This window comes from Rhodococcus sp. YH1 (assembly GCF_009939605.1).
Classification (GTDB): domain Bacteria; phylum Actinomycetota; class Actinomycetes; order Mycobacteriales; family Mycobacteriaceae; genus Rhodococcus; species Rhodococcus aetherivorans.
The window spans coordinates 1-44,111 of sequence record NZ_WVTE01000231.1; the positions used below are offsets into that span (position 1 = coordinate 1).

40 protein-coding genes and 1 pseudogene are annotated in these 44,111 nt (G+C 72.0%); 14 read left to right on the top strand and 27 right to left on the bottom strand.

From position 1 onward, the window contains the following. Nucleotides 1-211, top strand: a 211-nt coding sequence (locus tag AIIKEEIJ_RS33165) for an aldehyde dehydrogenase family protein (RefSeq protein WP_238406495.1), incomplete at its 5' end; no start/stop codon positions are given. Nucleotides 212-221: 10 nt separating this feature from the next. Here the strand turns inward: AIIKEEIJ_RS33165 and AIIKEEIJ_RS20285 are convergent. Continuing rightward, complete coding sequence (locus tag AIIKEEIJ_RS20285; protein WP_050035506.1) at nucleotides 222-818, bottom strand: dihydrofolate reductase family protein; 597 nt, start codon at nucleotides 816-818, stop codon at nucleotides 222-224. A gap of 270 nt (nucleotides 819-1,088) precedes the next feature. On the opposite strand from AIIKEEIJ_RS20285, the gene AIIKEEIJ_RS20290 reads away from it, so the two are divergent. The 5 genes and pseudogenes from AIIKEEIJ_RS20290 (at nucleotide 1,089) to AIIKEEIJ_RS20310 (ending at nucleotide 9,344) form a co-directional block, all read left to right on the top strand. Next, nucleotides 1,089-2,630 carry a multicopper oxidase domain-containing protein gene (locus AIIKEEIJ_RS20290; protein ID WP_161996449.1) on the top strand — a complete coding sequence of 514 codons (1,542 nt, stop codon included), beginning with the start codon at nucleotides 1,089-1,091 and terminating at the stop codon, nucleotides 2,628-2,630. A 10-nt stretch (nucleotides 2,631-2,640) separates the two neighbouring features. Next, complete coding sequence (locus AIIKEEIJ_RS20295; RefSeq protein ID WP_050035508.1) at nucleotides 2,641-3,558, top strand: ABC transporter ATP-binding protein; 918 nt, start codon at nucleotides 2,641-2,643, stop codon at nucleotides 3,556-3,558. Next, complete coding sequence (locus AIIKEEIJ_RS20300; protein ID WP_230304492.1) at nucleotides 3,555-5,138, top strand: ABC transporter permease; 1,584 nt, start codon at nucleotides 3,555-3,557, stop codon at nucleotides 5,136-5,138. The genes AIIKEEIJ_RS20295 and AIIKEEIJ_RS20300 overlap by 4 nt, the downstream gene beginning before the upstream one ends. Nucleotides 5,139-5,198: 60 nt before the next feature. Then, on the top strand, nucleotides 5,199-7,322 hold the full coding sequence (locus tag AIIKEEIJ_RS20305) for an MMPL family transporter (protein WP_161996450.1): 2,124 nt from the start codon (nucleotides 5,199-5,201) through the stop codon (nucleotides 7,320-7,322). Between the two features lie 32 nt (nucleotides 7,323-7,354). Next, nucleotides 7,355-9,344 (top strand): annotated as a pseudogene (locus tag AIIKEEIJ_RS20310) (SDR family oxidoreductase). 60 nt (nucleotides 9,345-9,404) lie between these two features. Here the strand turns inward: AIIKEEIJ_RS20310 and AIIKEEIJ_RS20315 are convergent. The 5 genes from AIIKEEIJ_RS20315 to AIIKEEIJ_RS20335 all read right to left on the bottom strand — a co-directional run bounded on the left by AIIKEEIJ_RS20315 (nucleotide 9,405) and on the right by AIIKEEIJ_RS20335 (nucleotide 13,286). After that, complete coding sequence (locus AIIKEEIJ_RS20315; RefSeq protein ID WP_006945819.1) at nucleotides 9,405-10,289, bottom strand: sucrase ferredoxin; 885 nt, start codon at nucleotides 10,287-10,289, stop codon at nucleotides 9,405-9,407. A 22-nt stretch (nucleotides 10,290-10,311) separates the two neighbouring features. Then, a complete protein-coding gene (locus AIIKEEIJ_RS20320; protein ID WP_006945818.1) occupies nucleotides 10,312-10,887 on the bottom strand; it encodes a YdeI/OmpD-associated family protein in 576 nt (191 codons plus the stop codon). A gap of 2 nt (nucleotides 10,888-10,889) precedes the next feature. Continuing rightward, a complete protein-coding gene (locus tag AIIKEEIJ_RS20325; RefSeq protein WP_161996451.1) occupies nucleotides 10,890-11,411 on the bottom strand; it encodes a hypothetical protein in 522 nt (173 codons plus the stop codon). 271 nt (nucleotides 11,412-11,682) lie between these two features. Next, a complete protein-coding gene (locus AIIKEEIJ_RS20330) occupies nucleotides 11,683-12,150 on the bottom strand; it encodes a DIP1984 family protein (protein ID WP_029544765.1) in 468 nt (155 codons plus the stop codon). Nucleotides 12,151-12,179: 29 nt separating this feature from the next. Beyond that, nucleotides 12,180-13,286, bottom strand: coding sequence for an HNH endonuclease (locus tag AIIKEEIJ_RS20335; RefSeq protein WP_006945810.1), 1,107 nt, complete (start codon nucleotides 13,284-13,286; stop codon nucleotides 12,180-12,182). A gap of 32 nt (nucleotides 13,287-13,318) precedes the next feature. Between AIIKEEIJ_RS20335 and AIIKEEIJ_RS20340 the strand changes: the two genes are divergently transcribed. Next, entirely contained in the window at nucleotides 13,319-13,621 is a 303-nt protein-coding gene (locus AIIKEEIJ_RS20340) for a nucleoside triphosphate pyrophosphohydrolase (protein WP_029544767.1), read from the top strand. An 89-nt stretch (nucleotides 13,622-13,710) separates the two neighbouring features. Here the strand turns inward: AIIKEEIJ_RS20340 and AIIKEEIJ_RS20345 are convergent, their stop codons facing one another. Genes AIIKEEIJ_RS20345 through AIIKEEIJ_RS20355 form a run of 3 tightly spaced genes read right to left on the bottom strand, consistent with a single transcriptional unit; the run spans nucleotide 13,711 to nucleotide 16,838 of the window. After that, entirely contained in the window at nucleotides 13,711-14,466 is a 756-nt protein-coding gene (locus tag AIIKEEIJ_RS20345; protein WP_043802560.1) for an alpha/beta fold hydrolase, read from the bottom strand. 15 nt (nucleotides 14,467-14,481) lie between these two features. Beyond that, entirely contained in the window at nucleotides 14,482-16,053 is a 1,572-nt protein-coding gene (locus AIIKEEIJ_RS20350) for a Y-family DNA polymerase (RefSeq protein WP_161996452.1), read from the bottom strand. Continuing rightward, nucleotides 16,050-16,838, bottom strand: coding sequence for a hypothetical protein (locus AIIKEEIJ_RS20355; protein ID WP_006945803.1), 789 nt, complete (start codon nucleotides 16,836-16,838; stop codon nucleotides 16,050-16,052). Before AIIKEEIJ_RS20355 ends, AIIKEEIJ_RS20350 begins: the two co-directional genes overlap by 4 nt. A gap of 163 nt (nucleotides 16,839-17,001) precedes the next feature. Here AIIKEEIJ_RS20355 and AIIKEEIJ_RS20360 point away from each other — a divergent pair, with 163 nt between their 5' ends. Both AIIKEEIJ_RS20360 and AIIKEEIJ_RS20365 read left to right on the top strand, forming a co-directional pair. Next, nucleotides 17,002-18,258: a serine/threonine-protein kinase gene (locus AIIKEEIJ_RS20360; protein ID WP_338020993.1), complete on the top strand. Its 1,257-nt coding sequence runs from the start codon at nucleotides 17,002-17,004 to the stop codon at nucleotides 18,256-18,258. A gap of 39 nt (nucleotides 18,259-18,297) precedes the next feature. Further along, nucleotides 18,298-19,359 carry a DNA polymerase III subunit beta family protein gene (locus AIIKEEIJ_RS20365; RefSeq protein ID WP_161996453.1) on the top strand — a complete coding sequence of 354 codons (1,062 nt, stop codon included), beginning with the start codon at nucleotides 18,298-18,300 and terminating at the stop codon, nucleotides 19,357-19,359. A 95-nt stretch (nucleotides 19,360-19,454) separates the two neighbouring features. On the opposite strand, the gene AIIKEEIJ_RS20370 is transcribed toward AIIKEEIJ_RS20365, so the two are convergent. Both AIIKEEIJ_RS20370 and AIIKEEIJ_RS20375 read right to left on the bottom strand, forming a co-directional pair. Beyond that, nucleotides 19,455-20,117 (bottom strand): response regulator, encoded by a 663-nt coding sequence (locus AIIKEEIJ_RS20370; RefSeq protein ID WP_006934956.1) that lies wholly within the window; start codon nucleotides 20,115-20,117, stop codon nucleotides 19,455-19,457. Beyond that, nucleotides 20,114-21,388 carry an ATP-binding protein gene (locus AIIKEEIJ_RS20375; RefSeq protein ID WP_006934957.1) on the bottom strand — a complete coding sequence of 425 codons (1,275 nt, stop codon included), beginning with the start codon at nucleotides 21,386-21,388 and terminating at the stop codon, nucleotides 20,114-20,116. The genes AIIKEEIJ_RS20370 and AIIKEEIJ_RS20375 overlap by 4 nt, the downstream gene beginning before the upstream one ends. 133 nt (nucleotides 21,389-21,521) lie before the next feature. Between AIIKEEIJ_RS20375 and AIIKEEIJ_RS20380 the strand changes: the two genes are divergently transcribed. Then, nucleotides 21,522-22,841 (top strand): PspC domain-containing protein, encoded by a 1,320-nt coding sequence (locus AIIKEEIJ_RS20380; RefSeq protein WP_161996454.1) that lies wholly within the window; start codon nucleotides 21,522-21,524, stop codon nucleotides 22,839-22,841. Next, a complete protein-coding gene (locus AIIKEEIJ_RS20385; RefSeq protein ID WP_006934962.1) occupies nucleotides 22,834-23,067 on the top strand; it encodes a hypothetical protein in 234 nt (77 codons plus the stop codon). Before AIIKEEIJ_RS20380 ends, AIIKEEIJ_RS20385 begins: the two co-directional genes overlap by 8 nt. 54 nt (nucleotides 23,068-23,121) lie before the next feature. Here AIIKEEIJ_RS20385 and guaA read toward each other — a convergent pair whose 3' ends face one another. The 4 genes from guaA to guaB all read right to left on the bottom strand — a co-directional run bounded on the left by guaA (nucleotide 23,122) and on the right by guaB (nucleotide 29,411). Further along, nucleotides 23,122-24,693 carry a glutamine-hydrolyzing GMP synthase gene (gene guaA, locus AIIKEEIJ_RS20390; RefSeq protein ID WP_161996455.1) on the bottom strand — a complete coding sequence of 524 codons (1,572 nt, stop codon included), beginning with the start codon at nucleotides 24,691-24,693 and terminating at the stop codon, nucleotides 23,122-23,124. A 48-nt stretch (nucleotides 24,694-24,741) separates the two neighbouring features. Beyond that, complete coding sequence (locus AIIKEEIJ_RS20395; RefSeq protein ID WP_161996456.1) at nucleotides 24,742-26,475, bottom strand: FAD-dependent oxidoreductase; 1,734 nt, start codon at nucleotides 26,473-26,475, stop codon at nucleotides 24,742-24,744. Nucleotides 26,476-26,674: 199 nt separating this feature from the next. Continuing rightward, nucleotides 26,675-27,814, bottom strand: a complete 1,140-nt coding sequence (locus AIIKEEIJ_RS20400) for a GuaB3 family IMP dehydrogenase-related protein (protein ID WP_050035516.1) — start codon at nucleotides 27,812-27,814, stop codon at nucleotides 26,675-26,677. Nucleotides 27,815-27,887: 73 nt separating this feature from the next. Beyond that, nucleotides 27,888-29,411: an IMP dehydrogenase gene (gene guaB / locus AIIKEEIJ_RS20405; RefSeq protein ID WP_029544783.1), complete on the bottom strand. Its 1,524-nt coding sequence runs from the start codon at nucleotides 29,409-29,411 to the stop codon at nucleotides 27,888-27,890. Nucleotides 29,412-29,700: 289 nt separating this feature from the next. On the opposite strand from guaB, the gene AIIKEEIJ_RS20410 reads away from it, so the two are divergent. Further along, nucleotides 29,701-30,111: a DUF5319 domain-containing protein gene (locus AIIKEEIJ_RS20410; RefSeq protein ID WP_006934975.1), complete on the top strand. Its 411-nt coding sequence runs from the start codon at nucleotides 29,701-29,703 to the stop codon at nucleotides 30,109-30,111. A gap of 67 nt (nucleotides 30,112-30,178) precedes the next feature. Here the strand turns inward: AIIKEEIJ_RS20410 and AIIKEEIJ_RS20415 are convergent, their stop codons facing one another. The 3 genes from AIIKEEIJ_RS20415 to AIIKEEIJ_RS20425 all read right to left on the bottom strand — a co-directional run bounded on the left by AIIKEEIJ_RS20415 (nucleotide 30,179) and on the right by AIIKEEIJ_RS20425 (nucleotide 32,802). Continuing rightward, complete coding sequence (locus AIIKEEIJ_RS20415; protein ID WP_161996457.1) at nucleotides 30,179-31,267, bottom strand: anti-sigma-D factor RsdA; 1,089 nt, start codon at nucleotides 31,265-31,267, stop codon at nucleotides 30,179-30,181. Continuing rightward, nucleotides 31,260-31,838, bottom strand: a complete 579-nt coding sequence (locus AIIKEEIJ_RS20420; RefSeq protein ID WP_029544787.1) for a sigma-70 family RNA polymerase sigma factor — start codon at nucleotides 31,836-31,838, stop codon at nucleotides 31,260-31,262. Before AIIKEEIJ_RS20420 ends, AIIKEEIJ_RS20415 begins: the two co-directional genes overlap by 8 nt. A gap of 121 nt (nucleotides 31,839-31,959) precedes the next feature. Beyond that, the gene (locus tag AIIKEEIJ_RS20425; RefSeq protein WP_161996458.1) at nucleotides 31,960-32,802 is read right to left on the bottom strand and encodes a hypothetical protein; all 843 of its coding nucleotides are present in this window, start codon (nucleotides 32,800-32,802) and stop codon (nucleotides 31,960-31,962) included. Between the two features lie 523 nt (nucleotides 32,803-33,325). Here AIIKEEIJ_RS20425 and AIIKEEIJ_RS20430 point away from each other — a divergent pair. After that, a complete protein-coding gene (locus AIIKEEIJ_RS20430; protein ID WP_029544792.1) occupies nucleotides 33,326-33,619 on the top strand; it encodes a WhiB family transcriptional regulator in 294 nt (97 codons plus the stop codon). 105 nt (nucleotides 33,620-33,724) lie between these two features. Here the strand turns inward: AIIKEEIJ_RS20430 and groL are convergent, their stop codons facing one another. Then, on the bottom strand, nucleotides 33,725-35,341 hold the full coding sequence (gene groL, locus AIIKEEIJ_RS20435; protein WP_006940029.1) for a chaperonin GroEL: 1,617 nt from the start codon (nucleotides 35,339-35,341) through the stop codon (nucleotides 33,725-33,727). Between the two features lie 86 nt (nucleotides 35,342-35,427). Next, nucleotides 35,428-35,730 carry a co-chaperone GroES gene (groES, locus tag AIIKEEIJ_RS20440; RefSeq protein WP_003938034.1) on the bottom strand — a complete coding sequence of 101 codons (303 nt, stop codon included), beginning with the start codon at nucleotides 35,728-35,730 and terminating at the stop codon, nucleotides 35,428-35,430. A 697-nt stretch (nucleotides 35,731-36,427) separates the two neighbouring features. Here groES and AIIKEEIJ_RS20445 point away from each other — a divergent pair. Then, nucleotides 36,428-37,945: an Hsp70 family protein gene (locus tag AIIKEEIJ_RS20445; RefSeq protein ID WP_029544794.1), complete on the top strand. Its 1,518-nt coding sequence runs from the start codon at nucleotides 36,428-36,430 to the stop codon at nucleotides 37,943-37,945. A 31-nt stretch (nucleotides 37,946-37,976) separates the two neighbouring features. Here the strand turns inward: AIIKEEIJ_RS20445 and tsaD are convergent, their stop codons facing one another. From tsaD to AIIKEEIJ_RS20480, 7 genes are all read right to left on the bottom strand, one after another. Next, a complete protein-coding gene (gene tsaD, locus AIIKEEIJ_RS20450) occupies nucleotides 37,977-39,017 on the bottom strand; it encodes a tRNA (adenosine(37)-N6)-threonylcarbamoyltransferase complex transferase subunit TsaD (protein ID WP_006940025.1) in 1,041 nt (346 codons plus the stop codon). Beyond that, complete coding sequence (gene rimI / locus AIIKEEIJ_RS20455) at nucleotides 39,014-39,508, bottom strand: ribosomal protein S18-alanine N-acetyltransferase (RefSeq protein WP_006940023.1); 495 nt, start codon at nucleotides 39,506-39,508, stop codon at nucleotides 39,014-39,016. Before rimI ends, tsaD begins: the two co-directional genes overlap by 4 nt. Further along, nucleotides 39,505-40,179: a tRNA (adenosine(37)-N6)-threonylcarbamoyltransferase complex dimerization subunit type 1 TsaB gene (tsaB, locus tag AIIKEEIJ_RS20460; RefSeq protein ID WP_029544796.1), complete on the bottom strand. Its 675-nt coding sequence runs from the start codon at nucleotides 40,177-40,179 to the stop codon at nucleotides 39,505-39,507. Before tsaB ends, rimI begins: the two co-directional genes overlap by 4 nt. A 30-nt stretch (nucleotides 40,180-40,209) precedes the next feature. Further along, nucleotides 40,210-40,695, bottom strand: a complete 486-nt coding sequence (gene tsaE / locus AIIKEEIJ_RS20465) for a tRNA (adenosine(37)-N6)-threonylcarbamoyltransferase complex ATPase subunit type 1 TsaE (protein ID WP_006940019.1) — start codon at nucleotides 40,693-40,695, stop codon at nucleotides 40,210-40,212. Then, nucleotides 40,688-41,746 (bottom strand): alpha/beta fold hydrolase, encoded by a 1,059-nt coding sequence (locus AIIKEEIJ_RS20470; RefSeq protein WP_029544798.1) that lies wholly within the window; start codon nucleotides 41,744-41,746, stop codon nucleotides 40,688-40,690. Before AIIKEEIJ_RS20470 ends, tsaE begins: the two co-directional genes overlap by 8 nt. Then, nucleotides 41,743-42,927: an alanine racemase gene (alr, locus tag AIIKEEIJ_RS20475; protein WP_029544801.1), complete on the bottom strand. Its 1,185-nt coding sequence runs from the start codon at nucleotides 42,925-42,927 to the stop codon at nucleotides 41,743-41,745. Before alr ends, AIIKEEIJ_RS20470 begins: the two co-directional genes overlap by 4 nt. Nucleotides 42,928-42,986: 59 nt before the next feature. Beyond that, nucleotides 42,987-44,111: NAD(P)H-hydrate dehydratase (locus AIIKEEIJ_RS20480; RefSeq protein WP_161996459.1), on the bottom strand; the 1,125-nt coding region annotated here is incomplete at its 5' end.

Consider the following 44,111-nt stretch of genomic DNA (forward strand, 5'->3'; position numbering starts at 1 on the left):
CGCCGGGTTCTTCCTGTCCCCCACCATCGCTTCGGGAGTCGACGCGTCGGTGGCCACCGCCGAGTTGTTCGGGCCGCTGATCAGCCTGCATGCCGTGGAGTCCGACGAGGACGCACTACGCGTTGCCTACCAGATGTGGGAGCTGTTGCTGCCCGGCATCGTCCGTGCCGACCGGCACGACCGGATCCCGGTGATCCGCACAGCACGCTGACGCTTTTCTCCTACCCGTCGGCGACGGGGCGGTAGGTGCAGACGTGCACGCCCGTCCCGCTGGTGACCGTGGAGACCAGCGCGAGCGTGCGCTGCACACCGTCGCCCGGGAAGATGGACTTTCCGCCGCCGAGGATCACCGGCTCGATCATGAGCCGCAGCTCGTCGACCAGCCCTTCGTGGAGCAGGGTCCGGACGAGAGTGGGGCTTCCCATGACCATCAGGTCGCCGCCGTCGGTCTCGTGCAGCTTCCGCACGGCTGCGACGACCTCATCGCCGGGGATCAGCGTGGTGTTGTTCCACGTCAGATCCGCGTCCCGCAACGTCCGGGACACGACGTACTTCGGGACGGCGTTCATCCGATCCGCGAACGGGTCGCCGGCCCGATCGGGCCACGCCGCGGCCATCGTCTGCCACGTGCGCCGCCCGAACAGCAGTGCCCCGGTACGGCCCATCGCCTCGTCGATGGCCGCCCCCATCACCTCCTCGTCGAAGAACGGGAACGACCAGCCGCCGTGGGCGAAGCCCCCGTCGGTGTCCTCCTCCGGTCCACCCGGCGCCTGCACGACGCCGTCCAGGCTCATGAACTCACTGACCACGATGCGCACGGGACTCGCTCCTGTTCCTCGACGGGGTGTACAGCGATACAGACCATCGCGTCACCCCGAAATCATCGCCTCTCCCGTCCCTCGTGCGCACCTTCGGCCTCGAACCGGGAGGAACTCGCGACGAGAAGGCGGTTCCCGCGGCATCGGCCGAGTAGCACGCCCGGCAACCGCCCGCTCGTCGCAGGAACCTCCCGTTCGGTCCGCCGAGTACCCAGGCGCGCCGGTCCCCTTCGGGGTTGTCCCCCATTCCGATTTCCGGTGTGCGCCCGGATGTGCCGCCGCGCCCGCCCCAGCAGTATCGATCTCGTGAAGCGGGTACTGCTGCAACTGTCCGGCGCCGTCGTCGCCGTGATCGTCCTCGTCACCGCGATCGCTGCCGGCGTCGTCGTGCACGCCTGGAACTCGACGGTGGTCGACACCACCGGGCAGGTCACCTTCGACCGTCCGCTGAACATCCCACCGCTCGCGGACAGCACGGTCACGCCCGACGGGGTCCGCGTGTTCGATCTGACCATGCAGCGCGGCACCACGGACATCGGTCGCGGTCCCGGTACCCGGACCTGGGGTGTCAACGGGTCGTACCTCGGGCCGACGCTGCGTGCCGGGCGCGGCGAGCAGGTGCGGGTGAACGTCACCAACGATCTCGGCGAGACCGGCACCCTGCACTGGCACGGCATGCACCTGCCGGCCGCGATGGACGGCGGCCCGCACCAGCCGATCGCCCCGGGGGCGACGTGGAGTCCGCAGTGGACGATCGACCAGCCCGCCGCAACGCTGTGGTATCACCCGCACCCGCACGGCGCCACCGCCGACCACGTCTACCGCGGGGTCGCCGGGATGTTCCTGCTCGACGACCCGGCCGGCGGCCCGTCCCTCCCCGATCGATACGGGATCGACGACATCCCACTCGTGGTGCAGGACAAGCGGTTCGACGGCGACCAGCTCGACACCGGCGGGCCGATGTTCGCCGCCGTCGGTCTCCTCGGCGACGAGATCGTCGTCAACGGCACCCCGCGGCCCTACCTCGACGTCGCCACCGAGCGGATCCGACTGCGGCTGCTGAACGCCTCCAACGCCCGCGTCTACAACTTCTCCTTCGACGCCGGCCTGCCGTTCCTGCTCATCGGCACCGACGGCGGCCTGCTCGAACGTCCGGCGCCGATGCGCCGCATCCAGCTCTCCCCCGGCGAGCGCGCCGAGATCGTCGTCGCGTTGCCCGCGGGCACGACGACCGTGCTCCGCAGCACGGCGCCGGACCTGGGCGCGGACTTCTGGCAGACCCGGTTCTCCGGCGGTGACGACGAGTTCGACGTCCTCGAACTGCGTGCCGCGCGGACCCTCGCGCCCAGCGCGCCGGTGCCCGGGGAACCGACCTCCCCCGAGGATCTCGGCACACCCACCGTCACGCGACGCATCGATCTCACCGGCTCCGGCACCATCGACGGCCGCGAAATGGACATGGCGCGCCTCGACCAGACCGTCGCCGCCGGCGCCACGGAGGTGTGGGAGGTCCGCAACAGCAGCGGCGCGATCCACAACTTCCACATCCACGGCACGAGCTTCCGCGTCCTCGGCGACGGCCATCCCGCGCTGTCCGGCCCGAAGGACACCGTGTACATCACGCCGGGGCACACCGTCCGGCTGCTGATGCGGTTCGCCGGCCGCCCCGGCCCGGCGACGCCGTACATGTACCACTGTCACCTGCTCCGGCACGAGGACAACGGCATGATGGGACAGTTCGTCGTCGTTGCCCCGGGCGAGGAGCCGAACGTGCCGCACGAACCGGCCGCCCACACCGCAGTCCACGAGTAGCGTGCGTCCCATGACGTCCGCGATCCGGATCGAGGGACTGGTCAAGCGATTCGGACGATTCACCGCGCTCGACGACCTCGATCTCGAGGTCGCCACCGGCGAGGTGCACGGCTTCCTCGGCCCCAACGGCGCCGGCAAGTCCACCACGCTGCGGGTCCTGCTGGGACTGCTCCGCCCGGACGCCGGGCACGTCGAACTGCTCGGCGGCGACCCCTGGCGCGACGTGGTGAGCCTGCACCGGCGGCTCGCCTACGTGCCCGGCGACGTGAGCCTGTGGCCCGGCATGACCGGCGGCGAGGCCGTCGACCTGCTCGGCCGGTTACGCGGCGGGCTCGACCGGCGCCGCCGCGCGGACCTGCTCGACCGGTTCGAACTCGATCCGACCAAGCGCGGCCGCACCTATTCGAAGGGCAACCGGCAGAAGGTCGCGCTCGTCGCGGCGCTGGCCTCGGACGTGGAGTTGTTGCTGCTCGACGAGCCGACCGCGGGGCTCGATCCGCTCATGTCCGCGGTGTTCCACGACGAGATCGCCCGGGAGAAGCAGCGCGGGCGGACGGTCCTGCTGTCGAGCCACATTCTCAGCGAGGTCGAGGCGCTCGCCGACCGGATGAGCATCATCCGCGACGGCCGGGTCGTCGAGACCGGCACCCTCGAGGACATGCGCGCGGACCTGCGGTCCACCATCGACGCGGTCCTCGCCGCGCCCGTGGCCGACCCGACGGCGCTGACGGCGCTGCCCGGGATCCACGACGTGCGGATCGACGGCCCGCGCGTGCACTGCGCGGTCGAGCACGGCCGCGCCGGCCCGGTGCTCGCCGCGCTGGGCCGCTACGACATCCGCAGCGTCACCGTCTCGCCGCCGTCGCTCGAGGAGCTGTTCCTGCGGCACTATCACCGGCACGGCCGGGACGGGCAGGCCCCGACGTGACGGCATCGTTGACGGGGATGCGGCCGCTGCTGCGGGCCACCGCCGAGCAGGACCGCGGCAACGTCGCGCCGTGGATCGTGCTCATCACGGCGCTGTCGGTGTCGTCGGTCCTCGCCTACGGCTGGGTGTTCCCGGACGCGGCGAGCCGGCGCACCCTCGATGCCACGCTCGGCGCGAACCCGGCTCTGCGGGTCGTGTTCGGTCCGGCTCGCGACCTGACGTACGCGGACGGGTTCAACGCGTGGCGGGCCGGGGCGCTCGGCGCGTTCTTCGCGGCCCTGATGGCGATCCTGGCCGTCACCCGCAACAGCCGCGCGCACGAGGATTCGGGCCAGGCCGAGCTCATCGCCTCCGGCGTCGTCGGCCGCCAGGCCCGGCTGGCGACGGCCGTCGCCTGGGCGGCGCTGGCCTCCGTCGCGCTCGGTGTCGTCTGCGCGGGCGCGACGATCCTCGTCGGCGGCGGTGTCGCCAACTCGATCACACTGGCCGCGACGTTCACCGCGTCCGGGCTGGTGTTCGGCGCCCTCGCGGCGGTCACCGCCCAGCTCGGCTCCTACGCCCCCACTGCCAATACCCTCGCGATCGGGATCCTCGGAGCCTGCCTGCTGATCCGCGCCTACGTCGACGTGACCACTCCGGACGGATGGGCGATCTGGACGACCCCGCTCGGCTGGGTGCAGCAGGTCCGTCCCGCGTCGGGAAACGACTGGTGGCCGCTGGCGGCCTGCCTGACGCTGACGGCGGTGCTGCTGCTGGTCGCGTTCGTCGTACAGGCGCGACGGGACTTCGGAGTCGGCGTGATCGCGCCGTCACCCGGGCCTGCGGAGGGCGGCGCGGGGACGAGCGTGTGGGGCCTGGCGCTGCGGCTGCACCGCGGTGCGCTCGCTGCGTGGGCGACGGTGTTCGTGGCGCTCGGGGTGGTGTTCGGATTCATGTCCACCACGTTCGCCGATGTCTTCGCCGACAATCCGGCGCTCGGATCGTTGCTCGGGAGCGGCCGCGGCTCGCTCGTGTTCGGTTTCGTGGTGACGATGCTGCAGCTGATGGGCATCGTCGCCGCGGTGTTCGGGGTCCAGGTGATGATGCGGCTGCGCGCCGAGGAACTGGCGCTGCGGGTCGAACCGGTGCTGGCCGGGGCGCTGACCCGGACCCGGTACTTCGCGTCGCACGCCGGGATCGCGCTGCTCGCCCCCGCGGCGGCGCTGCTCGTGGGCGCGACGCTGTTCGCGTACGTCTCGTCGGCGCGGGGTGGACAGATTCCGGCCGGGGATCTGATCCGGCAGGCACTCGTGACGATTCCGGCGGTGTGGGTGCTGGTCGGGCTGGCGGTCGCGGTGATCGGCGCCCGGCCCCAGGCGCGGATGCTCGGCTGGCTCGGTGTGGTCGCCGCATTCGCGCTGACGATCCTGGGGCCGCTGTTCCGGTTGTGGAACTGGATCCTGGGGATCAGTCCGTTCCGGCACGTGCCGGTGGTGACGGCGGCGCCGCCGCAGTGGCTCGGGTTCGCCGTGCTCACCGCCGTGGCCGCGCTGTTCGTCGCGGCGGGGTTCGCGGGGTTCCGGCGCCGGGACGTCGGCTGAGGACCGGACGCCACTACAGTCGCGGAGCATCGGGTCGTCACCGCGAACGGAGCACACCACATGAACCGTTGGTCCACATTCGTCGTCGACCGGCGCTGGTGGGTGCTCGGCTTGGCCGTCCTCGTCGTCGTGCTCGCCGGGGTCTGGGGCACCGGGGTGTTCGGCCGGCTCTCGCAGGGCGGGTTCTACGATCCCGGCAGCGAATCGGCCGAGGTGCAGCGCATCGTGGACGACAACTTCGGTCCGCAGACCGCCGACATCATCGCGATCTACACCCCGCCGCCCGGGCGCACCGTCGCCGACATCGGACCCGAGGTGACCGCGGTGCTCGACCGGTTCGCCGCCGAGGTTCCCACCCATGCGGTCGACTCCTACTGGTCGGCCGCGCCGCCGGCGAAGCAGCTGCTGCTGGCGAAGGACGGCGGCAGCGCGGCGGCGGCCGTCACCCTCGAGCCCGGCTCGGAGATCACCGTCACCACGTTCCAGGGCCTGCTGCCGAAGCTCGAGGTCCCCGGCGTCGACGCGCAGTTCGCGGGGAACTCGGTCGTCGGCGTCGCATTCACCACCCGGCTCGAGCGCGACCTGTTGTTCGCGGAGGCGATTGCGCTGCCGGTGACGTTGGTGCTGCTGGTGTTCATCTTCGGCGGTCTCGTCGCGGCGGCGGTCCCGGTGTTCGTCGGGGTCCTCGCCGTCCTCAGTGCCCTCGCCACGCTGCGCCTGCTCACGATGTACACCGACGTGAGCTCCTTCGCGCTGAACGTCACGTCCCTCATCGGGCTGGGCCTGGCGATCGACTACGGGCTGTTCATCGTCAGCCGCTTCCGGGAGGAACTCGACTCGGGTGCCGACCCGGCGACCGCGACCCGTCGCACCGTGCTCACCGCGGGCCGCACGGTGCTGTTCTCGGGGCTGCTGCTGATGTGCGCGTTCGCCGGAATGCTCGTCTTCCCGCAGGCGCTGCTGCGCTCGCTGGGCCTCGGCGCGATCGCCGCGGTGCTCAGTGCGGCGGTGCTCTCGCTCACCGCGATCCCCGCGCTGCTGGCGATACTCGGGCACCGCATCAACGCACTGACGTGGCGGGAGGGCGCGGCGCGGCGGGGCGAGGCCCGGGCCCGGCGCTTCTGGGGGGCGGTGGTGACGAAGGTGATGCGCCGGCCGGCGCTGGTCGCGGTGACCATCACCGCCGGCCTGCTGCTGCTCGCCACGCCGCTGTTGCGCGCCTCCTTCGGGGAGATCGAGTACACGGCCTTGCCGGCGGGCGACCCGGCGCGTGCCGCCACCCAGACGCTGCTCGACGAATTCCCCTCCACCGGCAACGGCGTCACGCTCGTGCTGAGGGGTGACGAGGGCTCCGGGCCCGCCCTGGCCGTGGTCACGTCGGTGTCCCGCGCGGCGGCGGACGTGGACGGCGTCGCGCAGACCGTCACCGTCGCCTCGCGGAACGACGTCGTGGTGCTGCAGGCGCTGTACGCACAGGGCGTGGAGGAGACGCCGCGGGCCGGCGAGATCGTCCGGGAACTGCGGGATCTGCCGCCCCCGCCGGGCACCGACCTGCTCGTCGGTGGCGGCCGGGCGATGGTCGACGACAGCAACGCCGCGATAGCGCGGTCGATGCCGGCAATGATCGCGATCATGGTGCTCTCGACCCTCGTGCTGCTGTTCCTGGCATTCGGGTCCGTGGTGCTGCCGCTCAAGGCGGTGGCGATGGCGGGCCTGAGCCTGGCGGCCACGTTCGGCGTGCTCACCTGGGTGTTCCAGCTCGGGAACGGAGCGGAGTTGCTCGGCGTGACCCCCAGCCCGCTGGAGCCGAGCTTCGTGGTGCTGATCCTGGCGGTGGTGTTCGGCCTGTCCACCGACTACGAGGTGTTCCTCATGTCGCGCATGGTGGAGGCACGGGCCGCCGGGGCGAGCACGGAGGAGGCGGTGCGGTTCGGCACCGAACGCACCGGCCGGGTGGTGACCTCGGCGGCGCTGCTGCTGATCGTGGTGACCGGCGCCTTCACGATCTCGGGCCTGTCGATCATGCGGTTCCTGGGTGTGGGGATGATCCTCGCGCTGATCATCGACGCGACGGTGGTGCGGATGCTGCTGGTGCCGTCGCTGGTCAAGCTGATGGGCGAGGCGAACTGGTGGGCGCCGGCGTGGATGAAGCGGGTGCACGCGAAGGTCGGCATCGGACACTAGAATCCGTTCTTACCTTGCAGTAGGTTCGGGCCATGGCCACGTACCTCGTCACGGGCGGCACCGGCTTCCTCGGCACGCACGTGCTCGGGCGACTGCTCGCGACCCACCCGGACGCCGACGTCCATGTGCTGGTCCGGCCGGCGTCGCTGCCGAAGTTCGAGGCCCTCTCCGCGCGCCTGGAGGGGGGGGACCCGGCTGCACCCGCTGCTCGGCGATTTCACCGAGCCGGGACTCGGACTCGAGGCCGCGACGATTCCGCCGGCCGAGCACGTCCTGCACCTCGGCGCCATCTACGACCTCACCGCCGGAGAGGAGCAGGCCGCCACGAACGTGGCGGGCACCCGCGCGGTGATCGCCCTCGCGGAGAAGCTGGGCGCGACCCTGCACCACGTCTCGTCCGTGGCCGTCGCCGGGGATCACCGCGGCACGTTCGCCGAGGACGACCTCGACCTGGGCCAGCACTTCCCGTCGCCCTACCACCGCACCAAGTTCGAGGCCGAGAAGGCGGTCCGGGCGAGCCGGGTGCGCCGGCGCATCTACCGGCCGTCCGCGATCGTGGGCAGCTCCACCACCGGCGAGATCGACAAGATCGACGGCCCCTACTACTTCTTTCCCGCCCTGGCCGCGCTGGCGGCGCTGCCGTCGCGGCTGCCGCTGGTCCTGCCCGACCTCGGCGACACCAACCTGGTGCCGGTCGACTACGTCGCGGCCGCGATCGTCGAACTGATGCATCGTCCCGGACTGGACGGGCGCACCTTCCACCTCGTCTCCCGCCCGCAACCGGTCCGCGAGGTGTTCGCGGCGCTGGCCGCGGCGGCCGGTGCCCCCGTTCCCGTCGCCGGCGTGCCCGGCGCGCTGGTACGTCCGCTGTTGTCGATCACCGCGCTTCCCGACCTGAAGACCGCCCGACGCCTCGCACTGCGACGGACGGGCATCCCACCGGTCGTGTTCGGCCAGCTGACCTTCCCGAGCCGGTTCGCCGACCGCAGCACCCGGGAAGCCCTGCGCGGCAGCGGCATCACGCTGCCCGAGTTCGCCGGCTACGCCCCCGTGCTGTGGCGCTACTGGCGCGAGCACCTCGACCCCGGCCGTGCCCGCCGCGACGATCCGCGTGGACCGCTCGTGGGACGGCACGTGCTGATCACCGGTGCCTCCTCGGGGATCGGACGGGCGAGCGCGATCGCCGCGGCCCGCGAGGGTGCCGTGGTCTTCGCCCTCGCCCGTCGCGCCGAGGAACTCGACGCAGTCGTCGCCGCGATCCGCGCGGGCGGCGGCAGCGCGTACGCGTATCCGTGTGACCTCACCGACCCGGCGGCGGTGGAGCGCACCGTGCAGGCGGTCCTCGCCGAGCACGACCACGTCGACATGCTCGTCAACAACGCGGGACGCTCCATCCGGCGCGGGCTGTACCACTCGACGGACCGGCTGCACGACTTCGAACGCACCATGGCGGTCAACTACTTCGGTGCGGTGCGGTTGACCCTGGCCCTGGTGCCGCACATGCGCGCACGGCGGTTCGGGCACATCGTGAACCTCAGCACCGCCGGGGTGCAGGCCCGCACCCCGCGATACGCCGCGTACATCGCCTCGAAGTCCGCGCTCGAGGGGTTCGCCGACGTCGCCGCCTCCGAAACCCGGGACGACGGAATCACTTTCACCACCATTCACATGCCGCTCGTGCGCACCCCCATGATCGAACCCAGCGGGGCGTACAACCCGGGTCCGGCGATCAGCCCGGAGGACGCCGCGCGGATGGTGGTCCGAGCCCTCGTCGAACGGCCCAAGCGCATCGACGTGCCGATCGGCACCCTCGGCGAGCTCGGCGGCATCTTCGCGCCGGGCCTGCGGGACCGGATGTTCTCGCTCTACTACCACGCCTACCCCGACGCGCCCGCCGCGCGCGGCGAGCAGTGCGCCTCCGCCGACGCACCCCCGCAGCCGCGGACGCTGCCCCGTCCGGTGCTGCCGAACCCTGCGGTGCTGCGCCGGATCGGCCGGCTACTGCCCGGCGTGCACTGGTGAGGCGGCTGCGCCGCCGGTGTGTCCTTCGGGCGGTCCCGGCCGCCCGAAGGACACACCGCACTAGAGCGCAGTTGTCTCCGTCGCCATCAGCGGTCGCACCGGCTTCGGATCGGCGCCGCAGCTGACCGGACGCGGCGGCAACTGCCGGGTCTCGACCTGCACGCGCCAGCGGCGACCGTCGCGGTGCCGCACCACCGTTCCGGCGTCGCCCTCGTCGACGACAAGCGCGTCCGCATCCGCGGGCACCTGCCCCCGCACCGCGATCTCGGCGACCTGCCCGGCCGCGGACCAGCTGCTGCGCCCCCGCAACCCCGGCAGATACACCTCGCCGCGAGCGGCGGCCGCCACGGCGTCCCGGCTCTGCGCGACGTCGAGCCGGCCGTAGGTGTAGCCGGTGGGCAGCAGGATCAGCGACGGGGCGAAGCGGTGCCCGCCGGTGTGCGAACACTCCCACACGTCGTCGCCGAACTCCGCAGCCAGCGCCGCCGCCACGGGGCGCCCCAGCACGGCACAGCACCGGTCCCGTTTGCCGTGGGCGCACACCAGCGCGACGGGCCGGTCCTGCGCACGGCCGAGGCCGGGCGCCGGGCCGGCGACGATGCGCGGGATCAGGTCGAGCAGTTCCTTCGGCTCCCCGACCTCCAGCCGCTCGCACCAGCTGCCGCCCGGATCGGAGCGGGCCAGGAGCACGGTGCGGCCGTCGCCGCGGCGGGCGGTGTCACGACCGGGCCGCCGGACGAACAGGAACCGCACTCCGACGGCGTCGGCCGCGGCCGAGATCTCGCCGGCGAGGCCGGGGCCGAGAGCGGTGCCGTCGAGGACGTCGCGCCCCCAGCCGGACGGCATCTCGAGGCACACCCAGCCGGGGGCGGTCGCCGCGGTGCCGGGCAGGGGCTCGTCCAGCGCGGAGGCCGCCGAGCAGGCAGGAGGAAAGGCAAGGCTCACCCGCCCATTGTGTCCGTTCGGGCTAGTCGTGGAAGCGACGGCCCTCCGCGAGCTGCTGCACGAAGGCCTCGATGCGGCGTGCCCGGGTCTCCGGGCGCTTCGCGGCCTGCAGCCGGTACACGATCGCGTACCGGTTGCGGCCGTCGAGCGTGTCGTAGAAGGCCTGCGCCGCGGGATTGCCCGCGAGGGCGTCGAGGAAGTCCTGCGGCACCTGCGCGGTCGCCTGGCCGGCGTAGGCGCGCTCCCAGCGGCCGTCGGCGCGGGCGCGGGCGACCTCGGCGGCCCCGGCCGGCGCGAGCCGGCCCTCTGCCTCGAACCGTTCGGCGAGCGCCCGGTTACGCTGCGACCAGGGGCTGCGGGCCCGGCGCGGAGTGATGCGCTGCAGCCGGAAGTCGTCGTCGAGCCTGCGTGCCTGACTGTCGATCCAGCCGTGGCACAGCAGTTCCTCGACCACCTCGGCGTAGGTCACCGACGGATGCGCCGATCCCTTCTTGGCGAGCTTGACCCAGATGCCGGGCGAGTCCGTGTGGTGCTCACGCAGCCAGGCGGCGAAGGACTCCCGGTCCGGGAAGTACTCGACGGGCAGCTCGTCGGCCATGATCATCTCCCCAGCCGGCGCAGGCCCGCCCGCGTCCACAGGCCCAGGAAGCCCTGGGACAGGTAGGCGAGAGAGCCGAGCGCAAGCACCCACTTGACGGTGCTGACCGTCGTCGCCACCCGGACGGTGGTGTCGGTGATGCGGTCACGGTGGTCGAGCAGATACAGGCCCGCGGCGTTCTCGACGTAGTCCGCCGCCGCGGCCACCGCCGGAGCGACGGCGAGGACCCGGCGGGTGTGCGCGGGCACGGGCCGGTGCTCGGCGAGCGATCGCGCACCGGCCTGCAGTGCGATGGCAAAGATCAAGGGATGCAGCAGATCCCAGTAATAGTGCCGGCGATACCGCGGGGCGGTGTCCGCGTCGAGTCCGTCGAGAACGTTGCGGTATGTCGCCGCGGAGAAGGCGGCCTGGATCCGTCCCACCGCCGGCGCGGCGGGGCCGAGCACGCGGGCGATGTTCGCCTGCGACACCACGAATACCGCGGCGGCGGCCAACAGTCGACGGTCGGACGCGGTCCATGTCATGCGGCGATCCTAGCGGCTGCGCCGCAGCGCGAGCGCCCTGTCGGGCCGACAGCTCGTGGGTGCCCCGTTCCCGCCCTCCCCGATCCGGATCAGCACGTGGTGATGAACTGTGCCGGCGTGCACCGTGCCCTCGTGCGTCGTGCAGGGCTGCCCTGTGTGCGGGAGTCGAACCCGCGGCGCTGCCCTCCGCGCGCCTGAGGATACAAAAAGGTCGATTCACCGCGACCCACGGCGTGTGCTCGCTTCCGATTCGGGTACCCGCTGCCCACGATCACTCGTCGATCAGATCAACCTCCCAGTTCACGCGCTGGATCTCCATGTCCACCTGCCGGATCCGGCGGGCCAGGTCGTCGGTGGTGCGCCGCAGGTCCCGGACCGACAGCGCCGAGACGTATGCCAGTTCGGACCGGAGTTGTCGCCCGTATCGGTCCCTGCTGCCCGAGGCCGCGTCCGCGGCCGCGGTCAGCGCACGGTGCCGGGCCTGCAAGGCGTCCCGTTCGGCCAGCGCGTCGGTGAGCGTGCGGTCGCCGACGCGGGTGGCGGTGTTCGTCTTGTTGATCCGAGCGATCAGCAGCGCATGCCGATCGATGGCGTCGGTGAGTTGGTCGAGGAGCTCGCCGGCATTCTCGGCGGGCTCCTCACCCTCCTGGTACCGGGCGTTGGCCACGATCCGGGTGCCGAGCTGCTCGATCCGCCGTTTCAGCTCGCCTCGCTCGGCGAGTGCCTCTGCCAACCGCATGGCGTCGAATCGTAGACGACCGGTCGTGTTCACGTGAACCCGGTTTCCGGCACCGTCGAGACCACCCAGCCGGGCGGAAATACCGTGTCCCACGTTCCGGTCCGCGAACGGCCCTGCCACGTCGGCGTGCCCGGGGGTGAGCTGCGGTACAGGCCGCGCGCGGCGGCAAGAGTGCGGTCGTACTGAGTCGGCCAACCGATGTCGGCGGCGAGCTGCTCGAGGACAGTGCGATCTCGGCTCAACGCCCGCTCGGTGTGCGCCAACGCGGGCAGCGAATCCCGCTTGTCGGTGTTGCAACCTCCGCAGGCGAGTACGAGATTGGCCAGCCCGTCGAGAGGCACCCGGGACCACGGTAGCACGTGGTCAACCGGATTTCCATCGGAAAGGCTTGTCGCACAATAGAAACACTGCGTTCCGAAGGCCTCGCGCAGCGCCACGCGCGGCTTCGCGAGCGAGACGCGGTCGCGGCCGAACAGGTGCCCCGCGATGTCGGGAACGTCCTCGTCGAGAAAGGCGTTGTAGCGGCGCACGTCCTGAACCCACAGGATCTCCAGTGTCGGGGTGAGCAGACCGGACAGGCGGGCCAGCGCCGCCGCGACCCCCGGAAACAGGCGGATTACGCCACCGTGCCGGGCAATCGCCGCTCGGGTGATTCCGGAGTGCAACCAGGAGTCGTCGTAGAGGAACGGTTCGCCACGTCCGCCCGGTAGCCGCTGCAGCCGGTACAGCGGTTGCTGCGCCAGTGTGAGCGCGACCTCCGCGACAGCCTCGCGGTACAAGTCGGGCATCCGCAGCCTCGCGATGGACAGGCCGACCACCCCGCCGGCGTTCGCCGCACCGCGCAGCACCTCCACCGCCGTCAGGATCCGAGCCTTCGGCTGCGAGGACTGGCGCAACCGGTGCCCGTCGAACGGACGGACCTGGGGCCAGTACAGGTCGATCACCCGCTCGGCCAGGGCGTCGATCGGCACGTCGAGTGCCGCAGCCGGGTCCGCCGGCAGATGTTCGACGCAGAAGCCGACAAGTGCCGAAAGGGTCGCAAGCTTGTAAGTGGCGGTCCGGGCACCGGTCTCGAGGACGGCGACGACGCGCTGACCGAGCGCGAGGGCGTCCGTGGGTGGTCCGGTACCGTCCACCCCGCCACGGTAGCGCAGCGGGAGGAATCATGATGGGCAAGCTGGTCCGCGACCGGATTCCCGACATCATCGAGGCCGACGGCCGGGTGGCGCACACCCGTGTACTCGATCGGGACGAGTACCGCAGCGCCCTGCTCGACAAGCTGGTCGAGGAAGCACACGAGCTGCGGGAGGCGCACAACGGCGACGAGCGGCTCGGCGAACTCGCCGACGTGCACGAGGTGTTCACGTCCCTGCTCGCCGCGTTCGGGATCGCCGCCGAGGAGGTGGCTGCCGCGGCCACCGCCAAGCGCGCCGAGCGCGGCGGCTTCGATCGCCGCATCTGGCTGGAATAGCGTCGGTACACCGGCAACAGGTTCCGGACGGCGACAACCGTCTCGACGGTTGTCGCTGTCCGGAAGCTCTGTCGTGGCGGAACGAGTGCTCAGGTGAGGAAGGGCAGCACGGCGGCCTCGAACTCGCGGTGCCGATCGCGGTGGATGCTGTGGCCGCAGGTGAAGTCGTGGACCGCGACGTCGCCTAGGACGTCCACAGCGGCCTCGAGCCGGGCCGGATCGACCATGCTGCCCGGCCCGCCCCGCAGGATCATCGTCGGTGCGGTGATCCGCGGAAGATGTTCCCACCACCGCGGATTCGGCGCGCGGAACTGGGTGAGCGCCGAGCCGGTCATGGAGCGGTCGAAGGCGAACGTCGCGCGCGGATTGCGCAGCAGGCTCGTCGAGGCGTGCCACAGCTCGGCCGGCGACGGCAGGCGCCCGCCGAGCACCTGCGGCGGATCGCCCGGGCGCAGCGGCAGCGGCGCCTCCTCGAGCACCAGGCGCCGCACCAGGCCCGGGCGCTGCTGCGCCACGAGGGATCCGGTGTGCCCGCCGAGGGAATGCCCGACGAGGTCGACCGTCTCGAGGCCCAGGTGTTCGCAGAGCCCGAGCACGTCGGCGCCGAACTCGTCGAAGCGGTAGGACGCGGCGCGGGCGCTGCGCCCGTGGCCGCGCAGGTCCACCGCGACGACCCGCCGGCCGGCCGCGAGCAGGGACCGGGCGAACCGGTCCCACGTGCGTCCGTCGCCGCCCATCCCGTGCACCAGCATCACCGGCACCGGGTGGTGGCCCGTCCTGGGAGCCGAATCCCGGTAGGCGATCGCCACACCGTTCGGCGCGGCCGTCAGCACACTGGTCTCCACGTCAACCGAGGGTACTCACTCGTAGACGCCCTCCACATGCCAGCGGTCGTCGACGTGGATCACCAGCAGGGCCCGGGACTCCTCGAGCCGCACCTGCAGCCGCGCCGCCGCCCGCGCCGCGGCCGGGTCCCACCAGTACTCGTCCACCGGCCACGGCCCGGCCCAGGCGTGCACCCGCCAGCTGCGGCTGCCCCAGCTCAGCCGGGTGGGATCGCCGCTGAGCAGACCGCGCTCGGTCACCGTCACCGGGGTGCCCGACGCGTCCTCGAGCGCGATCGGGGGCAGGGTGGTGAGCACCACCGCCGGGGCGGGCGGGGGCAGCCGACCCGGCCACGGCGCCGACGGATCCGTCGCCGGCACCCGCTCCTCCCCCAGCGGCACGAGGGTCACCCGTTCCAGCGGGCCACGTCCGCCGCTGAGCACCCCCACCAGCACGGCTTCGCCACCGAGCAGTCCCTGCACCCGCACCAGGGCGCGCCGGGCCCGTTCGTCCTCGTCGCCGACCCCGCCCCACAGGCCCAGCTGCAGCGCCCCCGCCGCCACCACCTCCACCGGTTCGAGCCGCAGCAGCACGATCCCGGCGGTGGGGCGGGTCGCGCTGTGCCCGGTGAGCCAGCCGTCGAGCTGCCAGCGCACCCGGTCGGCGGTGCCGTCCGGGGTCAGCGGTTCGGCGCAGCGCCACGTCCGGGCCAGCTCCTCACCGTTGCCGGTGCGGGCGGCCACCAGCAGCCGGGTGCAGGCCACCCCCGCCGCGGCCAGCCGGGTGTGCAGCAGCGCGGCGAGCGCCCGGCCGGCGAAGGCGGCCGAGTCGACCCGTTCGAGCGGCGGATCGCAGGGGCGCTCCACCACCAGATCGGGCGGCAGAGCACGACCGGACGGCGGGCGCTGCGGCCGTGCCCGTGCGCTGCGGTGCGCGGCGACGGCGTCCGCACCGAAGCGGGAGGCGACGTCGGTCGGCGACAGCGCGGCGAACGCCCCGATCGTGCGCAGACCGAGCCGTTTCAGCAGGTCCACCAGGTCGACGCGGTCCGGCGCGGTCAGGGACGGCTCCACGCAGATCTCCGAAATATTCAGGGGTGCAAGGAATTCCTCGTCCTCTCCGGGCGGGACGAGGCGGGCGTGGCGGGCGGCGAGCACCGCGGTGAACAGCTCGTCGGCGATGCCGACCTGGCATTCGACGCCGGTGGCGGCCACCTCGTCGACCAACCGCTCGGCCGCCGCCTCCTCGGAACCGAACCAGCGCACGACGCCGCGTGCAGCGAGCACCACCAGACCGGGGCGCAGCACCTCCACGCCGGGCGCCGCCGCGTCGATCGCCGCCACCACCGGCTCGAACAACCGCGCATCGCGGTCCGGATCATCCTGGGCGACATACAAATCCGGGCACCGAGCCTGAGCCTCCCGTCGCCGCAGGCCCCGTCGCACGCCGGCGGCCCGGGCCGGTGCGGAACAGGCCGCCACGCGGTTGGCCGAGATCACCGCCACCGGCGCCGTGGGCGGCAGGTCGGCAGCCGCGGCGGCGGCGATCGCCGGCCAGTCCGGGCACCACAGGGCCACCACCCGGGCCGGGCAGCCGGATTCGCTCACCGCGCCACCTCGACCGGGCGGGGCACACTCCCCACCCGCGCCGGTTCGCCGGGGCGCCACTCCACTCCGGTTCGACCGGCACACAAGTCTATTCGCGCCACACGGGGCTGGAAGGCCCGGCCCTGCGCGCGCACGGAAAGCCCGGTGCCGCACAGCCTGCCCCGGGCCGAGGCCGACAGTCCCCGGTAGCCGTGCACCGCGGCCTCGAGCCGCACGTGCGCTCCGTCCCACCGGCCGTCGGTGACCATCAGGGCCGCGCCCTTGCTGCGGGCCCGCGCAACCACCGCCCGGGTCCGCGCCGGCGGTACCACGGCGCCCCCGAGGCCGAGGACGACGAGGTCCATGCCGTCGAGCAGGACGGCGGCCACCTCCACCGGATCCGGTCCGGGCTCGGGGATCAGCGCGATCCGGCTCAGTTCGGCCCCCATCTCGGCGGCGGCGAGCAGGCCGAGGCGGCGATGCCCGACGACGGCGGCGTGCCCACCGGCGGCGGTGGCCGAGGCCAGCACACCGATCAGCAAAGACATTGCCCCGGAGAAACTTACGACGGATCCGCGGACCAGGCCCCCGTCCGGGAGCAGCCGTGCGAGCGGCTCGGGCACCGGAAGCAGCCGGTCGACCGGCACCGGGGACGTCGCGGGCTCGGCGGGGCGGGGACGAGCACTCTCCCCCCTCACAGGAATCGCGGCGATCTGCCGCCGCAACGCCTCGAGCCGTTCCTGCCGGGGGAGCCCCGCCGGAGCCTGCGACCCGCCCTCGACCGGAAACTCGGCCACCTCACCCACACGAACTCCCCTCGCCCTGCGCCGGCCGCGTATAGCACGGCCCACCGACAAACCGCGGGGAAGACGCGATTGTTCGAACACGTATTCGAACAGGTTCAGTAGACCCGACGGCGGGGCGCCCGTCAAGCGATGGCCCACCGCGGCATCCACTACCCTCGTCAAGGTGGCGGAACAGGAGCGAGCGGCAAGCGTCGTCGGCCCGGATCAGCTGGTGGCCGGACGTTATCGACTCGTCTCCAAGCTCGGCGGCGGTGGTATGGGCGCGGTCTGGCTCGCGCACGACACCCTGCTCGACCGGGACGTGGCCGTCAAGCAGGTCACCTCGACCGTGGGCCTGCCCACGGAGGCCGCCGAGGAGATCCGCCGCCGTACGCTGCGCGAGGGCCGGATCGCCGCCCGCCTCACCCACGAGCACGCCATCTCCATGTACGACGTCGCCCTCCACTCCGGCGAGCCGTGGCTCGTCATGGAGCATCTGCCCTCTCGCAGCCTCGCCCAGGTGATGAACATCGCCGACACCCTGCCGCCGCTCGAGGTGGCGCAGATCGGCACACACATCGCCGACGCGCTCGCCGCCGCCCACGCCGCCGGGATCGTGCACCGCGACATCAAGCCGGGCAACATCCTCGTCGCCGAGCGCGGCCGCGAGCTGGGCACCGTGAAGATCAGCGACTTCGGCATCGCCCGCGCCAAGGGCGACCACGACCGTTCCGGTGTGATCACCGGTACCCCCGCCTTCTTCGCACCCGAGGTCGCCCGCGGCAGCGATCCCACCGAGGCCAGCGATGTCTTCTCCCTCGGCGCGACCCTCTACACCGCAATCGAGGGCCAGCCACCGTTCGGCATCGACCCCGACTCGATCGCCCTGCTGCACCGCGTCGCCCGCGCCGAGATCATCCCGCCGACCCGGACAGGCCCGCTGACCGACGTCCTCCTCGCGATGCTGGAACCGGACCCCGCCCGCCGCCCGACGATGGAGCAGGCCCGGGACCGTCTCGCCGCGGTCGCCTTCGGGCCCGACGCCGATCCGGCACTGCTCCGCGGCCGGCCGATCCTGTCCGCCGACGGCACCGTCCCCGTGTGGGCGCGGCGCGCCACGACCCTCGTCGGTTCCCGGCGCACCGCGGGCACCGGGGGCACCCTCACCGGGTTGCCCGCAGCTCCCCACAGCGCGCCCCGCTCGATGTCACCGCGGGGCGTGCCCCGCTCGATGTCACCGCGGGGCGTGCCCCGCTCGATGTCACCGCGGGGCGTGCCCCGCCCTGCGGAGCTGCTGCACCGGCTGCGGCCCACCGGTCCCCCGCCGCGCACCACGCAGGAGAAGATCGTGGCGTTCGCACCGATGGCGATGGCGGTCATGGTGGCCGTGCTCGTTCTCGCGCTGATCGTGGCCCTGATCGTCGCGGTCGTCGTGAGCTGAGCTTGACCTTCGGGTCGGCCGAAGCTCGATGATGGGGCCGTGACCACCTTCCCAGACCTGATCACGATCGGCACCATGGCCCGGCTCAGCGGGCTCACCCCGGGAGCGCTGCGGTTCTACGGCGACTGCCGGCTGCTCGTGCCCGCCGTGGTCGATCCCGTCACCGGCTACCGGTACTACACGGTCGACCAGCGCGAGCGAGCGGTGACGATCCGTCAGCTCCGCGAACTCGACGTCCCGCTCGACGACGTCGGCCGGATCCTCGACGGCGATGCCGAGTCCGGTGCCGCGCTGCTCGACGAACACGTCGCCGAGCTGCATCGCCGGGCCGAGCGCGCGACCCGGCTGGCCTCCGCCGTCAAGGCCCGCCTCGTGACGCCGCCGACGGTCGTCGTGCCGGGCCGGCTCCTCGCCGACACCGTCGAACGCGTCTTTCCATCCGTCGCCACGGATTCGGAAATCCCTTGTCTGACAGGAATTCTCGTGGAGGTCGACGCCGGAGCGGTGGTCCTGACGGCGACGAACCGTTACCGGCTGACCACCGGCTCGGTGACGGCCGCGGCCCGCACCGGGAACCCGTTCCGCACCGTCGCCGACGGCTCCGCGCTCCGCGGGACCGCCGCGTGGCTGCGGGAACACGAGAACGTCGGCCTGGCCCTCGACGACGACTCGGGCGCGCTCACCCTCACCGGCGCGGACGGCGAGCGGCACCGCTGCCCGGCCGTCGGGGGCACCTTCCCCGACTACGGCAGCATGCTCGCCGCCCTCGACCCACCGGTCACGCGGGTGATCGTGCACCGAGACGCCCTGGCCGGGGCCGTGCGCGACGCCGCGGCCGGCACGATCGACCTGCGCGTGCGGGCGGCGGCACTCACCGTCGGCCACCGGGGGCACGACCGCGTGCTGCCCGCCGACGTCACCGGCGCCGACCTGGATCTCTCCTTCGACCGGGACGGGCTGGGAGCCGCCCTCGACACTGCCGTCGGCCCGGAGGTGCTGCTGGACATCGCCTCCTACGACCGGCCCGTCGTGATCCGTTCCGCTGCCGCCGGCGACCTCACCACCCTGGCCATGCCCGTCCGCCGAGAAGAACACCCGTGACCGCGACCCGACCATGACCGCCGTCGCCGGGGCGATGATCGCGGCGGCGCTCGCGGCCGGATCGACCGAGCGGCTGCCCACGCACGGAACTCCGGTCAGTCGATCCGCCGCCGGTGCGCCCACCGGGTGAGCGCATTGCGGTTGGACTGCTGGGTCTTGCGCAGCACGTTCGACGCGTGCGTCTCGACGGTCTTGACCGAGATCACCAGTTCCTCGGCGATCTCGCGGTAGGTGTAGCCGCGCGCCAGCAGGCGCAGCACCTCGAGCTCCCGGGGGGTGAGCGAATCGAGTTCGGGGTCGAGCGGCGGCTCGGGGACGCTCGAGCGGCCGGTGAACGAGTCCAGGACGAACCCGGCCAGGCGCGGGCTGAACACCGCGTCCCCGCCGGCGACGCGGCGCACCGCGTCGGCCAGCTCGGCCCCCGAGATGGTCTTGGTGACGTAGCCGCGGGCGCCGGCCCGGATCACCGCGATGACGTCCTCGGCGGCGTCGGAAACGCTCAGCGCCAGGCACACCGGGCCCTCGGTGATCCGCCCGAGCACCGCCACCCCGCCCCCGTCGGGCATGTGGACGTCGAGCAGGACCACGTCGGGGCGAGTGGCATCGATTCCCGCGACCGCTTCCGCGACGGTGCCGGCCTCGCCGACGACCTCCATGTCGCTCTCCCGGCCGAGTTCGGCGCGCACCCCCGACCGGAACACGGCATGGTCGTCGACCAGGAACACACGGAAACGGCGGGAGGCGTCGAGTGACGTCAAGTGGGCTGCTCCTCTGGATGGGCGTCGGTGCCCTCCCACTCTAGGGTCGTCGTCCGCTCCGGTCCGGCACCGGCACGGGGCATGTGGATGCGGATCTCCGTGCCCTTGCCCGGGTTCGAGCGCACACCGACCCGGCCGCCGCGACGCTCCACGCGACCCCGGATCGAACGGGCCAGGCCCTGCCGGTCCTCCGGCACCGCGGATTCGTCGAAGCCGACGCCACGGTCCCGGACGAAGACGCTCACCTGTTCGGGTTCGACCTCGACGAACAGGTCCACGCTGTCCACCCGCGCGTGCTTGGCCGCGTTGACCAGTGCCTCCCGGGTAGCGCCCAGCAGGGCGGTGAACGACTCGGCGGTCAGGTCCTCGTCGTCGCCGGGCACCACGTCGCCGACGATCACCGGCGCCACCGAGACCCCGTACTGGTCCTCCACCTCGCCGGCGATGGTGCGCAGCGCCTCGGCCAGGCTGGTGTGCGGGGTCTCGCCGCCGCCGAACAGCCAGCGGCGCAGCTCGCGTTCCTGGCTGCGCGCCAGGCGCAGCACCTCCTGCGAGTTGTCGGCCTGCTTCTGGATCAGGGCGAGCGTCTGCAGCACCGAATCGTGCAGGTGCGACGCGATCTCCTCGCGTTCCTCGTTGCGGACGCGGGCGGCGCGTTCCTCCTCGAGCGCGCGCCACATCCGCACCCACAGCGGCACCGACAGCAGGCCGGCCCCGACCAGCGTCACCAGCACCGCCAGCACCGACGAGCGCAGGGCCGCCACGTCGACCTGGGCGAGGATCACGACACCGAGCCCGAGCACGATGAGCGAGGCGCCGCCGACCACCCGCGCCCAGGTCAGCACCGTCGGGCGGGCGGGCAGGCCCAGCACCGAACGCGGTCCCTCGGCGTCGAACTCGCGCCAGACCAGCGCGGCGCCCACCGCCACCACGACGACAGGCGCGATCACCGAGCCCACACCGCCGTTGAGCAGCCACGAAAGCCCCACGGCCAGGCCCAGTCCGATGACCGCCAGGCCCAGCGCCCGGCGCCGCTCGGTGGGCGACGGCGGTTCGGTGTCCGAGCCCTGCGGCGTGAGCGCCCACAGCAACCCGTAGGCGACGATGCCGAGGCCGGCGAGCGCCGCCAGGACCGTGAACGCCACCCGCACCTTGAGCACGTCGACCCCGAGGTGGTCGGCGAGACCACCGGCCACGCCGCCCACGACCCGGCCGCCGACCCGGCGCTCGAGGCGGGGGGTGGGCAGGTGCGGGTAGGGAACCGGCTGCATACCTTCGATACTGGCACGCGCACCCCGCCCCGGGCATCGGGGACGAACCCTGAGCCGGCGGCCGCGCGCAGCGGCAGAATTCAGGGTCGGTCCCTGATGTGCGGCGGGGCGGCGGTCGAGAAGGATGTGCAGCATGAACACGCGAAGCTTCCCCGAGCAGCTCTCGGACATGTGGCGCACCCGTCCGGTCCGGCTGCCACGGCAGGGCCATGTCGCCGGGGTGTGCGCGGGCATCGGCGTGCGGTACGACGTGGATCCGGTGCTGATCCGCGTGGCGTTCGTGGTGTCCACGTTCTTCGGCGGCGCCGGCCTGGTGCTGTATCTGGCGTGCTGGCTGCTGCTGCCGCGCTACGGCGATCAGGTCTCCCCCGCCGAGTCCCTCGTCGGCCGGGGGCACAGCTCCGAATCGAGCACCAAGGCCCTGGTGCTCCTGGTGGTGCTGGCGGTCGCGGCCAGCGCCTTCGGCCCGATGGGCCCCGGGGTCGGCGGTTCCGGGTTCGTGAGCATGGTGCTGATGCTCGGCGGCCTGTGGCTGCTGTACCAGCGCCGGCCCGAACCCCCAGCGCTGCCCGGGGCGCCGCAGCTGTTCCCACAGAACCCCTTCCAGGCCCCGTTCCAGCAGAGCCAGTACCAGCAGGCGCCCTTCGCGCAGCACACCGCCGCCACCGGGCCCGCGCCGGCGGATCCGAACTTCTGGACGAAGCCGGAACCGGACTCGCCCCGGGCCGCCGGCACGGAGTCCCCCGAGGCGAACCCGGAGCCCCCGCAGGAGCCGTTGCTGCAGCGCCCGACGCCGCCGTCCTGGGATCCGCTCGGCGTCGCACCGTTCGCCTGGGACCTGCCCGAGCCGGCGCCCGCGCCGTCGGTCGTGCCGGCGAAACAGCCCCGCTCACGGCTCACCACGACGGTGCTGGGCCTGGCGGTGCTCGCCGCGGCGGCCGCCGGCGCGGTGGCCTCCGCGGGTGAGGTCGCCTGGCTCACACCGGCGCGGATCGGCGCGATCGCGCTCGCGGTGATCGGACTCGGCCTGCTGTTCGGGGCGTTCCTGCACCGCGGCTACGGACTGCTGGTGGTGACGGGCCCGCTGCTCGGGTTCGTGGTGCTGGCCTCGCTCGTCGGGCCGATCGACACCTCGTCGTGGGGGGAACAGCTGTACTCGCCCCGCACCGCCGCGGAACTGCAGCCGGCGTACTCGGTGCAGATGGGTGCCCTGCAACTGGACCTGCGCGGGCTCGAACTCACCGGGGACGAGACCGTCACCGTCGAGACCCGCTTCGGTGCCACCGAGATCATGCTGCCGAAGAACCTCGACGTCGACGTCGTCTGCACCGAGCGGGCCTCGAACCCGTGCATGATGCAGGGCCTCGACGGCGGCGACGACGGCGTCGGCGGACCGGTCCTGACCCTGAACCTCGACACCGCATTCGGCAACTCGGAGGTGCGCCGTGGCTGACTTCGACACCGACCCCACCGACCCCACGACCGGCACCCGTCGGCGGGGCCCGTCGATCCTGATGCTGCTGTCCGCGATCGCGGCGCTGGCGGTCAGCGGGTGGGCGCTGATCGGGCCGTTCTCCCTCGAGCCGCTCGCGAACGTCGAATTCCGCTGGCTGCTCGTCGCGCTCGCCGTCGTCGTCGGCGCGGCCCTGGTGTTCGCGCCGGGCAAGAAGAAGCGCTGACACCCCGGAACGCACTGCGCCCTTCGGATCGGATCCGAAGGGCGCAGCCGCGTCTCACTCCCACTCGATGGTGCCCGGCGGCTTGCTCGTGACGTCGAGGACGACGCGGTTGACGTCGGGGACCTCGTTGGTGATGCGGGTGGAGATCCGCTCGAGGGTCTCGTACGGCAGCCGGGTCCAGTCCGCGGTCATCGCGTCCTCGCTGGAGACCGGGCGCAGCACGATCGGGTGGCCGTAGGTGCGGCCGTCGCCCTGCACGCCCACGCTGCGCACGTCGGCGAGCAGCACCACCGGGCACTGCCAGATCTGTCCGTCGAGGCCGGCCGCCGTGAGTTCCTCGCGGGCGATGGAGTCGGCACGGCGCAGGATCGCGAGGCGTTCGCCTGTGACCTCACCGATGATGCGGATGCCCAGGCCCGGTCCGGGGAAGGGCTGGCGGCCGACGATCTCCTCGGGCAGGCCGAGTTCGCGGCCCACCGCCCGCACCTCGTCCTTGAACAGCAGGCGCAGCGGCTCGACCAGAGCGAACTGCAGATCCTCGGGGAGACCACCGACGTTGTGGTGGCTCTTGATGTTGGCGGTGCCGGTGCCGCCGCCGGACTCGACGACGTCCGGGTACAGGGTGCCCTGGACCAGGAACTCGACGGTCTCGCCGTGGGCGGCGTTCTCGCCGAGCACCTCCGACACGGCGCCCTCGAAGCTGCGGATGAACTCGCGGCCGATGATCTTGCGCTTGGTCTCCGGATCCGTCACGCCGGCCAATTCCCGCAGGAAGGTCTCGGCGGCGTCCACCGTGACGAGCCGGGCCCCCGTCGCGGCGACGAAGTCCTTCTCGACCTGCTGCCGCTCACCCTCACGCATCAGGCCGTGGTCGACGAACACGCAGGTCAGGCGGTCGCCGATGGCGCGCTGCACCAGGGCCGCGGCCACCGCGGAATCCACCCCGCCGGACAGGCCGCAGATGGCACGGCCGTCACCGACCTGCTCGCGGATCTGCTCGATCAGGGCCTCGGTGATGTTCGCGGCCGTCCAGGCGGCGGGGATTCCGGCGATGTCGTGCAGGAACCGGCTGAGCACTTGCTGGCCGTGCGGGGAATGCAGCACCTCGGGGTGGTACTGCACGCCGGCGAGACGGCGCGCGCGGTCCTCGAACGCGGCGACGGGGGCGCCGGCGCTGCTGGCGGTCACTTCGAAGCCGGCCGGCGCGGCGGTGACCCCGTCGCCGTGGCTCATCCACACCGGCTGCGTCGCGGGCAGGCCGTCGTGCAGGACACCGCCGGTGACGGACATCTCGGTGCGCCCGTACTCGCGGTTGCCGGTGTGCGCGACGGTGCCGCCGAGCGCCTGGGCCATGGCCTGGAAGCCGTAGCAGATGCCGAACACCGGGACGTCCAGATCGAACAGCTTCGGGTCGAGTTGCGGCGCCCCGTCGGCGTAGACGCTGGAGGGGCCGCCGGAGAGCACCACGGCGAGCGGCTCACGGGCCGCGATCTCCTCCACCGTCGTGGTGTGCGGCACGACCTCGGAGTAGACCTTCGCTTCGCGGACGCGGCGGGCGATCAGCTGCGCGTACTGGGCTCCGAAGTCGACGACGAGGACCGGCCTGGACTGCTGGGTTTGCGACACCCGAACAGTCTAGAGGCCCGGTCCTCGCCCAACGAACGGCGGTTCGGGTCAGGCGACGCCGGAGGTGGAGCCGCTGCGGACCTCGACGATCGGCAGCGACAACGCGCCCGGAGCGCCCGCGGGCACCACCGGCTTCTTCGGGGCGATCGGGTCCAGCCGGCGGTAGCCCTCGCCCTGGGCGGGGCGCAGGTCCTGCTCCCCCTTGTTCGGCCACAGCGCCGCCGCGCGCTCGGCCTGCGCGGCGATCGTCAGCGACGGGTTGACCCCGAGATTCGCCGAGACCGCGGCTCCGTCGACGACGCTCAGCGTCGGATATCCGTACACGCGGTGGTACGGGTCGATGACGCCGTGCTCGGGGTCGGTCCCGATCACGCAGCCGCCGAGGAAGTGCGCGGTGAGCGGGATGTTGAAGATCTCCCCCCAGGTGCCGCCGGGGACGCCGTCGATCTTCTCGGCGATGCGGCGGGTGGCCTCGTTGCCGACGGGAATCCACGTCGGGTTGGGGTGCCCGTGGCCCTGCCGGCTGGTGACCTTGCGGCGGCCGAGCAGGCCCTTCTTGGTGTAGGTGACGATCGAGTTGTCCAGGTTCTGCATGACCAGGGCGATGATGGTGCGCTCGCTCCAGTCCTTGACGCTGAGCATCCTCCCCATCTGGACCGGGTTCCGCGCGGCCTGGCCGAGGAACTTCAGCCACCGCGGGACACGGCCGCCGCCGTCGGTCATCAGGGTCTGCAGCAGACCCATCGCGTTGGAGCCCTTGCCGTAGCGGACGGGTTCGATGTGGGTGTCCGCGGTGGGATGGAACGACGAGGTGATCGCCACCCCGCGGGTGAGGTCGAGTTCCGGATCGACGCGCATCTTGCCGGCACCGACGATCGATTCGGAGTTGGTGCGGGTCAGGTGCCCGAGCCGGTCGGACAGCTGCGGCAGGCCGCCGGTGTGCTTGAGGTGGTGCAGCAGGTGCTGGGTGCCCCAGGTGCCGGCGGCCAGCACCACGTGCCCGGCGGTGTAGGTGCGACGGTTCTTCCGCTTCCATGCGCCGGTGCGCTCGGTGTCGACGTCCCATGTGCCGTCGGCGGCCCGGCGCAGGCCGGTGACCGTGGTGAGGGGGACGATCTCGGCGCCGGCGCGCTCGGCGAGCCCGAGGTAGTTCTTCAGCAGCGTGTTCTTGGCACCGTGCCGGCAACCGGTCATGCACTCGCCGCATTCGATGCAGCCCGTGCGGTCGGGGCCGACACCACCGAAGTACGGGTCGGCGACGGTGCGGCCGGGCTCACCGAAGAACACGCCCACCGGGGTCTGGATGAAGGTGTCCCCGACGCCCATGTCCTCGGCGACGGATTTGACGATCTCGTCGGCGGGGGTCATGTGGGGGTTCTGCACCACGCCGAGCATGCGACGGGCCTGGTCGTAGAACGGGCTGAGCTCGTCGTTCCAGTCGGTGATGTGCGCCCACTGGCTGTCCTGGAAGAACGGGGCAGGCGGCTTGTAGAGGGTGTTGGCGTAGTTGAGGGATCCGCCGCCGACGCCGGCGCCGGCGAGAATGAGGACGTCGTGCAGCAGATGGATCCGCTGGATGCCGAAGCACCCCAGCTTGGGCGCCCACAGGAAGCGCTTGAGATCCCAGCTGGTCTTGGCGAAGTCCGCGTCGGCGAAGCGCCGGCCGGCCTCGAGGATGCCGACCTTGTACCCCTTCTCCACGAGCCGCAGGGCCGTCACACTTCCGCCGAACCCCGATCCGACGATGAGGACGTCGTAGTCCGTCGCGCGCTGCTCACCCACCGAAACACCTCCATGACGCTGGTTGTTACTCACCAGTATGCACAGACTCGCTGTGACCACTGCCACAAGGGTGCCCTAACTGTAACCTCGAGTTCTAGAAACCGCAGGTGGGCGCCGAAAACGGCTGTGGCCGAATGTCACATCACGTCGATCGGATCGAAGCGATGTGACATTCGGCCCCAGCGGAAGAGGGGGACGGCTACGCGCGGACGGTCAGGCCCACCTTCTGGAACTCCTTGAGATCCGAGTAGCCCGACTTCGCCATCGCGCGGCGCAGGCCGCCGACCAGGTTCAGCGAGCCGAACGGGTCGTCGGACGGACCGGCGAGCACCCGGTCCAGGCCCGGGCGCTCGTCGTAGGCGACCTGCAGCAGCGCGCCCCGCGGCACGGACGGGTGCGCACTCGCCGACGGCCAGTACCAGCCGCGGCCCGGCGCCTCGGCCGAGACCGCGAGCGGGGCCCCGAGCACGGCGGCGTCGGCACCGCAGGCGATGGCCTTGGCCAGATCGCCCGAGGTCTCGATGTCGCCGTCGGCGATGACGTGCACGTACCGGCCACCGGTTTCGTCCAGGTAGTCGCGACGGGCGGCGGCGGCATCGGCGATCGCGGTCGCCATGGGCACGCCGATGCCCAGCACCTCGCTCGTGGTGGTGGCCCCGGCCGTCGAGCCGTAGCCGACGATGACGCCCGCCGCGCCCGTGCGCATCAGGTGCAGCGCGGTGCGGTGGTCGCTCACACCGCCCGCGACGACGGGCACGTCCAGCTCGGAAATGAACGTCTTGAGGTTCAGCGGCTCGCTCTCGCCGTGGGCGACGTGCTCCGCGGAGATGATGGTCCCGTGGATGACCAACAGGTCGATGCCCGCCTTCACCAGGTGCGGGGTCAGCGCCCGCGCGTTCTGCGGGCTGACCCGCACGGCCGCGGTCACGCCCGCGTCGCGCACCTGCGCGACGGCGGCGGCCAGCAGGTCGGGCTGCAGCGGGGCCGCGTGGAGCTTCTGCAGGTGGGCGATCGCCGCAGCCGGGTCCGCGTCGGACTCGGCGATGCCGACGAGCCTCTCGATCTCGGCGTCGACGTCGGCGTGCCGGCCCCACAGGCCCTCACCGTTGATGACGCCGAGACCGCCGGCCCTGCCCAGCTGCACCGCGAAGGACGGCGAGACCAGCGCGTCGGTGGGATGGGCGAGCAGCGGGATGTCGAATCGGTACGCGTCGAGCTGCCAGGCCGTCGACACCTCCTTCGAGGAGCGCGTCCGGCGGGACGGCACGATGTTGATGTCGTCCAGCTCGTAGGTGCGTCGGGCGGTCCGCCCCATGCCGATTTCAACCAGGTCGCGCACGCGCGTCCCTTTCTTCTCAGGTAGATGCCCCCGCCGGACACTCCGGCGGGGGCCCGATCGCGGACTCGGTGCTCTAGCGAACCACGTAGTTCGGTGCTTCGGCCGTGATCGTGATGTCGTGCGGGTGGCTCTCCTTGAGACCCGCCGCCGTGATCTGCACGAACTGTGCCTCCTGCAGTTGTTCGATGCTGGCGGCACCGGCGTAGCCCATCGCGGCGCGCAGACCACCGATCAGCTGGTGCGTCACCTGCTGCAGCGGACCGCGGAACGGCACGCGGCCCTCGATGCCCTCGGGCACCAGCTTGTCCTCGGAGAGCACGTCGTCCTGGAAGTAGCGGTCCTTCGAGTACGACTTGGCCGCGCCCCGGCTCTGCATCGCGCCGAGCGAACCCATCCCGCGGTAGCTCTTGAACTGCTTGCCGTTGACGAGGATCAACTCGCCGGGCGACTCGGCGGTGCCGGCCAGCAGGGAGCCGAGCATGGCCGTGGAGGCGCCGGCGGCGAGAGCCTTGGCGACGTCGCCGGAGAACTGCAGGCCGCCGTCGGCGATGACCGGGACGCCCGCGGGCTTGGCGACCGCGACGGCCTCGAGGATGGCGGTGATCTGCGGGGCGCCGACACCCGCGATGACGCGGGTGGTGCAGATGGAGCCGGGTCCGACGCCCACCTTCACGGCGTCCACGCCGGCCTCGATGAGCGCCGCGGCGCCCGCCCGGGTCGCGACGTTGCCGCCGATGATCTGGACTCGGTCGCCGACCTCGGCCTTGAGCTTGGCGATCATGCCGAGCACACCCGCCGAGTGACCGTGGGCGCTGTCGACCACGAGCACGTCCACCCCGGCGTCGGCCAAGGTCATGCCACGGGTCCACGCGTCGTCGCCCACGCCGACCGCGGCGCCGACGAGCAGGCGACCGTCACGGTCCTTGGTGGCGTTGGGGTGCTGCTCGGTCTTGACGAAGTCCTTGACGGTGATCAGGCCGGTCAGGCGGCCCTGTCCGTCGACGATCGGCAGCTTCTCGATCTTGTGGCGGCGCAGCAGCCCGAGGGCGGCCTCGGCGGTGACCCCCTCCTGCGCGGTCACCAGCGGCGCCTTGGTCATGACCTCCGAGACCGGGCGGTTCTGGTCGACCTCGAAGCGCATGTCCCGGTTGGTGATGATGCCGACGAGCTGGCCGTCGTCGTCGGTGACGGGCAGCCCCGAGATGCGGAAGCGCGCGCACATGGCGTCGACCTCGGCGAGCGTGGCGGTCGGCTTGCAGGTGACCGGATCGGTGACCATGCCGGCCTCGGACCTCTTGACGGTCTCGACCTGCGCGGCCTGCGCCTCGGCGGAGAGATTGCGGTGCAGGACGCCCATGCCGCCGACGCGGGCCATGGCGATGGCCATGCGCGACTCGGTGACGGTGTCCATCGCGGAACTGACCAGCGGAACGCGGAGGCGGATGTCCCGGGTCAGCTGGCTCGACGTGTCCACCTGGCTCGGGATCACGTCCGACGCGGCCGGAAGCAGCAGCACGTCGTCGAAGGTCAGACCCAGCATGGCGACCTTGTTGGGGTCGTCACCGCCGGTATGCACGTGCCCTCCGGTACTACTCATGCGGTTCGGACCCTCCATGACGCGTCGATACGGTGCGGGCGGGTGGGCCCCGGCCCGGCAACGGTGATTACGGAACACAATGTCGTGAAAGACAATGGCGTGAGCGGTGCGCACATTCCCCGGACGCTCCGAGCAACGATGCCCTGCTCGTGGACTATCGTATCGGTTTACCGGAACAGGCACACACGCGCATCCGCACGCGTGGATCTGCCCGCGTACACCAAGCCCAGCGGGAAGTCCACGGTGTGACGGCTGGCGCAGACCCCGTCGGACTGCGTACCGTGGAGTCGTGCGTGATCAGTTGCCTCCCGGTCTGCCACCGGACCCATTCGCTGGAGATCCCGACGATCCGTCCGCCGCACTGGACGCGATCGAGCCGGGTCAGCCACTCGACCCTGCCGAACGGCTGGCCGTCGAGGAGGATCTCGCCGACCTCGCGGTCTACGAAGCGCTGCTGTCGCCGCGCGGCATCCGCGGCCTGGTGGTGTGCTGCGAGGACTGCCACCAGGACCACTACCACGACTGGGACATGCTGCGGGCGAACCTGCTGCAGCTGCTCGTCGACGGTACGGTCCGGCCGCACGAGCCGGCCTACGATCCCTCCCCCGACGCCTACGTGACGTGGGACTACTGCCGCGGCTACGCGGACGCCTCGATGAACGAGGCGCTGCCGGTCGACCCGTACGGCCTCGACTCCTAGAAGAAGCCTCCGCACGACGGGAAGGGCCCGCCGGGACGAATGTCCTGGCGGGCCCTTCCCGTCGTGCCTACGGCGAAGGCGGGGGAACGACGGTGGGGGGCGGGGGAACGACCGTGGAAGGCGGGGGAACGACGGTGATCGTCTGGCTGATCGACTGCTGTTCGAGTGAACTCGACGGCGCCGGCGCCGAGGCCGACGCGGTCGTCGTCGGCGAGGCCGTCGGCACGGTGGTCGGCTCCGTCGTCACCGGAGCGCTCGTCGGTCCGGTTGTCGGCTCTGTCGTGACCGGCAGCGGTTCCTGGGTGGGCACCGGCTGCGACGACGTCGGCGGCGGCAGGAGATCGACGCTGGGCTCCTCGGTGGACGTCGGCGGCACGGTTCCCGTCCCGGGCGTCGTGCCGGCGATCGTGGGATCCACCGTCGACGGGGTGGTCGCAGTGGTCGGCACCGGCGCGGGAACCACCGGCGCCGACTGGGCCGGGGGGATGGGCAGCACGGGTGGGGGCGGCGGCGGAAGGAGCTGGCTCAGCTCGGTGGTGAGCCGCTGCATCCAGTCGCCCAGCTGGTCCCGCTGGCCGGCGTCGGTGACCGACCCGGAACGCTCCTGTGCCGACTGGAGCAGTTCCTGGGCGCCTTCGGTGTCGCCGACGGCGAGCCGCTGCTCGGCCTCCTGCAGTGTCGAGGCGGTGTCGATCCGGGCGACCGTCGACTCTGCCTGCTCGCTGAAGACGACCTGCTTGACGCTCCACAGCGGGTCGCCGGGTTCGGCCTGGTAGGAGACGGCGGTCGCGCCGCCCACGGCGATGGCGATCAGGGCGGCGGCACCGGCGATGGGACGGATCAGGCGAAGCTGGGTGCGGGACCGGGACCGGCGCTCGGCGAGCGCGTCGCGGGCACCGATCTCTCGGTTGACCGCGGCGACGATCTCGTCCAGGTCCGGTTCGGAAGGAAGAGGGTCGGCGAGGATCTCGGCACGCCAGCCCGCGAGGAGCGTGGCCAGCTCGTATTCCTCGGTCGTCTCGGTGGGCACCGGTCCGTCCCCGGAGATCGCGTCGATGAGGGCATCGTCACGGCGCACTGCCGCAATGTCCACGGGGGTGCCGTCGTCGGCGAGATCGGCGAAGAAATCGTCATCCGCGCCGTGCTTCCTACCCATTTCTCTCACCTGCTCTCGTCACTTCCTTCTTCAGTCGGGCGATGGCACGGTGCTGCGCCACTCGAATGGCCCCTGCCGTACTTCCCACCGCTGCTGCCGTTTCTTCCGCGGACAGGCCCATCACGAGCCGCAGGATCAAGATCTCCCGCTGCTTCTCCGGAAGCGTGCCCAGCAGCTTCTTCATCTGCCGGCTCGTCTCCGAGTTGAGTGCCTGCTCCTCCGGACTGTCGTCCAGCGACATCGACTCGGGTACCTCCGCGACCGGGTCCGCCCGGTTGCGGGCGGCGCTGCGGTGCGCGTCGGCGACCTTGTGTGCCGCGATCCCGTACACGAATGCCATGAAGGGGCGTCCCTGGTCCTGATACCGCGGCAACGCCGTCATCACGGCCAGGCACACCTCCTGCGCTACGTCGTCCGCGGAGAGCTGGCCACGCTCCGCGGATCCGACCCGCGCCCGGCAGTACCGGACGACCAAGGGCCGGATGGTCCTCAGAACCTGAGCGAGAGCCGTCCGATCCCCCTGCGCAGCCGCAGCGACAGCGGAGTCCAACTCCTCACCCATGACAGTCATCGATTGCGCAAGTCCTGGCGTTACAAAGTGACACGACCCCCCGGCCGGGTGTGCTTCCACTCGCAGTGGAACACCCCCAGACTAACGACACGACCGGACGGAACGGACGCACGGATGACTTCTAGGCCCGGATCGTTGCGAATCTCCCGCCGCGCCGGACGATGAGGGCGGCCGACTCGTCGCGCAGGCGCCGGGCCGCATCACCGCCCCCCAGTCCGTCCCACAGCATCGAAGCAGCCCAGCGGAGCGGGACCAGACCGTGCGCGGTGCTGCGATCGAGCACGTCCAGGCACAGGTCGCGGGCGGGGGTCGGATCGGACTCGCCGGTCCACGAGGCGGCCTGCAACAGGTCGGACTTGATCAGGTGCCGGACCGAACCGCTGCGCTCGGCACCTGCCGCTGCGGCAGCGGAATGACGGCGGGCGGTGGCGAAGTCCCCGGAGGCGAGCGCGGTCTCGGCGGTGACCCAGTGCAGGCGCACGCGCTGGCGCCGGAACGCCTCGGGGTGGACGCCCCCCGCTTCGTCGAGACGTGCGGCGCAGCGGTCCAGCAGCCGGGCGGCGAGCCGGAGCCGGCCGCACCCGAGCGCGTCCGCCGCCAGGCCCGTGAGGGCGTCGCAGTGAGCCTCGACGGCCCACGGGCAGTCCGCCGGCGCGCCGGCGAGCGCCGCGACCGCCCGGCCGTCGAGGACGGATGCCTCACGATGCCGGCCGAGCTGACGCAACAGCGACGCCTCGGTGCTCGTCGCGAGGGACGCGAGCGCTCCGCCGGGGCCCGTGGCGCGGCGGAGCCGGGTCAGTTCCGCCCGGGCCGCGCTGTAGCGGCCCTGCCCGCCCAGCGCGACGGCCCGGTGCCACGACGCGACGGGATCGCCGGTGAGGGGCAGGGGGAACAGGCCGGGCCGGGCGCCGAATGCCGCCGAGGCGAGTGCGGACGCGTCGGACGGAAGGGCGATGTCGGGCACGCGCTCATGATCGCACCGCATCTCCCCCTCCCGACGCGGAGGTGGTCCGCATTCCGGGAAATATGCACCGGGGGCGCATGAATTACTCCGCACGACACTTGTGCTGCATCCGGTTGAACATTGGGTTTACGGCCTGTTAATTGCGGACATGGCGCCTGTACGCAAACCCGCGCACGCCGGGCCCGCCGGCCCCGGCATTCTTGCCCCCGAGGCCCGGACGGGTGCCCTTCCGCGCCGGCGGCAGGGCATATAGTCCCTGATCCGGGCTGTTCCGGACACCGGACGGAGCCTCGAGCGGTCGAGGCGCACAACATCAAGACACAATCACGAATCGACCCCGATGTAAATATTTCGGTGGTTAATTCTCGCGGATCGGGATATGGAAATTGCCACTCCGCGAAACTGTTGACTCCATTTCGGCGGCCCCTTTACGGTTACGAAGCCTGAATAATTGCTTTGGGGGGAAAGACCTTCCGCCCACGGTCCGCTCGCCCCAGGCGAGCACGCTGCAAAGGAGTGCCCCATGCCTGCACCGAACCACTTGCCCGGACCCAACGCGGACGTCTGGGATTGGCAGATGCACGGACTGTGCCGTGGGGTGGACTCCTCGATGTTCTTCCACCCGGACGGGGAGCGTGGCCGGGCCAGGGCGCAGCGCGAGAGCCGGGCCAAGGAGATGTGCCGGCAGTGCCCGGTGATCGTGCAGTGCCGGGAACACGCTCTGGCCGTGTCCGAGCCGTACGGCATCTGGGGCGGCATGTCCGAGACGGAGCGGGAGATGTACGCGCGGCACCGACGACGGAGGGTCGCGGTCTGACCGGCCGCGACCCCCGGGACGACGAAGCCCCGCACGGAAGTTCCGTGCGGGGCTTCGTGCCACCCGGGCCACCGTTACGCGCGGCCGGCCCGGGCGTTCGGATCCCTAGTGCGCGTGGCCGTGGCCGTGACCGGCCTCGGCCTCCTCCTCCGGCTTCTCGACGACCGCGCTCTCGGTGGTCAGCACCATCCGTGCCACCGAGGAGGCGTTGACGACCGCGGACCGGGTCACCTTCACCGGGTCCACGACACCGTCGGCGATCAGGTCGCCGTAGGTGAGGGTGGCTGCGTTGAAGCCGGATCCGGCCGGAGCCTCGCCGACCTTGTTCACCACGACCGCCCCGTCGAGGCCGGCGTTGCTGGCGATCCAGTACAGCGGGGCCGTGAGGGCCGCGCGCAGCACGGCGACACCGGTGGCCTCGTCGCCCGAGAGCGAGTTCTCGAGCGCGTCCAGCTCACGGGCAGCCTGCACCAGCGCCGAACCGCCGCCGGGCACGATGCCCTCCTCGACCGCTGCCTTGGCCGCGTTGACGGCGTCCTCGACACGGAACTTGCGCTCCTTGAGGTCGGTCTCGGTGGCAGCGCCGACCTTGATCACCGCGATGCCGCCGGAGAGCTTGGCGAGCCGCTCCTCGAGCTTCTCGCGATCCCAGTCGGAATCGGTGGCCTCGATCTCGCGGCGCAGCTGCGCGACGCGGTTCTGGATGTCCTCCTGCGTGCCGGCACCGTCCACGATGGTGGTGCTGTCCTTGGTGACCACCACGCGTCGGGCCGAACCGAGCAGGTCGAGACCGGCATCCTTCAGGGTCAACCCGATGTCGGCGTTGATGACGGTGCCGGCGGTGACGACGGCGAGATCGTCGAGGAACGCCTTGCGGCGGTCACCGAAGAACGGCGCCTTGACCGCGACGGCCTTGAGGGTCTTGCGGATGGAGTTGACCACCAGGGTGGACAGCACCTCGCCCTCGACGTCCTCGGCGATGATCAGGACCGGCTTGCCGTTCTCGGCGATCTTCTCGAGCAGCGGCAGGAAGTCGGGCAGGGAGCCGATCTTGTCGCGGTAGATCAGGATGACGGCATCCTCGAGCACCGCCTGCTGTGCGTCGATGTCGGTGATGAAGTACGGCGAGAGGAAACCCTTGTCGAACTGGACGCCCTCGGTGACGACAAGCTCGGTCTGCAGCGTCGAGGACTCCTCGACGGTGACGACGCCGTCCTTGCCGACGGTGCTCAGGGCCTCGCCGACCATGGTGCCGATCTCCTCGTCGCGCGAGGAGACGGTGGCGACCTGGGCGATGGCTTCCTTGCCCTCGACCGGGGTGGCGGCGGCGAGGAGCGCCTCCGACACCTTCTCGGCGGCCTGGGCGATGCCGCTGCCGAGCGCGATGGGGTTGGCGCCGGCCGCGACGTTCTTCAGGCCGGCCTTGATGATGGCCTGAGCGAGGACCGTGGCGGTGGTGGTGCCGTCACCGGCGACATCGTTGGTCTTGGTGGCAACGCTCTTGACCAGCTGGGCGCCGAGGTTCTCGAACGGGTCCTCCAGCTCGATCTCCCGGGCGATGCTGACACCGTCGTTGGTGACGGTCGGACCGCCGAACGCCTTGGCGAGCACCACGTGCCGCCCACGCGGGCCGAGGGTGACCTTGACGGCGTCGGCGAGCTGATCGACGCCACGCTCGAGTGCCCGCCGCGCGGTCTCGTTGAACTCGATTTGCTTGGACATGTTCTCCGACTACTCCTGGAACGAAGGATCCGGAACGGATTCCGCCCCGGGTCCGAGACGGAACTCCGGGGCGGAATGCGTGCGGCTTACTTGGCGACGACGGCCAGCACGTCGCGAGCCGACAGGATCAGGTACTCCTGGCCGGCGTACTTGATCTCGGTTCCGCCGTACTTGCTGTAGATGACGACGTCGCCTTCCTTGACATCGAGGGGGATGCGCTTCTCACCCTCGTCGTCCCAGCGGCCGGGGCCGACGGCGACGACGGTGCCCTCCTGGGGCTTCTCCTTCGCCGTGTCCGGGATGACCAGGCCGGAGGCAGTCGTCGTCTCGGCCTCGTTGGCCTGGACGAGGATCTTGTCCTCGAGCGGCTTGATGTTCACGCTCGCCACGATGAGCCCTCCACTTTCAGGGGTTCGATGGTCCGAGGCCTCTTGTCGTCCTCGGACAGGGTTTGTTCAGTCACCACGGTGACTCCGCGCGCAGTCCCGTCGTCGCGGGTGCCGGAACTCGCTCGGCGTCGACTAGCACTCTATACACGCGAGTGCCAGCGCTCAAGGGCAGCGGGTGCTGAATGTCCCCGTGTCGCCCCGGGCGCCCCATGCTGCCATCGAAGGCCCCTCGGCCCCGGGCGGCCCTCCGGTCGACCGCGCCCGCCCGGCAACGACGGCCGGAGGCCGGCCCCCGTCCGCCCATGAGCCGGGCCCGTCCGCAACCGAGGAGACCGAATCGTGACCATTCGTATCCGGGAGATGCCCGGTCGGCCACCCCGCCGGGCAGCGGTCCCCTCACAGCCCACTCCCCCGCCACTGTGCTCGCCCTGCGAGCCGGAAGAACGCCTCCGAGCTGGCACAACAGCGGCGCTGCCGGACTCGGCCCGCCTCCGCCACCGACGTCCGGCGCCCGGTCCACGGGCGGGGTAGCCGGGCCTGCGGCGCGGCCGGACGGACGGGGATCGCCAGTTTTCGACGAGCGCTCGCGGCCACCCGTCTGTTACGTTCGGATAACGGAGACCGAACGCGTGACCATTCGGTGACATTGCGGCCTCGTCCGCGTCACTGTCCGCCGGTCACGCACGGGAGGGGAACTATGCGCACGTCGCTGGGGATTTCCACCGGCGCTTCCGGAGTGGGCTCAGCCCTCGTCGTCGAGGGGTCCGGGGATCGCACCACCGAGTACCGATTTCTCGCCGCCGATCCCGACGCAGCCGGGGATCTGGGCGACCTCGTCATCGATGCCCTCTCCCTCATGAGCACCCAGATCGACGGCCACGCCGTCCCCGACGCCGTGGCGGTGGCCTACCGCACGCCCGAGCACGCGGAGGCGATCCGCTCCGCGGCGGTGCGCGACGGCCACATCGTCCACCTGGTTCCGGAGACGACCGCCGTCTTCGCCTACCTGCACGGCACCGGCCTCGTCGACACCGCCGACACCCTCGCCGTCGCCGACCTCGGGGCATCGGGATTCACCGTCTCCGTTTTCGACCGACGGTCCGGATCGGTGCTGCGCTCGGCCCGGACCGGGGACGTCGGGGGCGACGCCGTCCGTGGCCGCGTCTACGACCACGTGCGCCGCCAGATCGGCCGCACCCGCGGCCGCATTCCGATCGACACCGCCCTGTTGACGGTGCGCTGCCAGGGCGCCCTCGAGGCCCTCGGCTCCGCGTCGGCCACCAGGGTCGAACTCGGTGACGCCGGCCCCGCGGTGCCCCTGACCCGCGCCGAACTCGACGAGATGGTGGCCGATCTCGCCGACACCGCCGCGGCGTTCACGCGACGGATCTGCGGCGGCACCGAGCCGCGGCCGCAGATGCTCGCCCTCGTCGGCGGCGCCGCGGCCATGCCGGCTCTCGCCGGAGCCGTGACCTCCGCGTTCGCGGGGACCGCCGTGACGGTGCCGGAACCGGCCACGGCAGCGGCCCACGGTGCCGCGCTGCTCGCCGCGTCGTCACGCCTCGCGTCGTATCCGCCGGTGGGCGCCTCGGCGCCGACGCCGAGCACCCCCGGGGGCAAGGTCTCCGGCGCACTCGCCGGGGCGCTAGTCGTCGGTGCGCTCGTCGCCGGCTACGCGACCGACCGGATCGCGTCCGACGACACGCCCGTCTCCCCCGCCGGCACCAGCGACCAGGCCACCACCCAGCCTGCGGCGGCGGTTCCCGACACCGGACACACGCAGATCCCCTCCGAGGATCCTCACGCCACCGTCACCACGACGGCTCCGGACAACGGTTACGCACGCACGCCCGCGCCGGACCCCTACCCCACCGGGTCGCTACCCCCGACGAGCACCTCGGCGACGACCACGCCGCCCAGCACGCCGGAGTCGACCACCACCGACCGGCCCGAGTCGCCCCCGGAGGCCCCGGGCACCGACCGGCCGTGGCAGTTCCCGGGAACCCTGCCGAGCGTTTCGTTGCCGACCGTCCCGCTGCCGACACCGCCCGGTACGACACCGCCCGAGAGCACGACACCGAGCCCGACGACGTCCGCGCCGACGACCGAGTCCGCACCCGCCGAGACGACGACCGACACCTCCTCGACCGCCGCCCCGGCGGAGGGAACGACGAGTTCGTCCCCGTTGCGCATCGAACCGTCGCCGGTCGGCTGAGCCGCACCGGCCGATCCCCCGCAGCGGACGGTCAGGCCGGCACCTGAGCGATCTCGACCGGCAGCCCGGGGTCGGTCCCGACGGTGAGCGCGGACGGCTGCGCACCTCCGGCGATCAGGTGCGCCCCCAGCGCCGCGATCATCACCCCGTTGTCGGTGCACAACCGCGGCCGCGGCACCCGCAGCGTGATCCCCGCGGCGGCGCAGCGCTCCTCGGCGAGTTCCCGCAAGCGGGAATTGGCGGTGGCCCCACCCCCGAGGACCAGGGTGTCCACGCCCACATCCTGCGCGGCCCGCACCGCCTTCATCGTCAGCACGTCGGCCACCGACTCCTGGAAACCGGCCGCCACGTCCGCGAGCGGGACGGGCTCGCCGGCGCGCTCGCGCGCCTCGACGAACCGCGCGACGGCCGTCTTGAGCCCGGAGAAGGAGAAGTCGTGCCGGGCGTCGCGCGGCCCCGTCATCCCCCGCGGGAACACCACCGCGGTGCGGTCGCCGTCCTGCGCGGCCCGGTCCAGCGCCGGACCGCCCGGAAAACCCAGCCCGAGCAAACGCGCCACCTTGTCGAAGGCCTCCCCGGCCGCGTCGTCGACCGTGGTGCCGAGCTCGACGATCGGCGTGCGGCCGAGGTCCTCGACGTGTAGCAGGTGCGTGTGCCCGCCGGAGACCAGCAGCGCCACGCACGGCGGCATCGGCCCGTGCTCGATCGTGTCCACCGCGACGTGCCCGCCGAGGTGGTTGATCGCGTAGAACGGCACGTCCCACGCCGCCGCGTAGGCCTTGGCTGCGGCGACACCGACGAGCAGCGCACCGGCGAGGCCGGGACCGATCGTCACGCACACGGCGTCGGGCTTGGCGATCCCGGCCGCGGCGAGCGCCCGTCGCATGGTCGGGACGATCGCCTCGAGGTGTGCGCGGGACGCGATCTCCGGGACGACGCCGCCGAACCGGGCGTGTTCGTCGACGCTGGAGGCCACCTCGTCGGCGAGCAGTTCGAGGGTGCCGTCGCCGACCCACCGGACGATGCCGACGCCCGTCTCGTCGCACGAGCTCTCGATGCCCATCACGATCACGACTGTGACTCCTTCCGCCGGTCCGGCCGGCACATGGTGTACGCGTCGGCGCCGCTCGGCTGGTAGTACCGCTTTCTGGTCCCGACGATCTCGAAACCCTCCCGGCGGTACAGCGCGATCGCCGCGTCGTTGTCGGTGCGCACCTCCAGGAACACGGGGCCGCCCCAGGCGTCGGCCGCCCGCAACAGCTCGGCGAGCAGCGCGCCACCGACGCCGCGGCGCCGCTGCTGCGGGTCCACACCGATGGTGTGGACCTCGGACTCCGGATGGATTCCGGTGCCGAGACGGGCGAGACCGGCGTAGCCGATCAGCCGGCCTTCGTCGTCGCGGGCGGCGACGTAGTGGTTCTGCGGCGCCGCCAGCTCGGCGCGGAAGGCGCCGGCGCTCCACGGGTCGTCGCCGGGGAACAGGATCCGTTCCAGCTCGGCGCACCGTGCGACGTCGGACGGCTGCAGCGCGTCGACGAGGGGAAGCGGGTCGTGGGGGCTCATTTCTTCTTCCGGTCCGCCGTCTCCACCGCATCGGGCCGGCGCAGGTAGAGGGGCACCAGGGGCTCGGGCTCCACCCCGGCGAGCAGGTCCGCGACGGCGACGGCGACCAGGCCCGCCGGAGACGGTGTGGCCACCGGATGTGCGGGCAGCGCGAACAGGTCGGTGTGCGGGCGGGACCCGGCGATCCGCAGCGACGGCTCCGCCTTCAGCTCCGCCGGCTTGCACACGCCCGGCCCCTCGACGCGGTGGCCACCGGAGTACCGCGCCCAGTACACCTCGCGGCGACGGGCGTCGGTGACGACGAGCAGATCACCGTCGCCGTCCGTGCCGTGGACGTCGGCCGCGATCGCGTCGAGGCTGCACACGCCGTGCACCGGCACGCCGAGGGCGTCGCCGAAGGCCGCGGCGGTCGCCATACCGACGCGCAGGCCCGTGAACGGGCCGGGGCCGACACCGACGACGACGGCGTCGAGGTCGGCCGGCGTGTGGCCGGTGGACGACAGGCAGTCGAGGATCTGCGGAGTCAGCACCTCGGCGTGGGCGCGTGGATTGTCCGTGACCCGCACGGCCAACGTCTCGATGTCGACGCCCCCGCGTTCACCGCCGTCGTCTACCCGGACGAGACCTGCGGTGACAGCGGGGGTGGCGGTATCCACGGCGAGAACGAGCACGAGTATCCAGAGTACCGCCGAGCGCGGCGGTCACCCCACCCAGGACCAGGTGGCGGTGCGCACGTCCGAGTCCGGTTCGCGGCGCAGCCGCACCCGCAGGTGCCGCTCGGTCAGTGTCTCGACCAGCCCCTCACCCCATTCCACGACGACCACGGCGGCGGTCAGGTCGGTGTCGAGGTCCAGGGCATCGAGTTCGTCGAGGGCGTTCGGACCGTCCCCGAGGCGGTAGGCGTCGACGTGGATCATCCCCACGGGTTCGCCACCGGCGCGATCGCCGGGGCGATGCTCGCGCGCGATGACGAAGGTCGGCGAGGTGACCCGGCCCTGTACCCCCAGGCCCGCGGCGATTCCGCGGGTCAGGGCGGTCTTCCCGGCACCGAGAGGACCGTCCAGGACGACGAGATCACCCGCGTGCAGTTCGCGTGCCAGGCGGCGGCCCAACGCCTCGGTGTCCTCGACCGTGGGCAGCTCGGCATACTGCTCGGTGCGTGTGCCGGTGGAGCGATCGTCACCCAATTGCGGCGCGCCTCCTGCCGGCGTCGTGGGCGAACCCGCGCTGGATGAGCCGGTCCAGCGCACCGACGACGACCTCGGGGAACTCGAGCTGGACCAGGTGCCCGGCCCCGCGGACCCGCTTGAGCTCGACGTCCGGCAACGCCGCCGCGAGCTCCTCGGAGCCGGAGAACGGGATGATCATGTCGGCGTCCCCGCACAGCACCAGCACGGGCACCTGTCCGAGCACCGGCAACGCCGCCGACTCGTCGTGCAGTTCGAGGGTGCGCAGGAAGTTCACGATGGTCAGCACCGAGGTTTCCGCCAGCATCCGGTCGGAGAACTCCACCAGCTTCGGGCTGACCACCGTCCCGTAGGACGCGGCGCGCAGGATCGGCGCGATGATCGCCTTGGCGGCCCCACGGGCGTACTGCACGAACCCCGGCGCGGTGCGGGCCAGATGCCGGAACGCGTCGATCACCGGGTTCTCGAGGTTACGGCCGATGCCGGTCTTGGTCAGCCCGGCGGCGGTGGTGGCGAGCAGGCCCACCCCGACGATGCGTTCGTCGAACAACTCCGGGCGCTGGGCGGCCAGGGCGATGGTCGTCATCCCGCCCATCGAGTGCCCGACCACGACCACCGGGCCGGTGGGGACGACGGTGTCGATGACGGTGCCCAGATCGCGGCCGAGCTGGGCGATGGTGCAGGACTTCGACGTCGACACGGCGGATTCCCCGTGGCCGCGCTGGTCGTAGAAGACCATCCGCACGTCCTTGCCCCACCGCTCCTGCAGGTGGCGCATCTGCAGATGCCAGGACTGCATGCGCAGGCAGTACCCGTGCACGAACACGATCGTCAGCGGCGCCAGGGCCGAACCCACCTCCCGGACGGCGAGGTCGACGCCGTCCTCGGTACGCACGGTGCGCTTGGGCAGCGCGAGCATCGCGTCGAAGTCTTCCTCGCCGTAGATCTCGTGCGCGGGCAGGCCCGCGGTGCGCACCGCGTACAGCCCCGCGTTCGAGCCGAGCGTGGCCAGGCTCGCACCCAACAGCCCCAAACTGCCCAACAGCGTCATCGCTGCTCGCCTCCTCCGCCACCGACGTAGGTGCGGACGGTGCGCCCGCCCACGCCGGTGACCACCTCGTAATTGATGGTGTCCAGTAGGTCGGCCCAGTCCTGCGCGGCGGGCTCGCCATGGCTACCGTCACCGAAGAAGAACGCGGTATCGCCTTCTTTTACTCCGTCCCCGTCCGGTCCGAGATCGACCACGACCTGGTCCATGCACACGCGGCCGAGCTGCGGTCGGCGGCGTCCGCCGAGCTGCACCTCGAACCGGCCGCTGAGATTACGCCGGATTCCGTCGGCGTATCCCATCGGCAGCAGGGCCACGGTGGTGTCGGCGGGCGCCACCCAGCGATGCCCGTAGGACACTCCGGACCCTGCAGTCACCTTCTTCACCAGCGCCACCCTCGTTCGCAACGTCATCGCGGGCCGGAACCCGAAGTCCCCGACCTCGGGGATCGGGGACAACCCGTACATCGCTATACCCGGTCTGACCATGTCAAAACGCAGGTCGGGGCGGGTAACGGTCGCTGCCGAGTTCGACAGGTGCACCACCTCGGGCTTCATGCCGTGGCGGCTCAGGTCGGCGACGGCCTCGCGCAGCCGGTCCCGCTGGCAGTCGATCTCGGGGTGGTCGAGTTCGTCCGCGTGTGCGAGATGGGAGAAGGCGCCGCGCAGCCGGATCGCCCCCTCCGCCCGGGCCCGGCCCAGATCCCGCAGGAACGCCGGCCACTCGTCCCGTGCCACGCCGTTGCGGTTGAGGCCGGTGTCGATCTTCGCGGTGAGCACCGCGGTCACACCCGTCTCCCGAGCCGCGGCGACGATCGACGCGAGATGCCGCGTCGACGACACCCCCAGCTCGACGCCGGCGGCGATGGCGGGGGCGAAGTCGGCGTCGACGGTGTGCAGCCACGACAGCACGGGCGCGTCGATCCCCGCGCGGCGCAGCTCGAGCGCCTCGGTCAGGGTCGTCACCCCCAGCTCCCGCGCGCCGGCGGCGAGCGCGGCCCGGGCCACCGGGACGGCACCGTGGTTGTACGCGTCGGCCTTGACCACGGCCATCACCGCCGCCTCCCCTGCGTACTCCCGCAGCCGCCGCACGTTCTCGGCCACGGCGTCGAGGTCGATCAACGCCTCGGCCTGCGGCAGGTCGTGGTGGAGGTGGTTGCGGGGTCGGGGTTCGGCCGTGGTCATGAATCTCGATCCTGCCACTGCGGACGAAGTGGCCCGCAGCACGGTGGCAGGTGTCGGGATCACGATTCGGCCATGCCCCGCAGGCTCCGCACCGCCGCGGGCACCCGATCCAGGATCGCGCTCGCCGAAGTGGGGGCGGCCCAACCGGGTTCACCGCCGCGCGCGGCGAGATCGCGACCGCCGCGAGCGGCGAGATCCGCGGCGGTGGAGTGGGCGCGCGCGCCCGCCGCGGCCGCGAGATCCGGAGCCATCCCCGCGGACATCAGTGCCCCGATCATCCCGGACAGCACGTCGCCCGCGCCGGCGGTGGCCGCCCACGACCCGCCCGCCTCGTTGACGAACACGTGCCCGTCCGGGTTCGCGATCAGCGTCGACCGGCCCTTGAGCAGTACGTGAACCCGCCAGTCGGCGGCCAGTGCCCGCACCGCCGCCACCCGGTCCGGCTCGGGCCGGCGTCCGGTGAGCCGCGCGAACTCCCCGGCATGCGGTGTCAGCAGGGTCGGAGCCCGCCGGCCGCGGACCAGGTCCGGCTGCCGCGACAGCAGCGTCAGCCCGTCGGCGTCGACGAGGACGGGAAGATCGGTGGCCAGCACGTCGCGCAACGTGTCGGCCGCCTGGTGATCGGTGCCGCCGCCCGGCCCGATCACCCATGCCTGGACGCGGCCCGCCTCGGCGAACGACGGCGCGGCCACCACCTCGGGGAACCGGGCCAGCACGACGGGGGCGGCGCTGCCGGCGTAGCGGACCATGCCGGACGTCGCGGCCACCGCTGCGCCGGCGCAGAGCACGCCGGCGCCCGGGAACCGGGCGCTGCCCGCGACGATGCCCACGACGCCCTGGCTGTACTTGTCGTCGTCGGCGCCCGGGACCGGCCAGATTGCTCCGATCTCGGCGGGCTCGGCCGCCACCATGCACGGCGGCGGCAGCTCGAGACCGATGTCGACGAGCTCGACCCGCCCGCACCGGGTGGGCGCGAGGGCGTGGACCGGCTTGTAGGCGCCGAATGTGACGGTCACGGCCGCGGTCACGGCCGGCCCGTCGACGGCGCCGGTGTCCGGGTCGACGCCGCTCGGGGTGTCCACGGCCACGATCGGGGCGGTGATCTGCTCGACCACCGCGGCCGCGGCCGGGCGCAGCGGGCCCCGGCCGGAGATGCCGACAACGCCGTCGAGCACGAGGTCCGG

What these genes read in the sequence shown, in the direction of transcription:
- AIIKEEIJ_RS20290 (WP_161996449.1), top strand. Translation starts at nt 1,089, where the DNA reads ATGTGCCGCCGCGCCCGCCCCAGCAGTATCGATCTCGTGAAGCGGGTA.
- AIIKEEIJ_RS20295 (WP_050035508.1), top strand. Translation starts at nt 2,641, where the DNA reads ATGACGTCCGCGATCCGGATCGAGGGACTGGTCAAGCGATTCGGACGA.
- AIIKEEIJ_RS20305 (WP_161996450.1), top strand. Translation starts at nt 5,199, where the DNA reads ATGAACCGTTGGTCCACATTCGTCGTCGACCGGCGCTGGTGGGTGCTC.
- AIIKEEIJ_RS20320 (WP_006945818.1), bottom strand. Translation starts at nt 10,887, where the DNA reads ATGGCCGACGAGCTGCCCGTCGAGTACTTCCCGGACCGGGAGTCCTTC.
- AIIKEEIJ_RS20325 (WP_161996451.1), bottom strand. Translation starts at nt 11,411, where the DNA reads ATGACATGGACCGCGTCCGACCGTCGACTGTTGGCCGCCGCCGCGGTA.
- AIIKEEIJ_RS20330 (WP_029544765.1), bottom strand. Translation starts at nt 12,150, where the DNA reads ATGCGGTTGGCAGAGGCACTCGCCGAGCGAGGCGAGCTGAAACGGCGG.
- AIIKEEIJ_RS20340 (WP_029544767.1), top strand. Translation starts at nt 13,319, where the DNA reads ATGGGCAAGCTGGTCCGCGACCGGATTCCCGACATCATCGAGGCCGAC.
- AIIKEEIJ_RS20375 (WP_006934957.1), bottom strand. Translation starts at nt 21,388, where the DNA reads ATGCAGCCGGTTCCCTACCCGCACCTGCCCACCCCCCGCCTCGAGCGC.
- AIIKEEIJ_RS20380 (WP_161996454.1), top strand. Translation starts at nt 21,522, where the DNA reads ATGAACACGCGAAGCTTCCCCGAGCAGCTCTCGGACATGTGGCGCACC.
- guaB (WP_029544783.1), bottom strand. Translation starts at nt 29,411, where the DNA reads ATGAGTAGTACCGGAGGGCACGTGCATACCGGCGGTGACGACCCCAAC.
- AIIKEEIJ_RS20415 (WP_161996457.1), bottom strand. Translation starts at nt 31,267, where the DNA reads ATGGGTAGGAAGCACGGCGCGGATGACGATTTCTTCGCCGATCTCGCC.
- AIIKEEIJ_RS20420 (WP_029544787.1), bottom strand. Translation starts at nt 31,838, where the DNA reads ATGACTGTCATGGGTGAGGAGTTGGACTCCGCTGTCGCTGCGGCTGCG.
- AIIKEEIJ_RS20430 (WP_029544792.1), top strand. Translation starts at nt 33,326, where the DNA reads ATGCCTGCACCGAACCACTTGCCCGGACCCAACGCGGACGTCTGGGAT.
- groL (WP_006940029.1), bottom strand. Translation starts at nt 35,341, where the DNA reads ATGTCCAAGCAAATCGAGTTCAACGAGACCGCGCGGCGGGCACTCGAG.
- AIIKEEIJ_RS20445 (WP_029544794.1), top strand. Translation starts at nt 36,428, where the DNA reads ATGCGCACGTCGCTGGGGATTTCCACCGGCGCTTCCGGAGTGGGCTCA.
- rimI (WP_006940023.1), bottom strand. Translation starts at nt 39,508, where the DNA reads ATGAGCCCCCACGACCCGCTTCCCCTCGTCGACGCGCTGCAGCCGTCC.
- AIIKEEIJ_RS20470 (WP_029544798.1), bottom strand. Translation starts at nt 41,746, where the DNA reads ATGACGCTGTTGGGCAGTTTGGGGCTGTTGGGTGCGAGCCTGGCCACG.
- alr (WP_029544801.1), bottom strand. Translation starts at nt 42,927, where the DNA reads ATGACCACGGCCGAACCCCGACCCCGCAACCACCTCCACCACGACCTG.